The 57671-nt window shown below is 41.2% G+C and carries 47 protein-coding genes and 2 pseudogenes (2 of these 49 running past the window's edge); 19 read left to right on the top strand and 30 right to left on the bottom strand.

What is annotated here, in order from left to right; genetic code table 11:
* From ltrA to DP114_RS12205, 3 genes and pseudogenes are all read right to left on the bottom strand, one after another.
* On the bottom strand, positions 1-1297 hold the 5' portion of the coding sequence (ltrA, locus tag DP114_RS12215; RefSeq protein ID WP_169264597.1) for a group II intron reverse transcriptase/maturase. Its footprint begins 359 nt before the window's first position; the window shows 1297 of its 1656 coding nt (coding positions 1-1297); its start codon is at positions 1295-1297; the stop codon falls past the left edge of the window.
* A gap of 668 nt (positions 1298-1965) precedes the next feature.
* Positions 1966-3536: pseudogene (locus tag DP114_RS12210) on the bottom strand (group II intron reverse transcriptase/maturase).
* A gap of 586 nt (positions 3537-4122) precedes the next feature.
* Complete coding sequence (locus tag DP114_RS12205; RefSeq protein ID WP_169264596.1) at positions 4123-4269, bottom strand: hypothetical protein; 147 nt, start codon at positions 4267-4269, stop codon at positions 4123-4125.
* A 345-nt stretch (positions 4270-4614) separates the two neighbouring features.
* On the opposite strand from DP114_RS12205, the gene DP114_RS12200 reads away from it, so the two are divergent.
* Positions 4615-5046: a hypothetical protein gene (locus DP114_RS12200; protein ID WP_169264595.1), complete on the top strand. Its 432-nt coding sequence runs from the start codon at positions 4615-4617 to the stop codon at positions 5044-5046.
* A 275-nt stretch (positions 5047-5321) separates the two neighbouring features.
* Here the strand turns inward: DP114_RS12200 and DP114_RS12195 are convergent, their stop codons facing one another.
* Positions 5322-5978 (bottom strand): LabA-like NYN domain-containing protein, encoded by a 657-nt coding sequence (locus tag DP114_RS12195; RefSeq protein WP_171976193.1) that lies wholly within the window; start codon positions 5976-5978, stop codon positions 5322-5324.
* 681 nt (positions 5979-6659) lie between these two features.
* Here DP114_RS12195 and tatA point away from each other — a divergent pair.
* The gene (gene tatA / locus DP114_RS12190; protein ID WP_169264593.1) at positions 6660-6833 is read left to right on the top strand and encodes a twin-arginine translocase TatA/TatE family subunit; all 174 of its coding nucleotides are present in this window, start codon (positions 6660-6662) and stop codon (positions 6831-6833) included.
* A 93-nt stretch (positions 6834-6926) separates the two neighbouring features.
* Here tatA and cphA read toward each other — a convergent pair whose 3' ends face one another.
* The 3 genes from cphA to DP114_RS12175 form a co-directional block, all read right to left on the bottom strand.
* A complete protein-coding gene (gene cphA, locus DP114_RS12185; protein WP_171976192.1) occupies positions 6927-9626 on the bottom strand; it encodes a cyanophycin synthetase in 2700 nt (899 codons plus the stop codon).
* Positions 9627-9821: 195 nt separating this feature from the next.
* Positions 9822-10685 (bottom strand): cyanophycinase, encoded by an 864-nt coding sequence (locus DP114_RS12180; RefSeq protein ID WP_169264591.1) that lies wholly within the window; start codon positions 10683-10685, stop codon positions 9822-9824.
* A gap of 63 nt (positions 10686-10748) precedes the next feature.
* Positions 10749-10970, bottom strand: coding sequence for a hypothetical protein (locus DP114_RS12175; RefSeq protein ID WP_169264590.1), 222 nt, complete (start codon positions 10968-10970; stop codon positions 10749-10751).
* Between the two features lie 391 nt (positions 10971-11361).
* Between DP114_RS12175 and trmD the strand changes: the two genes are divergently transcribed.
* From trmD to DP114_RS12140, 8 genes are all read left to right on the top strand, one after another.
* Positions 11362-12066, top strand: a complete 705-nt coding sequence (gene trmD / locus DP114_RS12170) for a tRNA (guanosine(37)-N1)-methyltransferase TrmD (RefSeq protein WP_169264589.1) — start codon at positions 11362-11364, stop codon at positions 12064-12066.
* A gap of 262 nt (positions 12067-12328) precedes the next feature.
* Positions 12329-12823 carry a 2-C-methyl-D-erythritol 2,4-cyclodiphosphate synthase gene (ispF, locus tag DP114_RS12165; protein ID WP_169264588.1) on the top strand — a complete coding sequence of 165 codons (495 nt, stop codon included), beginning with the start codon at positions 12329-12331 and terminating at the stop codon, positions 12821-12823.
* Between the two features lie 430 nt (positions 12824-13253).
* Positions 13254-14006, top strand: coding sequence for a transposase (locus DP114_RS12160; protein WP_216669932.1), 753 nt, complete (start codon positions 13254-13256; stop codon positions 14004-14006).
* Positions 14003-14299, top strand: coding sequence for a hypothetical protein (locus DP114_RS34385; protein ID WP_211178817.1), 297 nt, complete (start codon positions 14003-14005; stop codon positions 14297-14299). The genes DP114_RS12160 and DP114_RS34385 overlap by 4 nt, the downstream gene beginning before the upstream one ends.
* Before the next feature lie 461 nt (positions 14300-14760).
* Positions 14761-15369: a hypothetical protein gene (locus DP114_RS12155; RefSeq protein WP_169264587.1), complete on the top strand. Its 609-nt coding sequence runs from the start codon at positions 14761-14763 to the stop codon at positions 15367-15369.
* Between the two features lie 809 nt (positions 15370-16178).
* Entirely contained in the window at positions 16179-16853 is a 675-nt protein-coding gene (locus DP114_RS12150; protein ID WP_169264586.1) for a cadmium resistance transporter, read from the top strand.
* Positions 16854-17241: 388 nt separating this feature from the next.
* Positions 17242-17529 (top strand): hypothetical protein, encoded by a 288-nt coding sequence (locus tag DP114_RS12145; protein WP_169264585.1) that lies wholly within the window; start codon positions 17242-17244, stop codon positions 17527-17529.
* Between the two features lie 245 nt (positions 17530-17774).
* Entirely contained in the window at positions 17775-18404 is a 630-nt protein-coding gene (locus DP114_RS12140) for a pentapeptide repeat-containing protein (protein ID WP_171976191.1), read from the top strand.
* Positions 18405-18751: 347 nt separating this feature from the next.
* Here DP114_RS12140 and DP114_RS12135 read toward each other — a convergent pair whose 3' ends face one another.
* From DP114_RS12135 to DP114_RS12120, 4 genes are all read right to left on the bottom strand, one after another.
* The gene (locus DP114_RS12135; RefSeq protein ID WP_171976190.1) at positions 18752-19732 is read right to left on the bottom strand and encodes a glutathione S-transferase family protein; all 981 of its coding nucleotides are present in this window, start codon (positions 19730-19732) and stop codon (positions 18752-18754) included.
* 140 nt (positions 19733-19872) lie between these two features.
* Positions 19873-20163, bottom strand: a complete 291-nt coding sequence (gene gatC / locus DP114_RS12130; protein ID WP_171976189.1) for an Asp-tRNA(Asn)/Glu-tRNA(Gln) amidotransferase subunit GatC — start codon at positions 20161-20163, stop codon at positions 19873-19875.
* 215 nt (positions 20164-20378) lie between these two features.
* Positions 20379-20900 carry a photosystem I assembly protein Ycf3 gene (locus DP114_RS12125; RefSeq protein ID WP_169264581.1) on the bottom strand — a complete coding sequence of 174 codons (522 nt, stop codon included), beginning with the start codon at positions 20898-20900 and terminating at the stop codon, positions 20379-20381.
* Between the two features lie 109 nt (positions 20901-21009).
* Positions 21010-21678 carry an SOS response-associated peptidase gene (locus DP114_RS12120; protein WP_169264580.1) on the bottom strand — a complete coding sequence of 223 codons (669 nt, stop codon included), beginning with the start codon at positions 21676-21678 and terminating at the stop codon, positions 21010-21012.
* A gap of 202 nt (positions 21679-21880) precedes the next feature.
* On the opposite strand from DP114_RS12120, the gene DP114_RS12115 reads away from it, so the two are divergent.
* Entirely contained in the window at positions 21881-22501 is a 621-nt protein-coding gene (locus tag DP114_RS12115; protein ID WP_169264579.1) for a glutathione S-transferase family protein, read from the top strand.
* A gap of 81 nt (positions 22502-22582) precedes the next feature.
* Here DP114_RS12115 and DP114_RS12110 read toward each other — a convergent pair whose 3' ends face one another.
* The 4 genes from DP114_RS12110 to DP114_RS12095 all read right to left on the bottom strand — a co-directional run bounded on the left by DP114_RS12110 (position 22583) and on the right by DP114_RS12095 (position 24534).
* Entirely contained in the window at positions 22583-22807 is a 225-nt protein-coding gene (locus DP114_RS12110) for a DUF167 domain-containing protein (RefSeq protein WP_048869566.1), read from the bottom strand.
* Positions 22808-22915: 108 nt separating this feature from the next.
* The gene (locus DP114_RS34895) at positions 22916-23098 is read right to left on the bottom strand and encodes a hypothetical protein (protein WP_246163136.1); all 183 of its coding nucleotides are present in this window, start codon (positions 23096-23098) and stop codon (positions 22916-22918) included.
* Positions 23099-23221: 123 nt separating this feature from the next.
* Positions 23222-23764 (bottom strand): DUF2231 domain-containing protein, encoded by a 543-nt coding sequence (locus DP114_RS12100; protein ID WP_169264578.1) that lies wholly within the window; start codon positions 23762-23764, stop codon positions 23222-23224.
* Between the two features lie 29 nt (positions 23765-23793).
* Positions 23794-24534, bottom strand: coding sequence for an LmeA family phospholipid-binding protein (locus DP114_RS12095; protein ID WP_171976188.1), 741 nt, complete (start codon positions 24532-24534; stop codon positions 23794-23796).
* A 262-nt stretch (positions 24535-24796) separates the two neighbouring features.
* On the opposite strand from DP114_RS12095, the gene DP114_RS12090 reads away from it, so the two are divergent.
* Positions 24797-25846 carry a hemerythrin domain-containing protein gene (locus DP114_RS12090; protein WP_171976187.1) on the top strand — a complete coding sequence of 350 codons (1050 nt, stop codon included), beginning with the start codon at positions 24797-24799 and terminating at the stop codon, positions 25844-25846.
* Between the two features lie 109 nt (positions 25847-25955).
* Here the strand turns inward: DP114_RS12090 and DP114_RS12085 are convergent, their stop codons facing one another.
* The 3 genes and pseudogenes from DP114_RS12085 to DP114_RS12075 all read right to left on the bottom strand — a co-directional run.
* Positions 25956-27137, bottom strand: coding sequence for a M20 family metallopeptidase (locus tag DP114_RS12085; protein WP_171976186.1), 1182 nt, complete (start codon positions 27135-27137; stop codon positions 25956-25958).
* Between the two features lie 249 nt (positions 27138-27386).
* A complete protein-coding gene (locus DP114_RS12080) occupies positions 27387-27953 on the bottom strand; it encodes a pentapeptide repeat-containing protein (RefSeq protein WP_169264574.1) in 567 nt (188 codons plus the stop codon).
* Positions 27954-28346: 393 nt separating this feature from the next.
* A pseudogene (locus tag DP114_RS12075) lies at positions 28347-28640 on the bottom strand (NHLP bacteriocin export ABC transporter permease/ATPase subunit); the annotation flags it as partial.
* A 219-nt stretch (positions 28641-28859) separates the two neighbouring features.
* Here DP114_RS12075 and DP114_RS12070 point away from each other — a divergent pair.
* On the top strand, positions 28860-29999 hold the full coding sequence (locus tag DP114_RS12070) for a 5-methylcytosine-specific restriction endonuclease subunit McrB (RefSeq protein WP_169264573.1): 1140 nt from the start codon (positions 28860-28862) through the stop codon (positions 29997-29999).
* Between the two features lie 3 nt (positions 30000-30002).
* On the top strand, positions 30003-31844 hold the full coding sequence (locus tag DP114_RS12065; RefSeq protein WP_169264572.1) for a hypothetical protein: 1842 nt from the start codon (positions 30003-30005) through the stop codon (positions 31842-31844).
* A 54-nt stretch (positions 31845-31898) separates the two neighbouring features.
* On the opposite strand, the gene DP114_RS36285 is transcribed toward DP114_RS12065, so the two are convergent.
* From DP114_RS36285 to DP114_RS12020, 10 genes are all read right to left on the bottom strand, one after another.
* Positions 31899-37250 carry an NHLP family bacteriocin export ABC transporter peptidase/permease/ATPase subunit gene (locus tag DP114_RS36285; RefSeq protein ID WP_171976185.1) on the bottom strand — a complete coding sequence of 1784 codons (5352 nt, stop codon included), beginning with the start codon at positions 37248-37250 and terminating at the stop codon, positions 31899-31901.
* A 406-nt stretch (positions 37251-37656) separates the two neighbouring features.
* A complete protein-coding gene (locus DP114_RS12055; protein ID WP_171978172.1) occupies positions 37657-39096 on the bottom strand; it encodes an NHLP bacteriocin system secretion protein in 1440 nt (479 codons plus the stop codon).
* A gap of 597 nt (positions 39097-39693) precedes the next feature.
* The gene (locus DP114_RS35740) at positions 39694-39819 is read right to left on the bottom strand and encodes a hypothetical protein (RefSeq protein WP_256379363.1); all 126 of its coding nucleotides are present in this window, start codon (positions 39817-39819) and stop codon (positions 39694-39696) included.
* Positions 39820-39895: 76 nt separating this feature from the next.
* On the bottom strand, positions 39896-40159 hold the full coding sequence (locus DP114_RS12050) for a hypothetical protein (protein WP_171976184.1): 264 nt from the start codon (positions 40157-40159) through the stop codon (positions 39896-39898).
* A 1282-nt stretch (positions 40160-41441) separates the two neighbouring features.
* Complete coding sequence (locus DP114_RS12045; RefSeq protein WP_171976183.1) at positions 41442-41693, bottom strand: hypothetical protein; 252 nt, start codon at positions 41691-41693, stop codon at positions 41442-41444.
* A gap of 73 nt (positions 41694-41766) precedes the next feature.
* Entirely contained in the window at positions 41767-42018 is a 252-nt protein-coding gene (locus DP114_RS12040; protein ID WP_171976182.1) for a hypothetical protein, read from the bottom strand.
* Between the two features lie 793 nt (positions 42019-42811).
* Entirely contained in the window at positions 42812-43090 is a 279-nt protein-coding gene (locus DP114_RS12035; RefSeq protein ID WP_169264567.1) for a hypothetical protein, read from the bottom strand.
* 1353 nt (positions 43091-44443) lie between these two features.
* Positions 44444-45226, bottom strand: a complete 783-nt coding sequence (locus DP114_RS12030) for a helix-turn-helix domain-containing protein (RefSeq protein WP_171976181.1) — start codon at positions 45224-45226, stop codon at positions 44444-44446.
* A 1240-nt stretch (positions 45227-46466) separates the two neighbouring features.
* Positions 46467-48242, bottom strand: coding sequence for a serine/threonine protein kinase (locus DP114_RS12025; protein WP_171976180.1), 1776 nt, complete (start codon positions 48240-48242; stop codon positions 46467-46469).
* Positions 48243-48380: 138 nt separating this feature from the next.
* Positions 48381-49985 (bottom strand): peptide ligase PGM1-related protein, encoded by a 1605-nt coding sequence (locus DP114_RS12020; RefSeq protein ID WP_171976179.1) that lies wholly within the window; start codon positions 49983-49985, stop codon positions 48381-48383.
* Positions 49986-50533: 548 nt separating this feature from the next.
* On the opposite strand from DP114_RS12020, the gene DP114_RS12015 reads away from it, so the two are divergent.
* Both DP114_RS12015 and DP114_RS12010 read left to right on the top strand, forming a co-directional pair.
* The gene (locus DP114_RS12015) at positions 50534-51388 is read left to right on the top strand and encodes an SDR family oxidoreductase (RefSeq protein WP_171976178.1); all 855 of its coding nucleotides are present in this window, start codon (positions 50534-50536) and stop codon (positions 51386-51388) included.
* Positions 51389-51535: 147 nt separating this feature from the next.
* On the top strand, positions 51536-51793 hold the full coding sequence (locus DP114_RS12010) for a hypothetical protein (RefSeq protein WP_169264562.1): 258 nt from the start codon (positions 51536-51538) through the stop codon (positions 51791-51793).
* Positions 51794-51849: 56 nt separating this feature from the next.
* On the opposite strand, the gene DP114_RS12005 is transcribed toward DP114_RS12010, so the two are convergent.
* Complete coding sequence (locus DP114_RS12005; protein WP_246163133.1) at positions 51850-53493, bottom strand: N,N-dimethylformamidase beta subunit family domain-containing protein; 1644 nt, start codon at positions 53491-53493, stop codon at positions 51850-51852.
* Between the two features lie 213 nt (positions 53494-53706).
* Entirely contained in the window at positions 53707-54858 is a 1152-nt protein-coding gene (locus tag DP114_RS12000) for a CobW family GTP-binding protein (protein WP_171976177.1), read from the bottom strand.
* 147 nt (positions 54859-55005) lie between these two features.
* On the opposite strand from DP114_RS12000, the gene cysS reads away from it, so the two are divergent.
* The 3 genes from cysS to DP114_RS11985 form a co-directional block, all read left to right on the top strand.
* The gene (cysS, locus tag DP114_RS11995; RefSeq protein WP_171976176.1) at positions 55006-56469 is read left to right on the top strand and encodes a cysteine--tRNA ligase; all 1464 of its coding nucleotides are present in this window, start codon (positions 55006-55008) and stop codon (positions 56467-56469) included.
* A 106-nt stretch (positions 56470-56575) separates the two neighbouring features.
* Positions 56576-56746 carry a four helix bundle protein gene (locus DP114_RS11990; RefSeq protein ID WP_169264559.1) on the top strand — a complete coding sequence of 57 codons (171 nt, stop codon included), beginning with the start codon at positions 56576-56578 and terminating at the stop codon, positions 56744-56746.
* Between the two features lie 103 nt (positions 56747-56849).
* Positions 56850-57671, top strand: partial view of a TldD/PmbA family protein gene (locus DP114_RS11985; RefSeq protein WP_169264558.1) — the 5' portion only. 618 nt of this gene lie beyond the right edge of the window; 822 of the gene's 1440 nt are visible here — the first part of the coding sequence; the start codon lies at positions 56850-56852; the stop codon falls past the right edge of the window.

Below are 57671 nucleotides of genomic sequence, written 5' to 3'. Positions count from 1 at the left end.
GGCGGTCGCTAGTAGATGTAGCGAACGTCCATTTCTTGCGATTTCTGGTCTGAAAGTAACGTTTCCGTACCCATTTTGTGTTCTTGTTGGGATGGCGACGTTTAGCCCAACGCCAGAGGTATTGCCATATTCTACTTTTGACATATTCAAAGGTTTCTTTACTAACCACACCTCTGTAATAATTAGCAAAACCTCGGAGAATTGGGTTCAGTCTTTTGATGACTACCTCTTGTTCACATCCGTTCATTGCTTTTATTTCTTGACCGATTCGTTTACAAAAGTCTAAGACTTTCTTTTTCGAGGGTTTGATAAGCAGTTTGCCATTATAATGGCGGTGATTGAAGCCGAGGAAGTCAAAACCATCTGCCATTGACGTTATGAACGTTTTCTCCGTACTGAGATTCAAACCTCTTTCTGACAGCCATTGCTGAATCTGGATTTGGGCATTTTCGAGGCTTCCTTTGTCTCTAGCTGTGACTATAAAATCATCAGCGTACCTAACCACTCCAAGTTTTGGATTGGTGGATTTTATAAAGGTTTCTAATCCATGCAATCCGATATTGGCTAGGAGCGGGGAGCAAACCCCTCCTTGTGGTGTACCCGTTTCTGTCGGGCTGTATATCCCTTCAAAGATAAATCCAGCTTTTAACCATCCTTTGATTAGGTTTTTGTTTGGGAAATTACCTAGTTGTCTAAGGATAGATTCATGGGCAATATTGTCGAAGAATCCTTGAATATCAGCTTCTAAAACCCAGTTATTTCTAGCATTTGGACTTGCATTTAATCTTATCCAATTTTGTGCTATGGCATCATGACAGCTTCTACCGCACCTGAATCCATAGGAGTTTGGTTCAAATACGGCTTCCCATTCGGGTTCTAGTGAATTGACTATTATTGCCTGTTCGATTCTGTCGCGCACGGTTGGGATTCCGAGCGGTCGTTTCTTACCGTTGGCTTTGGGGATCATTACCCGTTTTGTAGGATCTTGATTTCCTCCACTCCAGTTGTTTACCAGCTTCACTCGCTGCTTTGGGGTATTGATTATTTCTTTGTCAATTCCTGCCGTTGCTTTACCCTTATTGGTCTGAGTGATTTTCCGAACAGAGAGTAATAGGTTGGCGTAGCTTCTTTGCATTAACTTTTGGAGGTTTCTCAACTTCCGCCAGTTACCAAGTTTTCTCGCGAGAAAGATTCTTTGACGCAGATTCCTAACCGCTTTGTTGATTTTTCGCCAGTTGATTTGGCTCCAATCTTCTAGTGGTTTTCTTAGTCCGTTTGTTGTACCGAGGTACGACATCTAACTTGTCCTTGAATTAAGTTTCTTTGTGAGTTTCTCTTTCTCATAAGACCCAGAGTAAGTCTGCTATTCCTTTCGGTCAGGGGCAAAGTTTGAACCCCTATCTCGTTCATTACAAACGGGCTTTTGCTTTTTACTCCATCCTTTACCCTCCAGAGGATTCTGCTTTCCTTGCGGTTAGCTTACTATTGGTATCGACATCCTATAGACTCTATGGGGTTTACCTTGTTGTTTCGCTTAGTGTATATTCTCCTTTAGATGTTGACTTTCCTGCGGTGGGAGTTATATTCACACGATTTATAGAGCATAAAACCATAAATCTACCCACTTACCTTTTGGTTGGAACCTGTCAGCCTGATTTGGCTCCCTGTGCGATGACGCAGTTTAAACATCAATTTACTTTTGTTCATCTTGGGAGAACTCCCTCTTGCTCCTTACCACTTTGGGCTAGTAGTTAAGGTTACGTTTGTGGTCTGCATTCCGCCTGTTTCGTTACCTACTTGGGCGTGACCGGACTCCGGAAAGTCTTTTACATTAGGGTAGAGAGTGTGAATTCTCTAGGAGAGTCGGCTCTCCGTTCTAAACGACCTTTCAAGTCGCGCTTATGCCTCGCCCCTCTCTGTTAGAACCGGACGTGCGCTTTTCAGTGCATCCGGCTCCCGATATTCTTAAGGGATAACCCTTTTGCTCATGTGGATATAATCGTGACAGGATTCGTGTACAGCAATCAGATTCTTGGTTTTCCAATTGTTGTGGTTCCCGTCTGCGTGGTGCAAATGTACTCGTTCTTCGCTTGTACATTTTAAGCCACAATATCCACATGTATGGTTTTGCTTTTTAAGAGCTTTAGAGGTTTCCCCATCATAGAACTTACTATTACGTTCGCTCCAGTATGTTAAATCTCCGTCGTAGGGTGATTTATTCCCTTTGACATTGATGTGGGCATTTTCGGAGTAAGAGACTTTAGGAAAAGCTTTTTCTAGCAATTTCTTGCTAGAGTGGCGATTCTGTTTAGCTTCTTTGTTGAATACCTTTATTGTTCTGCTTTGAATGTGATACAGGGAGAACCGTGACCCGTCCATTTTGCAGAATTTGTGGTAATTTCTCCATCCTCTAACTATTGGTGCTAGCTTTTCGGCTTTTACCTTAGAACCATAATTCGAGTTGTTAACGATAGCTTTTACCTTCTGACGAAATTTCAAGAAATTCTCCGCTGAGGGAGTACTTCTAAATTTTCCGTTACTTTGCACTTTAAAATGCCAGCCAAGGAAGTCAAATCCATCTGTCGCGGCGGTTATCTTTGTCTTTTTCTCACTTACTTTCATTCCTCTTTGGGCTAGAAATTGGCTAATTCTTTCAAGTATCTCGTTCGCATCGTCTGAGGGTCGAAGTATTATTAACATGTCATCCGCATAACGGATTGATGGTTCTATTATGCCCCTCGTTCCTTTGTACTGGTGAATACTTTCAATTCCATTTAAGGCGATGTTTGCTAATAAAGGACTCACTACGCCACCTTGGGGGGTTCCTTGTTCCGGAAAGCCAGGGTTAGTTCCTGCTTTTAGGCAGCGGTATATTCCTGTCTGTATGCCTTTGGGGGCTATAAGGTTTTCCATTATGGCGTTGTGTGAGATCCTGTCGTTCGCGCAGCGTGTCCCCTTGGGACTCAGCACTTCTCGATATCGAGTTCTATAACTCTTTTATCTTTTCCCTTGCAAGTGTCGCGTAGGTTGTTGAATAGATATCTTTGGGCATCATGTGCCGAGCGACCTGTTCTGAACCCGTAACTTCTCGCATGGAATGTTGCTTCGTGTGCTGGTTCTATTACATATTTTGCTAGGCATTGCCAAGCCCTATCCGCAATAGTTGGAATTTTTAGCATTCTAGTACTACCGTCCTTTTTGGGAATGGGAATACTGCGTAACTTTTGGTGTTTCCAATTGTTACTGGATGCTTTTAGCAGTTCTTCTAATTCAAAACGTTCCTTAAATGTAAGAGACTTTTTGCCGTCGATTCCTGCTGTTTTCTTCCCAGCATTTAGCTGTGATACTTGACGGATTGCCAATAATCTAGCCGCAGTGGATTTCAGAATAAGTTTTTGAAGTGACATTGCTTTACGCTTGTTTCCTTCTCGAACTGCTTTGAATACTCTCTTTTGTAGGCGAAATACGTCTCGGCGAAATTTCTTCCACGGTAACGTCTTCCAAGATTCGCTATAGTTGTCTATGCGTCCAATCATGCTCTGACTCCAAAAAGTATTTTCTGAATACCTTGCGAAAATTACTTCGCATCCTACCCGAATCAAAAGGGTTCCGTATCTCGTCTTACCTACCTGGGGTTCGACCGCCCCAGGACTTTTGATTCGTTTTTATTCGTTCCCTTAGATGATTGTTGTGTTCCGTTAGGTGTAGCCAATTTAACCATCAGAAACCCTGGATTCATGCTGCTATTAAGCCGACAATGCAGCGGGTTTTAGCTCTGATAAAGTCAAGGTTTTTAGGTTATGCCTTGCTTCAAACTAGGTCACTTTTTTAGGCTCAGTTTCACCATTGGAACTCCCTGTTAGCACCAGTGTCAGCCCATAACAGCCGTCTGATTGTGCCCTGTTCCTCGCTTCACTCTACAAGAATCGAGCTTGTTCGGTGGAGGCAGATAAGGAGTCACGCTTGAATCTGGCGGGTAGGACTTTCACCTACATCGATCTAAGAGTTCAACCTCAGTAGTCGTCTACATTGGTTGGTTAGTGTATGTACGGGCTGGCTACCGTGATTCCACTAACAACGAATCGCACCGGCTTTGTTTGCTACTATAGCCACCTATTTAAGTTATTGCTTTACATTATGATCACGGACTTTTTTGAGTTCTTGCTTGATGATAGCTTTTCTACCATCATCAGTTGCGAGTTCCAAGGCTTTGAGGTAGTTAGCCTCTGACTTGTCGTATTTTTTCTCTAGACTGTAGAAATAACCCAAAAGTATGTAATCATCGCTGGTTGCTTGTCCTGAAGATTTCAGTGCTTGAAGTTTTTCGATTGCAACGTCATTCGTAACATTATTAAGTTCAGGACGAGTACTTACTTAAATGAACTCTGAGAAGGACTGGTATTGCCTTGTGGACTTAAAATTGGACATGCCCACGCATTATCCTTACATTCGGGCTTCGGTTCTTGAATCGGTCTAAGAACTCTCTGTCTGCTTTCTGAAGAACTGGTATCGCCTTGTGGACTTAAAATTGGACATGTCCACGCATTATCCTTACATTCGGGCTTCGATTTTCTAGGAAACGCAGTAGCTGGACTCAAAATACGAAGTTATGCTTTGTTTGGTTCGGATAATGGTCAACCCGGTGGTACTAATCCTTATCAAGGTGACACTAGTATTAATGAATATCGAGCGCTGCTCTGCATTAATAAAGAGACAGTCGCTCCGGCACCAGCAAGTCTGCCGCCATCTAGTGTAAGACCTGGTGGTGCGACTAAAGGCTCTTGGTCTGGCGGTACAGTGTTGGTGATTCCCAATATCCAAGGGAAGCAATTAACGTCTGTTGCAGTTGCAGACAAGATGTGCGAAAAGGCAGGACAAATTACTCGCGGTATTTCTGGATATCGTATGGCAGAATTCCATGATGGTACTGATCCTAACGCTGGATGGAGTTTCTGGGCAGAAGGCGAGGACGAGATAAACGGTTTTGTTCCTAACCGCTTTTGGGTTCGCATTAATGACCAACCTGCGAATCCTTGGGGTAATTAACATTAAATAAGTCGGCGCAAAAAATTAAAGGTTTGTAGTAAGCGCTTACTACAAACGAATTTTCAAACTTTACTTTTCTTTACATAGCCCCTGCGTGATTGAATTATCAAACAGGTATGTCGATTTGATTGAGTCAGGGTTTGATCTGTTAATATCACCGCCCTGTATCCCTGGCATAAAAGTCTATCGCCTACCGTGCGTGAATTTATTAACCTGGCAGTTGATCGATTTCAGCATGGACTAGCAAAATTGATCGAAAAAATGAAACACCCGAGTTATTGAGTGGATACCTTTTTTTGAATGTCTTGTTTGATAAGTTCAAGGTCAGTATAAGAGTCAGCAACCCTAATCAGACTTTCATTAGTCATACAACCCAAACCAACAACTTCCACTTTAACTCCTCGGTAGGTAATGTTATCTACAGCATAAGCAAGGTCGCCATCTCCACTCAACAGAACTAAAGTGTCGCAGTACCTTGCTAAGGTCATCATATCGACAGCAATCTCTACATCCAAATCCGCTTTTTTAGAGCCATTAGGGAGCACAATGAGTTCTTTACTCACTACACGATAGCCATTGCGACTCATCCACATCAAAAAACCTTGCTGTTTATCATTCGTGTAATCAACACCTGTATAAAAGTAAGCCCTAAGCAGTTGACGCTTTTTTGTTAGGTAGCGCAGCAGTTTAGTGTAATCAATTTCAAGATTGAGGTGCATAGCTGAGTAAAACAAGTTTGCACCATCAATAAAAATGGCAATGCGCTGGTCTAGCTTCTTGTCTGGATTGTTTTTCTCGCACGGTTGTAAGGTATTTGCGCTTACAGTATTTGGTTTTTCAAATGCAGAAAGCTGTGTCATATTCAACAGTGGCTCAGGCTCCAACTTTAAGCGTCGCTGGTTATTATGCTGAGGTCGTGGAAGTAGCTGCATGGAAATATGACTCCGAGCGTGCGTGATTTTTTTTAAAGATAGCGGTGAAAATTATTCGATTCATGAATGAATAGATAGAGAAAACTGACAAATTAATATTTTCTTTATTTTCTACTATGGTTTGTCTTGCAAATCATCTAATTACGTACAATTCTTTACTTTTTGTAATCTTTATTCTAACAAAAGATAAAAAACTAAAAGATTGACCGAAAATCTGTGAAGTTGATAGTAGCTTTGGTAGTGCGTCGTTCACTGCGCCCACACACATAATCGTTGGGTAAATCCCGCTCAAACAAAGCCACCGTCTAGAATTGACGTCCTGCTTGAATCCACGCTTCGGGAGCATGCTCGGGTGCTTGTTTAAAACTCTGACAAGAAACCTGACACACAAGTGCGCCCAATTTTGCTCTTTGGGCAATATTGAGTAAGCTTAGTGAAGGGGTTGAACTTGTGTAAAACTGCAAGACTGCCACGAGCAATCGTCGTGCCCACCTAGGTTGCCTGTGGCGATCGCTATAGTTTTCTTGACAAAAAAATTAGGCGATGGATGCCCTCTGTTGCTGTCGCATTGTCCATCCTCGCCCAGTTTTACATACTTTTGTGAAAAGCCCAGTGAAGCAGAAATTATACTTAAATACTAGACTTGTGTGGCGTTGTATTAGTTTTATGGAGTAGAGGCTTATGTTTGGATTGGGATGGACGGAAGTAGGTGTCATTGTTTTGGTCGCTGTCGTGATTTTTGGACCAAAAAAAATTCCGGAGTTAGGCAGCGCACTGGGGAAAACTCTGCGGGGTTTTAAGGAGGAACTGAAAAATCCCAGTGAGGATACTAATCCGGAAGAAGAAAAACAATAGTCCTTTGTCGTTTGTCGTTTATTTTTCGTAATGACAAATGAACGGCACTCACTTCAAGTCGGGAAACCCGAATCAAGTGCTGCCTGATTCGGACTATAACAGCGTGTTGACGACAGTTGATTTCACCCCAACTTGAGAATCTATGGTAGACGGGTTAGTTTGTTGGAGTATGTCGTCTTTGACGACTCCACGTGCTGTAATTAAGGCAATAGCACGGCTAATGCTTTCTGGCAAAATGACCACTAGACTGTTATCTGGAGCCATGTCCAATGCTCTGTTAACGGCTTCTGTTTCGCTCAGAATTTTTTGATGCTGGTAGTTGGGGTTAACTTGCTTGATACCTTGAACAATTAAATCAGCAGCGCTACCGCGTGCCCGTCCCCTAGTATCGTCATCTTCTTTGACGATGATAGAGTCAAAAATTTCCGCTGCTAGTTTGCCAAGCATAACGAAATCTTCGTCGCGGCGATCGCCAGGTCCGCCAACAACTCCAATCCGTTTGCCAGAAATCCAATTGCGGACGAAAGCACCCAACGCTTGATAACTAGCTGGGTTGTGGGCATAATCTACCAAAGCGTGATAATTCCCCAAATTAAACAAATTCATTCGTCCGGGTGTTTGACTCACCGAAGCGCGAAAGGTATTTAAGCCAGCACGAATTTGTTCTATGGTGACATTTTGTACGAACGCTGCCAAAGAAGCTGCTAAAGCATTGGCAATCATAAACGGCGCACGTCCACCCATTGTCAGGGGTATATTTTCTGCCCGTTCAATCCGGTGCGTCCAATCACCTTTTAAGATTGACAGATAGCCATTTTCATAGACTGCGGCTACTCCTCCCTTTTGAATGTGCTTTCGCACCAATTCCGATTCCGGATTCATAGTGAAGTAGGCAATATTGGCTTTTGTTTTTTCTGCCATAGCAGCAACTCTGTGATCATCAGCGTTGAGGACTGCATAACCGTCAGGAAACACAGCTTCAGCAACCACACTCTTGAGATGCGCCAACTGGTCAATAGTATCAATATCGCCTATGCCCAGGTGGTCAGAGGCAACGTTTAATATCACGCCCACGTTAGCATTTTCAAAAGCCAGTCCAGACCGAAGAATACCACCACGAGCAGTTTCGAGTACCGCCACTTCCACTGTTGGATCTTGCAGGATGAGTTGGGCACTTTGGGGACCTGTATTGTCTCCTGACTCTACCAAGTAATCCCCGATATATGTCCCATCCGTAGTTGTATAACCTATGACTTTGTTAGTTTGCTTAAAAATGTGTGCCAACAGCCGAGTCGTGGTGGTTTTGCCGTTGGTGCCCGTTACAGCAAGAATGGGTATGTGAGTGATTTTATCCGCTGGGAACAGCATATCTATGACTGCTCCTCCGACATTACGAGAAATCCCTTGACTTGGAGCAACATGCATCCGGAATCCGGGAGCGGCATTAACTTCTACAATCACACCATCCACTTCTCGCAAGGGACGGCTAATATCCGCTGTGACAATATCAATTCCTGCAATATCCAAACCGATAACTTTCACTATCCGTTGTGCCAGCCAAATATTTTCTGGATGAATTTCATCTGTACGGTCTATGGCAATGCCCCCTGTACTCAAGTTTGCCGTTGCCCGCAGATAGCAAATTTCGTTCTTAGGTAACACGCTATTAAGAGTGAAACCTTGTTTTTCCAGGAGTTGGTAGCTGGTGCGATCGAGTTCAATTTTGGTGAGGACATTATCATGTCCGTCACCACGGTTTGGATCTTTGTTAGTTTCTTCAATCAGTTCAAAGACAGTAGATTTGCCATTGCCCACCACATGAGCGGGCACACGTTCAGCAACTGCCACAACTTTGCCATCCACCACTAATACCCTGTGATCTCGCCCAGTGTAATACCGCTCAACAATAATTGCTCGGGAAACCTGTCTAGCAGAATCGTAGGCAGCTTCGGCTTCTTCCCTGGAAGTGATATTAATGGAGATACCACGTCCGTGATTGCCATCTAAAGGTTTGATGACAATAGGGTAGCCGCCAACGTATTCTATGGCTTCTAGTAAATCATCCAAGAAGTTGATCACGGTACCTCTTGGTACTGGGACTCCAGCGTTGGCAAGAACGCGTTTGGTGGCTTCTTTATCGCAGGCGAGTTCTACTCCCAAGATGCTGGTATGATCTGTCATCGTCGCTTGTACTCGCTTTTGATTCACGCCGTAGCCCAACTGAATCAAAAAGCGTGCGCCGAGCTGCATCCAAGGAATGCCTCTTTTTTCTGCTTCTTTGACAAGTGTATCCGTACTCGGTCCTAAAGCCGCGTCACGCCATAAGTCTTTGAGGTCTTGCAAATCTTGCTCTAACTCTGCCTTTGGATAACGACCTCGATCAACTATACTTTGGCATAGCCGCACTGCTGCTCTGCCAGCGTAGCGTCCCGCTTCCTCGTTCAGATATTCGAGCACTACCTGGTATACTCCCGATGTTGATGTTTCTCGGGTCCGACCAAAGCCTACGTTCATTCCAGTCAAATCTTGCAATTCTAGGGCTACGTGTTCCACAACATGACCCATCATGGTGCCTTCGCGCACTCGCATCAAAAAACCACCACGACAGCCCGGTGAGCAAAAATGACCTTCCAGACTCGGCAGTGCCTCCACTAATCCTTCATAGAAGCCGGGAATTTCATTTGTGGGCGTCTCGGCAAGGTTTTCTAAATCGAGGCGCATGATAATTAGCTTGTGGCGTCGAATGCTCCAATAGTTGGGGCCGCGTAAGGTCTGGATCTTGAGGATTCTCATGGGAAATAGGTAGATGGAGATTCGGAACCAATGTTCTAGTTTCTTACTGGAATTGACCGCTTAACTGTTCATAGTAAACAGTTTTTTCTTCTTACATCGTATTATTCTCATTTTTTTGGCTGCAAGCAACCTAAAATCTAGCGGTCAATTCAGTGTTCGTTTCGATTACCAATGTAACATCAGCTACTCATATCGTCAGCTGGAGACACGGTACACAGCAGGTAATACTGTACGCTGATACATGTGATAACGATCACCATGACTGAGAAGATGCAGTCGTAGATTATGGATGTTTAACGGTTCAGTTGCTCCCACATGTGGCTCATTCGTGTGAGTTACCTCAGTTGGATCTACAATCGTAACACTACCTTTTCCTAGGACTTGTAGCCAACCATCCCGCTCGAACATGGCACATGTATCTTCATCAATCCCAATCCCTAGGCGATCTGGATGAGCTGCAAGCGCGCTCATCAACCGCACCATACGATTGCGATTGTGGAAGTGTTGATCTACTATCACCTCTGGGATCAATGCTAAACCTGTAGCCATATCCACTAGGGAGCGATTTGGCGATTCGCCGCTACCACCCCCTGCGATCATGTGATGCCCCATCACAGCTGCTCCTGCACTCGTCCCAGCTACGGTGAGTTGTCCAGATCTAACGCGTTGCCGGATAATATCCATTGCTGGTGTATCTGACAAAACCCCACACAGACGCAATTGATCTCCGCCTGTCAAAAATACTCCTGTACAGTTTTCTAGAGATGCTTGGATGTAAGAATCTTTACACTGATCACGTTCTCGAATATCTAAGATTTCGACTTTCTTAGCACCCATTTCTTCAAAAATACGAATATATCTACCACCTATGATGCTTGGTTCGCGGGAGGCAGACGGGATAATTGTAATGTGGCCATTGCCGGCACCAGACCGACTGACAAATGTTCGCAAAATTTCGCGTCCATGTACTTTGTCTTCTGCGCCTCCGATGACCATAACGGCGGTTTTGGTTGCTTGGGGTGTCCTCATTTCCAGCGATTTGACTTTTAATTGCGGCATTGTGTTTGTTCTCCGTCAACAACTTCAGGTCAATTAAACAAAGTAGCTTTCGCCTGATTCTTTTTATGCTTTGCCTCTTATGGAGGAGAGTGCTTCATGTACAAAATGCCTCAGCTTGTGGAACATCCTTTGCCATTCCTTTTGGGTTTGTTCTTTCACATTCGCTCCCAATAGGGTATGGTGTAACGGCGGATGGCTTTGCGCCTCTGGATCTGCTGTACGGGCGCAAGGAATTGTGCCCGTACTGGTGTAAGGTAAGAAGGTGATTTGAACACCTGTGTCCATGAAGATTTGGTTTTAGTCTTGTGAATTTGTTCATGAAGAAAAACAACGAGATTCTTTTTTTCATACCCTGAGTTCATATCTCTCGGGTTCTCTACGTCATACCACCAACACTTCCCAGCGTGGAGGAACAAAAGCAGATCTTGACGCACTTTTTGGTGAGGCAAGCTACATGCATCGGAAGAAGTTGTTAACTCGGTTCAGTTTAATAATTTAAATGTAGATGTGACAATATTTAAACATAAATTAAGTAATTAGAAAAACTTGTGTTGACACGGAAAACCCAATATTTCCGGTACTTTGAGACACAATTGATGATGTTGATTTGTCTTGTCGGACAACATCGTTTTCAAATCATCCAATTTTAGATTAGTGTCCTCCAATACGAAATACTGTGCGCTTTGATATAGTTACGCTGTTTCCTGACTGTTTTACCTCAGTTCTCACAACCGGGCTAATAGGTAAGGCTCTAGCAAAGCAGATTGCCCAAGTGCATCTGATTAATCCACGGGACTTTACCACTGATAAGCACCGGAAAGTTGATGATGAACCTTACGGCGGTGGTGTCGGGATGCTGATGAAGCCAGAACCTATCTTTGCTGCTGTAGAGTCCCTGCCAGCTTTACATCGACGAGAGGTTATTATGATGAGTCCTCAAGGTCAAACCATGAATCAGCCACTGTTACGAGAATTGGCGACAAATTATGACCAATTGGTAGTAATTTGTGGTCATTATGAAGGAGTAGATGAGCGGGTACTCCATTTAGTTGACCGCGAGGTCTCTTTAGGCGATTTTATTCTGACTGGTGGAGAAATTCCAGCAATGGCATTAATGAATGGTGTTGTACGCCTTTTACCAGGAACAGTCGGTAAAGTCGAGTCCCTAACGGCGGAAAGCTTTGAAGAGGGATTGTTGGACTATCCCCAGTATACCCGTCCTGCGGTGTTTCGTGGCTGGAAAGTTCCTGAGGTCTTGCTTTCTGGCAATCATGCTGCAATTTATAAGTGGCGCTATGAACAACAAATCACCAGAACACGCCTGCGCCGCCCTGATTTGTTAAAAAGTTGGGAACACAAGCACAGCGAGCACCAGGAGTAGCACAGAAATTATAACTCCCAATCCTCGCTTCTTTTTCTACCAAACTCTTGACTTGTGAGTACTAACTAATGACTAATGACTAATGAACGGCACATGCTAACTCCTGCGGAGACGCTCTTGCAACAAGTCGGGAAACCCGACGGCACTACCTTCTCCCAAGGGGAGACGCCAAAGGCGAACAAGTCGGCATAGCCGCCCAACGGTGTGCCTCCCCAAGGCAGTGCCTCCTAATGACTAATGACTAATGACTAATGATTAAAAAATGAATATTCGTATTGGTAACGGCTACGATATCCACCGCTTGGTGAGTGATCGCCCTCTAATTTTAGGCGGAGTCCATATACCCCACTCTCTGGGTTTGCTAGGACACAGCGATGCTGATGTTCTGACACACGCGATTATGGATGCTATGCTGGGGGCGCTTTCTTTGGGGGACATTGGACATTATTTTCCTCCCTCAGACCCCCAATGGGCAGGAGCAGATAGTTTGGTACTGTTGAGTAAAGTTCATCAACTGGTTCGCCAACACGGTTGGCAAATAGGTAATGTTGACTCAGTGGTTGTGGCGGAACGCCCGAAATTGAAACCCCATATTGAGAAGATGCGGCAAACAATAGCACAAGTTTTGCAAGTACAGCCGAATCAAGTTGGTGTCAAAGCGACTACCAACGAAAAACTTGGTCCTACTGGACGCGAGGAAGGTATTTGTGCGTACGCTGTTGTCTTGCTTGAGAAGTTGGAAGATTCTGCTTGCTGAATAAATTTGAACAAGACTGGGTATACTCACATCTTGCACCTAACCGAACAAACCCGTAAAAGGCAAATAAGGAGTACAAAAATATAACAGAAGATGAATCAATAATTTAAGTACATAAGAGTGATAAAGAAACTTAAAGTAGCCGTAATTTTACATAAAAAGCTTCCAAAAATACAAGATGTAGGGATGACTATTTGCGTCATCCTGTAGTGCGATCGCCTACGGCGAGCGCGGAGCGCCAGCGCTAACTTTAATTTCAAAAACGGAATTTGCTTTGATAGCAGAAAATATGAGAGAAAGGGCGTGAAATATCGAATTTTTTATAGCAAGAACAATGCTTACCTACGCCCAAAAGCTAGTATACAATCTCAAAGAGTTAATGCCGACGCAATACCAAAAAGATAATCTTGATGCAATGCTGGGATGATTTTTGGAAGCGCAAGGGCATCCCTTACCTGAACACTCTCAAACCAAATCTCCGAGTGCATTGAGTCGGTTTTTAAATATCAATCCTTGGTCAACAAGGGATATGATTCGTATTGTTCGTAACCATGTATTAGAGACGAGCTTAAAGGTTTTTTCAGCAGAAGGGAAAGGACGTAAACCATTTTTACAGGTTATCATTGACCTAACGACTCTTGAAAAACGGGGTAAATTTAAAAACTTTGAGGATTTAATAAGAGTTTATAACGGTAAACGTGGTCTGCATATAGTAGTAGTTTATTTAGTTGTCGGAAAGTGGCGCATACCTTGGAACTTCCGTGTTTGGAGAGGTAAGGGTACACCTTCACCCGCTCAACTAGGACTCAGGTTAGTTAAGCGTTTACCTAAATCTTTAACTGAACGCTTTCGGGTGAATATTTTGGTTGATACGGCTTTTGGGAGCGTGGAATTTCTTCATGGTGTACGCAAGTTGAAATATCATGCGGTTACAGGTGTGGCTATTAACCGTAAATTAGTTGATGGAAGAGTTTTAAGACATTTACACAAACAGGGACAACAAGTCCGTTTGGTTGGTTTAAAGTTTCCCGTTACCGTATCTTGGTATTACTTAAAGCGCGATAAGGGCAAGCTTGAAAAACGTTTTGTCTTGTCTACTCGTCCCATTAAAGCTTCTACTCTCAAGTGGTGGGGTAAGCGTCGTTGGCAAATTGAGGGATGGTTTAAAACCGCAAAGCAATGACCCAAAGGGTCACGCTTCGCGAACGTTTTGGTTTGCACCGTTTTGGACAGGGTTCTCTCCTTGGCATGTATCGCTGGCTGATTCTTTCTCTGACTGCCTACCTCATTGCTCATTGGACTTATCTTCATATTCAGTCTGGATCACCACCTGATTGGGGTCAGGCTGCACAAACTGCCTTAGAATCAATTTTTACCCAAATAGTCGTGTCTCTTCTTTTACTTGATATTGAACGCTTAGCTCCCCTCGCACGTAGTTGTGGTTTTGACATTCATATTTCCAGGTGCAAGATGTGAGTTATGGCAATACAGTTCGGTTAAGGCGTAGAAACCGGGTTTCTGTCCGGGTGCTTATCCGAACCGTATTGGGGGTGTAGGGGAGCCAGTGCCCTTTGGGTATGCCTCCGGCACGGGCTTTGCCGAACGCAGTCGCGCCCGAGAGCGCAGACCGTCCTCATGCGCGCTGTCTCACCGTGGGCGGGTTTCCCGACAGCCAGGCATCTGGCGTTGTAGGGGAAAGAAAATAAGTTGCGTTCAAAGTGTTGGCTTCCATTACTTCTAATTATTGTTTCAAAAAAAAATTACGTTTGATCATCTCAGTGAGAAAACTTAAAGTAAAACTAAAGTTGCCAACGCACTCAGACAAAAAAAACAGCAGACAATAAATTCTCCTGTGAACACAGCCTCATCTAAATCTTTATTACTTAGTCTGCCTGAAAGTTTGCCAAAAAATCTCTAGTTATCAAAGGAGAAAAATCATGAAACTTCTGAAAATTGCACTTGCGATCGCAGTTCTGTTTGTTAACTTAACTTTAGCCCAGCCTTCCTGGGCAGATAGACCCAAGTTTAGCAAGAACCCCGATTACATCGAAGTCACAAAAACCATTCAAGAACTGAAGAAAAGTGCTGAAGGTACGATCCCTGCAGATGTACAACGTCAAATTGATGAATTAGAGTTTCAAAAAGCAGCCATAGAGTCAGGGACAGCTTGGGGACAATGTCGTAATGAGAGTGGCGGTAACCTAGCAATCTACGGTACTGGTAGCGAAGAGTCTGGTAACAGCAATCAACTTTACTTCTTGGCAAATAAACAAACGACACCTGATCAATGGGATTGTCAGGGTGTTTATCTTCCCGCTGATGTGAAAGTTACAGGATTGGATAAAACTGGTGCTGTTGCTGTCAAGATTATGGATGGTACACAACTTTTAGTCAAGAAAAACCCAGATACTTCGGAATTGGAATTAAATCTCCCCAATGCCAAAATTGTTAAGCCTGGTGAAACCGACTGGTTTATTCCAAATGTATCGCAAGCTTTTCTTGATTCTCGTATTCCCAATACATTGACTGCTGCAGAAAATGACTAATTTTAAATTGTTGTAACAGCGTTCGTTAGTCAGATAGATATTGAGTTAATTTTATCTGTAGATTAAATAGGACTGGGACTGATATAACTTTCGCTATTAAATGTAGGTTGAAGAAAACCAGAATTCTAGCCCTATTTTCATAAAAATCATTTTTTTAAATAAATTTATAATACTAATAAATAAATGATGGCAACACATGGATTGACATAATTGGTTTATGTTTAATCGCAGAGTCTAGAGATGCTTTTCGCGATTCTGCATAATCGGTGTTGATGGTTTGGAGTCGGAGACACTAATCGTCAGGTAACTTTCATAATTACAATTATTCTCCCATTTGCACGGTTGTATTTGTGCTGAATCTAGTTTATAAATCACGCTCTTAGGTCAGAGATAGCTAGTCTATGACTCATTTTTATGCGTTTTATTTGCGGCTATTTTGATAATTATCTTGTTTTCTTAATCTTGATTTAATAATTACAGCACATTGCAAGTAAATCAAGTACAACACTAAGAGCTAAAAGCCAGACTCTAAGCCCTTTTTACTTCTGACTTCTGACGACTGACGCCTCTATTCTGCTGTATATTTAATAAATTTTGTTTATTGTTTTCAAAAAAAAGAATATTTGCTCTTATTTGGGTAAAACCATAATATTGAGAACAAGCTAAGTTGTTAAGAAAAAAATCTCAAATGTGATTAATAGTAATCGCCTCGAAAGAAAAAACGATTGAATAATCCCCTAAACTGCCATCATTTCTATAAGCAGAGTAAGGATTAGAGAAATAAATTTGAACCTTTGTGAACAATAACTATGAGTTGGCTAATTGCTACGTTAATTATTGGTATCTCTACCGCTTGTGCAACTACCTTTGACGACAATATCTACTTGACAGCTTTTTTTGGAAAAGTCAATAACACCTTTCGTCCTAAGCATATTATTCTGGGTGAATTTGTTGGATTTACTGCTTTAATATTTGCTAGTCTCCCTGGTTTTTTTGGTGGTTTATTTCTTCCAGAAGCTTGGATTGGATTGCTAGGCATCTTGCCAATTATCATTGGTATCAGTCATTTAATGAGTCGAGATAATGATGCAGATACAATCCAAGATGTGTCAGTTAATTTTGGTCATTCAGTAAAATTCAGACGTCAGAAAAAATCATTTTTTGGAACTCTACGCGAACCTCAAACTTACCGTGTTTCGGCAGTCACTATTGCTAATGGAGGAAATAACATTGGTATTTATGTACCGTTGTTTGCTACTACCAATCTGCCAAGCTTAGGAGTGATTTTGTGTGTTTGCTATTTGACTGTTGGGGTGTGGTGCTTTCTCTCTTACCATATGACTCGTAATCCGCTCATGGCTCCACTTATGGCTCGCTATGGTCGAAAAGTCTTTCCATTTGTGTTAATTTGGCTGGGATTCTCGATAATGATGAAAAGTGGAACATTTCAACTTGTTCCCAGCCTAGCAATGCTTTTTAATTAAATGTTGAGCGATAGCGTAAGCGCAAGCGCACGCCAAGGGCGTTCGCGCAGCGTCTCCGTAGGAGATACGCGTAAGCCTGTCCCCTTGGGACTCAGCGCTGCTGCTTTGCTGCAGTTCGCGTTTTAATTAGAAACTTGCTACCTTCGTTCAGTGTAGAAAAAAGTGCTCTTCTACCTCCACTACTGATTAGTTCTAACTTCTGGCTACATCTCCCTAGAACTTGATTAATAGATTCGGGAGAAAAGCCAAGTTTTAAACAAGCTTCAAAGTTGATTTTAAATGAATCCAAACAAACTAGAGTTACAGCTTGCTTTGAAGATGAGATAAGGAAATTTAGTCCAAGTGCAATAAATTGGGTATTGAATGCCCTAATACAAATATAATGACTATGAAACTTCTCCAAATCGCTTTATTAGTCTTAATACTTTCAATCAATTTAGTAGTTGCTTACCCCTCCTGGGCAGACGAAACACCGCATTTTAGTAAACAGCCTGACTACTTAGTAGGTCAAAAAGTTGTTTGGCTTTATAAAGCTCGTACTGGCTCTGATAATATTCAGAGAATTCCTGGCGAAGTAGTTAAGCTAGGCTCAAAGAAGGTACAAGTTAGAGTGCGGAAACGCAACAACGAGTTCGTCAATCGTTGGGTGAATCGAGACAAACTGGAAAATCGCTAAAAGGTTGTTTGAAAAATCTAATAGATTACTTACCCAAACGTCTGTATTTATTATACAGTAAAGGTTCTGAGCGTTTTTAGTATAAATGCACGGGGGAATTTCAGACTAAAAGTCAATCATCACTTTTATCTATTGTTAGGAAAAATAATAATATTTGCTTTTAGAGTTTGATTGGTTCTATCTTGAAATCAAGGTGAACTAAAAGCAGATAAAAAAAGATTACCAAGAACGAGAGGAATAAACTAATGAACAAACAAAATTCAAAAACATTAACTTCCTGGATTGTGACTGCTGTATTTATTGTGCTGATCGCGGGATTATCTCTGTTTAATCAGCCCAGTGCTTTTGCTCAATCAGAAACACTACCTGTTGTACCTACAGAATCACTACCTGCTCCCGTAGTATCTCCAACTCCCGCCACACCTCCAACAACATGGTTTGTAGATCCTGTAGCAGCAAATGTCAGACGTTTATTAACAACCAATGAATGTGTTGGATGTAATTTATTTGAAGCACAACTAGAGAGAGTAAATCTGCTGGGAGCTAATTTGGAAGGTGCAAACTTACAAGAAGCAGAATTAGAAAAGGCGAATTTACAGGGAACAAATCTACAAACAGCTAATTTGCAAGGAGTAGATTTCAGCAAAGCAAATTTGCAAGGAGTAAATTTCCAAGGAGCAAACCTATATGATGCAGATTTAGAGGGGGCTAACTTGCAAGGAGCAAATTTGCAAGGGGCAAATCTACAAAAAGCTGATTTACAAAAGACAAATCTTACAACAGCAAATATAGAAGGAGCAAACTTACTAGGGGCTGATTTAGAAGATGCATTCTTACCCCCAGGATCGCAACTCAATATCAGTTTCAGTAAATAAGTGGTTAGGCAAAATTAAAGTTATGGGTGGAGGTAAGGGGATAGGGAACTCTTAACACAGAATAGGATAGAGACATGCGTGATGTCAGAAACCCGGTTTCGCAGAAGTTACCGGGTTTCTAGATTTTGAGTACCCCCACTCCAATCGCCCCAAAATCAACCATACTGACATCTTCCTTACTGAAGTAGTATTGTCTGTATTATCACTTAGGTGCCAAATATCGCAATCCTAAATATTCATCATAAACAAGATCCCCGACAACTTTTACGAAGTCGGGGATCTGTCGCTTTCAATTCTCACAAATCAAATATAATTACTAGAGCAATCCTAAGATATGGCGGTTCTCGCTAAACTTCCATAGCCGCACGCAGTTGATCCCGGTTATGCGGTGCATCAAAATCAATGATTGGTCCTTTCGGTACAATTCCAGTTGGGTTTACGTTGGGATGACTTTTGTAATAATGTCGTTTGATGTGATCCAGGTTACAAGTTTCTTTAACTCCTGGCTGTTGATAAAGGTCTTTGAGATAATTCCACAGATTGGAATAATCTACAATCCGACGTAAGTTACATTTGAAATGGACATAGTAAACCGCATCAAAGCGAAACAGAGTTGTAAACATACACCAGTCCGCCTCAGTGATTTGTTCACCACAAAGATAGCGTTGCTTTCCTAACACTTGCTCCCAGTGATCAAGAGCATCAAAAAGTTCGGTTACCGCTTCATCATAAGCTGATTGTGTCGTGGCAAATCCCGCGCGGTAAACACCATTATTTATCGGCTGGTAAATTGCATCAATTGTCTTGTCAATAACTTTTTGTAAATGTTCTGGATAAAAGTTTACATCTTGTTTGGCGAAGACATTAAACTCTGTATCTAACATCCGTATAATTTCGCGGGATTCGTTATTGACTATTGTCCCAGTTTGTGTGTCCCATAAAATCGGGACTGTTACCCGTCCGCTGTAGTTGGGATCAGCTTTGAGATAAACTTGCCAGAGATACTCAGTTCCATTGACTGTATCAGGAATGCTCCCCGGTTCATCAGAAAATTCCCAGCTGTTATCATGAATTTCTGCCGCTACCACGGACATGCTGATGACATCTTGCAACCCTTTCAATTGGCGCATAATAGCAGTGCGGTGTGCCCAAGGACACGCCCAGGAAATGTACAAGTGATAGCGCCCTGGTTCTGCTTTAAATTCGCTGGAGCCATCTGCTGTAATCTGGTTCCGGAAAGTTGTTGAAGGACGGAGAAATTTACCTTGTGAGTCTTCTTGCTGGCGATCGCTTACCCACTTACCATCCTTGAGGATTCCCAAGCCCATAAGTTTAGTTAGTAGTTAGTCGTTACTAGTTATATCTAATAATCAACAATTGCCTAAGCGTCTTTAGATAGAACTACTAACAGCATTGTAAATTATTACTAACAATGACTAACTCATAACTACTAACCAATAAATCCTAACTATTGCTCATTCAGGATTTTAGGTACCTTGAAAAAGTCGCCTTCTTGTTCCGGCGCACTCTCAAGAATATCTTCGCGGTTGGGATAAGGTTGTAAATCGTCTGCCCGCGTCACATTCTTCACATCAATTGCTCGTAATGTTGGTGGCACATTATTCACATCCAATTCACTCAGTTGTTCAAAATAGTCAAGAATAGTTCCCAACTGAGTTGTGAATTTCTCTTCTTCTTCAGGCGTCAACTCTAAACGTGCAAGATGAGCTACTTTATGAACTTGTTCACGGTCAATCATGGTTAGTCATTAGTCATGAGTCATTAGTGAGACCAGTGCTGCGGGAGGGTTTCCCGACAGCCAGGCTTCTGGCGTTAGCGTTTGCGCAGCGCCAAAGTCTGCCGGGGGGAGTATCCCCCCGGCGAGCTTTGCCCCTTAGGGGCTAGCGGAACCGGAGGTTCTCCCCGAAGGGTCATTAGTCATTAGTATCATGACAAACGACTAACGACAAATTATTAAAAGAATACGTCAATTTGGGAGCGTCCACTGGTCTTTAACCAGTTTTGAGCTTCGATGTAGTTATTCGGAGCTTGGCGAATAGCTCTAATCCAGTAATCAGCCGCTTTGTCAAACAGTGCTTCTCCCCCGTCTTCGTCTCCTGCTTCTTTCGCCTTTTCCCCTTTATAGTGGTAAATAACAGCGATGTTGTTTAAAGCTTGGGGTAAGCGTGGATTAAATTCCAGTGCTTGATGATACAACTCTAGAGCTTTGTCATGTTCGCCGTTGCTGGCGTGTATCAAACCCATGTTATAGAGGATATAGCTTCGGTCGTTGGTGTCTTCTTCAAGTTCTAAAGCCTCTCTATAGTTGTCCAAGGCTTCAGCGTATTCTCCTTCCGACTGAGCGGACATTCCATCTCGGTAATAAACAAAGGCTTCTTTAGCTTTTTTATTAGTTGGCAGAAGCTTGAGGATCAGATCTGCCATGACTGTAAAGCTTTTGTCAACAAAGTTATCGTTTTTCTGGGTTCTTGGCATAACAACTTATGTGATAGGTTTGCCGCAATCATGACGATGACTGGGTACTTGAGGAGCGCTCTTTGCACTCACTACAAGTTAATGTAACTGATTAGTACCTCATGAACAGTTACAAAGGCTTAATACAATCTGAAATATTTTGCTTAGGGCTGTTGACAACTTTGCTGACTGGGTAAGCAGTCATCGCTTCAGATGGGTAGGGGTGCAGCAGTTGTTGTAGCGCCTCACGTGTTTGTACTTCTGGATTTAACCATACATCGTAATCCTGCTGTTGAAGAATAACTGGCATACGCTGATGAATCGGCTGCACTAATTCGTTTGCCTCTGTGGTCAAAATTGTACACGATGTGATTTCCTCACCTTCGGGCGATTGCCATTGCTCCCACAACCCTGCAAAGCCAAAGGGTTTTCCTTGTTGTAGACGAAAATAATAGGGCTGTTTTTGATTTTCTTGAAACTGCCACTCGTAAAAGCCGTCTGCTACTACCAAACAGCGACGGTGCTTGAATGCAGAGCGGAAAGCTGGTTTTTCTGCTACTGTTTCTGCCCTAGCGTTGATCAGCTTGACTCCGATTCCTAAATCTTTTGACCAAGAGGGAATTAAACCCCAACGTAACTTCTGAAATTCACGTTGTTCGCTTTCTTGATTATACAAGACTACTCCCACCATTTGCGTAGGAGCAATGTTATATTGCGGCTCTAAATCAGGAAGTTTTTCTACATGGAAGGTTTTGTATAATGCTTCTGCTGTTTGGATTAAAGTAAATCTTCCACACATAGTTTTTCTTCTATCGCTTATTAAGATTACAACGTCGAAATCCTGCAACAAATATTACTTTTATTATTTATTAATCAGAGAATTGTGTTTCGTACTAAAATGCTATACATCAAACAATTTTAGCATATTTATTTGTATATTTCGATAATATGCTGTATTTGTACGGCATAACTCATTAACCATTTCATCTCAACTTTTTGGCATGAAAAACCTGCGTTTGTATGATTTTTTACCCTCTGGCAATGGTTACAAGATTCGTCTTTTATTGACGCAAATTGGCATGCCATTTGAGAGGATAGAGGTTGATATCACTAAAGGTGAGTCTCGAACGGCAGAATTCTTAGGTAAAAATTCCAACGGAAAAATTCCCGTTTTGGAAGTTGAACCAGGGAAATATTTAGCTGAATCAAATGCCATTATGATTTATCTGAGTGAAGGAACAGAGTTTTTACCATATGATCCCTTTTTTAAAGCCCAAGTACTGCAATGGTTGTTCTTTGAACAATATAGCCATGAGCCTTATATTGCTACACCGAGATTTTGGATTTCTATTTTAAATAAGGCTCAGGAATACCGTGAAGTTATAGAGCAAAAACGTGAACCTGGTTACGTAGCTCTTAGGGTGATGGAAAAACACTTATCCAACCACGCTTATTTTGTAGGAGAGCGTTATACAATTGCTGATATTAGCTTGTTTGCTTACACTCATGTTGCTGATGAAGGTGGGTTTGACTTGACACAATTTCCTGCTATCCAAGATTGGATAGAAAGAGTGAAAGCACAACCTGCCTATATTAGTATTACAGAAGAGTTAAAGCATTAGTTTAGCTAGACATAATTGAAAGAAAAGCCAGAATTCAGCAATTCCTGAATTCTGGCTTGGTGAATTCTTCTTTAAGATAGTCTAATCTGTATCAATCTCAATCAGCTTTTGCCGAGAAGATAAACCAGACTTAATTTTGATATGCGATTTTGATACATCAAATTTTTCCGCTAGTAGTTTAATTAACTCTTCATTAGCCTTGCCATCTACAGGAGGGGATTTGAGATGCACTTTAAGACTACCATCAGCTTCTTCCTCAATCTTTTGAATTTTTGAATTAGGTTTAACTTTAACTTTTTTTTGCATAACCTTTACGATGTAATTGACGCAACCACAACCAACCTAAAACACTACCCAACACTTAACAATTCAAAATTCAAAATTCAAAATTAAAGACAGTTTCCGCCCTTGGATTTAAACCAAGGGCGAAAACTGAGTCCCCAGTGTCGTGGGCAAGTTTCCCGACAGCCCAACATCTGGCGTGTTACGTGTAGACGTAGGGATCACCAGATCCTTTAAAGTACGATCATTAAACCACTCATGAGCAGGACCAGTGTAGTACTTAAAGAAAAAGCCCATCGTTACAACGATGAGCATACAGACGATGATATAAAAGATTTAAGTTGGTTTTGATAGCATTTTCGCAACCAGGAACTAACAAAGATTTTTGTCCTTGCACCAAAGCTTTTTGGGTTGGGATTTGTGAAATCTAAAATCTTGTTACGGATATCTTCTGCTACCAGGACCTACCACACCAATTTTGTGGCGATAGGATAGTTCAGCACCGAACCAGCCAGAAGCACTCGTCAGCGTACCGACAACAAGTGAGATTAAGAGTCCCCAAGGTAATATTGCTGACTCAGGGTTGCCGAGACGCAGAATGAAGTTAACGGCGCTCAACACTAGAAGCACTACATTAAGAATCAGGTGCGCCCAGCCAGCAGAACGCTTGCGGACTCGTTCAATTTGCAAAAAGTCGCTTATGCCGATCAGCGCTGCTAAAACGCCTCCAAGCAATCCCAGTCCGATTAACCACAGCGAAGCTTTTGCCCAAAAGAAATCATGAGTTAACCAGTAGCCGAAGTCGCTACCCAAAGCGCCGGCTAAAAAGGCTATGGGAAAGACGACACTGAGGGGGTGTAAGGGATGCCCTGCGATCGCAACAGTGCTAGGTACACCAGTATCGTGATACTCTCTATCATCACTCTCAATAACTGGTGGCAGATTTGGGAACGGTGTCGAACTTCTTTCTGTAGTTTCCATAATTTTTACTCTCCTTAAGGATCCTAATTTTATGCGGAGGGAATTTGCTCCACGTGAGCTTCAGCTTGCAGTATCAGTTTAGCTGTTTCCACTTCAAGTTGTTTAACTCGTAGAGTTATTCCTTGTAAATCAAAGTTACTCAGATTCAAAATTTCGCTTGTTGCATCTATCAAAGCTTTTGTCAACTCTGGTGAGATTTCCTGTGTATCACCATACTCAACATTTTCTAGAGAAACTGTTTCTCCATTCGCACTCACTTTCGGTACTGCGGAGAAAGCTACTTGATGAGTTTCATTCGTTTCTTTTAATAGAATAGAAGCGCTTAATTCGACTTTATTATTACCAGGTAAATGAAAATCCACGTGTTGAGGAATAATTGTTGTTAACTGCCCGTTGACGTGAATTTTCTGGCTTTGCAACTGTGAACGGATATATTCTGAGTTGAAGGCACGGTTGATATCGTTTTCGAGCAAAACAACTTGTGTACTTGCTTGCGTTGGTTTTGTCAGTTCAATCTTACCAAAAGCTGCACTTAAAGGATTAATGGCAATGCTACCCGTTTGCATTTTCAACTCCTCCGCTCGGAGGTCTTTTTGCATTACCAATCCTTTGCCTTCTATTGAAACTGAATCAACCTCTCCTTGAACCACTTTCAGTGGGTCTGTTTTGACATCTACATCGAGATATTCTACTTTATCTAACTGGCTAGATAACGCGATTTCTACAGCTTTGTTCAGTGCCTGCTCCCCTAACCCCTGATTATCCGGCATTCTGAATTGATATCCTTTTTTGACTTTTCTTGCGTAAATCTAGAAAATTAATATTAAAAATTAATCTATCTGCCGAATGAGGATAAAAAAAACAATTATCTATCTCAAAGTAGAACATAAAAACTTATTAAGTTTTCTTCTCCTTTTTCTACCCAGGGTTTATGAGCTATCGGTCAAAAGAAAGATGGAACCTTCTTGATAGCTGTGTCACTTTGAGAGAGTAAATAACACGAAAAACTTGATCCTGAGGGGATACCAGAAAATGGTTGCAACACTAGATGATACCAAGCGTTCTGCTATTGCGATTCAACTGGCAGATCTGAAAGCACTTCAACAGTTGATTATTGAAAATGAAGAACAGCTTATCAAACAAGTCAGTGACCAAGAAATCGCTAAGCGCCTCCGGGACTTTCTCGAAGATGACAGAAAAAATCTGGGCGTTTTGGAAACTGTTATCGGTCAGTATGGCATCCAAGCCGAGCCAAAAAAAACCATTACAGAAATGATTGAAAAGGTTCGTCAATTGCAGCAAGGCTCTAAGCTGAGCCTGTACGAGAAAGTATTTCAGCATGAATTGCTCAAGCACCAGCAAGTTATGACCGGTTTGACAGTTCACAAGGCAGCACAAAAAGTTGGTGCTGACGTGTTACTGGCAATTGGACCTCTGAATACAATTAACTTTGAGAACCGCGCTCACCAAGAGCAACTCAAAGGTGTTCTAGAAGTTTTGGGTGTTCGTGAACTGACGGGACAAGATGCTGATCAAGGAATTTGGGCACGCGTTCAAGACGCTATGGCTGCAGTCGGTGGCGTTTTAGGTAGTGCTGTTACCCAAAACACTGACAAGAAGGATCTGAACATCCAGGATGCTATCCGCCTGGATCACGGCAAGGTTAACACCTTGTTCACTGAACTTTTGGCAAGCCAAGATCCCCAAAAGATTCAAGAGTACTTTGGTCAAATCTACAAGGATTTGAGTGCTCACGCTGAAGCTGAAGAACAAGTCGTCTACCCGAGAGTCCGTCCTTTCTACGGTCAGAACGACACTCAAGAACTGTACGACGAGCAAGCGCAAATGAAGAAGATGTTAGAGCAAATCAAGGGTATCAACCCTTCTAACATGGAGCAATTCAAAGGTCAAATCAAACAGCTTATGGACGTTGTTGGCGACCACATGCGTCAAGAAGAAAGCTCGATGTTTGCTGCGATTCGCAACAACTTGAGCACTGAACAAAGCGAGCAACTGGCTACAGAATTCAAAGCCGCTAAGACTGAGATTCAAAAGAAATTGGGCGTAGTCGGCGCTAAGTAGTTTCTGGAACCACAAGACGCAAATATTTGCATCTTGCGGTTAGTTTTGCTAGAATAGCGACTCCCAACACGGTAGATGCTGGGAGTTTTTCTTTGGATATCTAAGTTTATCAAGTTTGGTGCCAGTATTTGTAGGCTGTATACGCCATCGTGACAACTCCAGTAATAATGGCAGATTCATTCACCTCAAAGAGTGGATGGTGCAACGGGTAATTAATCAGCCTATCTTTGAAGCCCACACCCAAGCGAAACATACTACCAGGAGCGTGTTCTAAATAAACAGAAAAATCTTCAGCACCAAGAGAAGGTTCGGGTAAGACTTGAACGCGATCGCTACCCCATGCTTCTTCTGCTGCTAATTGCGTCAACTGCGTTAGGGAATAATCGTTTTGCACGCTAGGCACGCCTTGGCGATAATCTACCTGATATTTTGCACCGTACGGCTCACATACGTTAGCGACAATTTTTTCAATCCAATTTGGAAGATTGGCACGGGTTTCGGGATGGAGAGAACGGACTGTTCCCAACAACTGCACTTTATCAGCAATCACATTTGGCGCTCTACCACCGTTAATCTGCCCTATGCTTAACACGACAGGACGTAAAGGATTCTGGGTTCGGCTAATTGCTTGTTGCAGTGTAGTTATGACTTGGGAAGCAATCCAGATAGCATCTACCGCCTCATGAGGACGAGCACCATGTCCGGATTCACCGATAATGATAATCTCTAAAGTATCAGCAGCTGCCGTTAACGCGCCGTAACGCACACCAATCGAACCTGCGGGTATCGAAGGGAAAACATGAAGGCTAAGTATATTTGAAACCTGGTTCATTACGCCATCGTCTATCATCCAACTAGCGCCCTGGGCTATTTCTTCTGCTGGCTGAAATAAGAACCGTATTCCACCCGGTAACTCCTCTGCTATTTGAGACAGTACCATTGCCGTTCCTAAGCCGACTGTCGTGTGGACATCGTGACCACAAGCGTGCATAATACCTAGTGAGCGAGAGGCGAACTCTAGACAAGCGCGTTCTGTAATTGGTAACGCATCCATATCAGTGCGAATTGCCAATAGACGCTCATCTTTGCCAGTACCTTGCAGTTCTGCAACAACGCCAGTTTTACCCACCCGCTCTTTTACGTGAAGACCATTAGAAGATAAAACACCAGAAACAAAAGCAGATGTTTGCTGTTCTTGACCACTAAGTTCTGGGTGAGAGTGGATGTGACGGCGAATCTCAATTAAGCGAGGTGCCAGTTTGATTGCCAAGTCTTTAATAAGAGTGAGCATTGGTGAATTAAGTTACACAGTGTTTTGTCATTTTTCTCATGATAAAGAAATGTTAACTAAATGCTGATTGAACTTCCATATATTTTGAAAGTCAGGAAGTGGAACAGATAGGGAGAGTGGGGGAGTGATACCCTTTGACAAAAATCCTGATACATTTGACTCCTCCTACTTCCCCTACTTCCCCTACTTCCCCTACTTCCCCTACTTCCCCACTTGCCCACCATGTTCTAACTTTAAAGTGAAACGGTATTACTCACCGCGACAAGTTGTACCAGGAACCTTTTGGTTTTTGAACTTATCACATTCAAGTTGTTGAGCTGGACGCTGTAGTGACCAGCCATAATTTTTGTTAGAAGTGACATAGCCTGTGGGCATTGTGGTCAAACTGAAATTTGCGCCTCGAAAGTTTGTATACTGTCGTTTAGCTCCTGTGAGATTGGCAGCTTCTAAATTGGCACCGATGAATCCAGCAGAACTCAAATCGGTATTGTTCAGAGATGCTGATTTGAGACTCGCACCAGTTAAGGAAGCATTCGAGAGGTTTGCAGAGGTTAAGACTGCGGTGTCTAGATTTGCGCCTGTGAGATCTGCATTTGTCAAGTTTGCCTGAGATAAATTGGCACCTTTCAAGTTTGCTTCTCGTAAATTGGCTCCACTTAATCTAGCTTGAGATAAATCAGCACCACTTAAATCACAACGAGGACAAGTATTTGTTGTTTTCAAAACTTCCAAGTCTTGCTCGTTGAGTGCGAAGGCTTGTGCTGTCAACCCAAAAAAAGTAAACAGAACCGTACTCATGACAATTTTAATGTTCATATTTTTACAGATAGACTCAATTTAGAAAGTTTGGGCAGTAGATGTAATGCTACACTTATATATAAGACTAGTTCAAGAAATAGCGAGAATAAAGAACTAGTAAAGATGTTGTAAAAATTCAGTAAATTCTTGCGATAAGACTGTACAAAAGTGAACACAGTTAATAGAATAAAAACATCAAGACATATACAGAAACTCTATAGTCTACGACCTATTTTTTCCCCCCAAGCCTAATATAAAAGCGGCTGGGGGGAATTATTTTTAGCTTAGATTGCCCAAGTGTGATATGCCTTTATGCGTCTGTTGCTCCTTTGCGATACGCGTAGCGTCAAGAAGAAGGAGTGTAAGGGTATAAGGGTATAAGGGTGTAGGGAATAAATCAGTTTACTGAAATTATGTCATCTGCCTCGCCATCAACTGAGCAAACAGCCCCTCAACTCTAGCCAGTTCCTCAAAACTACCCTGCTGCAAAATTCGACCTGCTTGGAGTACATAGATGCGGTGAGCGTTACGGATTGTACTCAGTCGGTGGGCGATGACGATTCGGGTAACTTGGAGTTTATCTAAACTTTGGCTGACGATCGCCTGAGTTCTGTTATCTAAAGCGCTGGTTGCCTCATCAAAGATCAAAATGCGGGGTTTTAATGCTAGTGCCCGAGCAATCAGCAGTCGCTGTCGCTGTTCCCCCACTTTCTGTTTTGTATCAGAGTAATCCGCTTGGAATCAGGGTAACATTCATCCACTAATAAATATTTACAAGTAGATATGAAACACCTTAGTATGTAAATTTTTACATACGAAAAATTTTATCTGATAGAAGAAAATTTTGCTTTTTGATAGTACGGTATTTGTTTTTCTAAACAGAGTGCGTACAATATTGAGGTAGTATTTGTTATAACCAAGACTATGGGCAATCAGTTTCAGCCAATCCAGAAGATAATTTTTGGCAGTCCTGGGACTGGCAAAAGCTACAAGATACGAGAAATTGCCGAGGAAGAACTCTTAATTGGGTTTGATGAAGCTAACAAAACTCTGTCTAATACAGTAAAAACTGTATTTCATCCTGAATACACATACTCTGATTTTATGGGCAAATTGTTACCCCTAACGTATGGAGGTTCTATAGTATATAAGTACTATCCTGGACATTTCCTCAAGGCGTTGGGTATGGCATATCGGAGTTTGGTTGATGGTAAAGAGGAGAACTATTTACTGGTCATTGATGAGTTGAACCGGGGCAACGCCGCTGCCATATTTGGTTCGGTATTTCAGCTATTAGATAGGGAAGAAGATGGTTGGTCAACTTATGAAGTTGATATCTCTGAAATGGAGTTAGTTGGCTTATTCGATGCGATGGGGTATAAGGCTAATGTTTCCAATGATGGTGTGATACAGATTAATGGTACTAATCTTGAATATTTTAGTAAAATTTTGGAACAGAATTTTAAAGATAACTCGAACCAAAACGGTTTAAGGTTGTTCAACAATTTGCAAAGTCGTAAAATTAATATTCCCTCCAATCTATCAATTATTGCAACCATAAATACATCTGATGAATCTATTTATTACTTAGACAGTGCTTTTAAGCGTCGTTGGGATTGGGAGTATGTAGATGCTCCTAGTAAAGCTAATATGTCATCCAAAACTATACCTGATGCGGTGCGATATACTAATTTGCCGCTAAGTGATGCTAAAATTTTAGATTGGTATCGCTGTATTGTAGGAGTAAATGAATTTATAAAATCACACTCTTACAGTATTAGAAGGATAGAAGATAAACTAATTAGTTGGTGGTTTATCAAGCCGAAATATGGTGAAGTAACTCTGGAACAGGTGCAAGATAAACTAATGTTTTATCTATGGGACGGTGTCTTTGCCAGAAATAAGCAATTATTAACTGAATTTATTCGAGATAAATTAAATAAGAAAAATATTAGCTTAGTTACCTTTACTGATTTTTTGATTTATACAATCGACTTACTAGAGTACTGGCATGATAGCGTGCCTACTGTAGAAGAAAAAGATGATATTGATGTTGGTTTTTAACTAATGCTAAACTTCCACGAATTGCAACCAGTTGTTAACGATAAATATTCGTTTGTCGGCATTCAAAAGCGCGATTCCCAAATCCAATTGTGCTTGCCCCGTGGTTTTGACCCTGCTGTGTTTGATACGTATAATAGCAAATGCTATATATTCTTCTTGCTCTACAAGATATTACGCCAATTTAAAGATATTTGTAATTTTAAAGGATATCTGCAATCTACTGCTGATAGAGATGGAGTTGTTCGGGGTGATGGCAGCACTCAGAAAATCAGCCTACCTGATGCTGTTAATGAAGGAAATATGCTCTATTCCAAGCTGGATAATATTGGTGCTATTTTGGCTGCTTATGATGAACTAAAAATACTGTCTTTAGCTTATCGGTTAGGGATAACTGAGAAAATTGACTACTCTCAGATTCATCGCTTTTTGCACAGGGCAGTGTATCAAAATAATGGTGGGGCATATATTGATGCAATGACCTTGCCCCGACAGCAAGTAAAGTACCAGTCTACAGATATTGTGGCAATGTATTGCTATATCCTCTGGGAAATTAAGCAGAAGCTAGATGAAGAAATTCCGCCTGAGTTGCAGGTACTAGCAGAAGATTTTAAACATAGATATATAGGGGCAGAGTACAGTTTATTCCATGAAGAGTACTGCACTCAAACTATAGATATTCTCAAGGATGTTTTGGAGTTAATCAAACGCTATACTCCGCTTAAGGATGATGATTTTTGGCAGTTTCACGATGCGATTGAGTTATTTTTATATGGAGAACTATCCCAACAGGATGAAGGAGAAATTTGGGGTATTAAGAACTTCCATAGCGTTTGGGAATCTATGTGCATAACATATTTAGCGAAGAATTTAGCGCCAGAATATATTTTGCATTTGGATGGTAGATACATAGCTGATGATGTACTGGCACTAGTTAATAGTAAGCCAAAAATCTTGGATTTGACTGATACTTTTATAATTAATGGCAAGCAGCTAATGCCTGATGCAGTTGTATATTATTTTGGTAAATATTTTATACAAAATAATATAGAACGCTTCAATCAATATTTCACATTGTATAGAAAGGATTGGAATGATTATTCTTACGAAACTCTTTTCAATTGTTACATATCTGGGGAAGTAGAGTATGAGCGTAGGATAAGGATATGTTATAAAAATCAATCTCCAGAAGCAGGGCATACTTTTGTAGAGCTAGAAAAAATATATTCTGTAGTTGGCAAGAAATTATTGATTAATTCGCAATTACCTAACAACTTTTATTCATTTTGGCATATTGATGTCGATGAATTAAACCCTAGTGAATTAGATTTGATGTTTCAAGTTAATCATGTCTTTTGCGTCGCTTTGAAAAATGGTATTTTGACACCCGCTACGTTTAAAGATTTTTTAGAAACTGACTTAGGTGTAGAAGTAGATTATTATAATGTTTTTAATAACTCTTTGTTTAGATATTATGTTAGAGAACGTTATGACAAGAGTATCGATGATTTAGTTAGTACGTTTGCTGATTTTATACAAAAAGTATCTTGTGGTTTTCAAATAGTTGATATCAAATATTTAGAACCGGAAGCTTTTTCTATTAGTAACAATTTTAGAGAATTGAAAGAAAGAAGTATCAGGAAACAATTTGTGTACGAGTATTTGTTACAGCAGCGCATAGAATCTAACGGGAAATATAAAGACTTAGAAATTAGAAGTGATTTTTGGTTTCCCTCTTCGTGGAGTGATTCTAATGTCTTAAAAGAAACAATTAATAACTCATTTTTTGGATATATTGATTTTAATGATGTAAATTTTGCTGCTATTGCTGATAGTTATCTTAGATAATGCAACGTTCGCGTTTCCCGACAGAGTAAACTTTTCAAAACGAATTTTGAATTGTTAACTCATCTGCCTCGCCATCAATTGAGCAAACAGCCCCTCAACTTTAGCCAGTTCCTCAAAACGACCCTGCTGCAAAATTCGACCTCCTTGGAGTACATAAATGCGGTCAGCGTTACGGATTGTACTCAGTCGGTGGGCGATCACAATTCGGGTAACTTGCAGTTTATCTAAACTTTCACTGACGATCGCCTGAGTTCTGTTATCAAGCGCACTGGTAGCCTCATCAAATAACAAAATGCGGGGTTTTAATGCGAGTGCCCGAGCAATCAACAGCCGCTGTCGTTGTCCGCCGGAGAGATTACTACCTCCCTCACTGACGATTGTATGCATTTGCATCGGCATCGCGGCAACATCATCTGCAAAACCTGCCATTTGAGCTGCTTGCCAAGCTTCATCCATCGTAATCAATGCATTACTGGCAATATTCTCAAAAATTGAGGCTGACATCAAGCGACTATTTTGCAGTACTACACCTAATTGGCGGCGCACAGCATGGACATCTAACCCTGCTAAATCTTGTCCGTCGTAATAAATCGTGCCAGATTTTGGGAATTCAAATCCCAAAAGTAACCTTAATAACGTTGATTTCCCGCTACCTGAAGACCCGACAATGGCAATAAATTCTCCTGGTTGGGCGTGGATACTGACATTTTCCAAGATTAATTGACCATCATCGCGGTAACGGAAAGATACCCGATCTACATCTAATCTACCCGCTAGTCTTCCTGGATCTGCCTGATGAGACTTGACTTCTAGTTCACCTTGCAGTATTGGTTGAGCACGTTGCCACAAAGGCAAGATTTGTAAAACTTCCACAACTGTGCTGCTTAAACTGGTAGCTCCGTTGACAAAAGTGCCAAAAGCGACGTTAAATGCTAAAAAAGTACCAGTTGATAAACCAGAGCCTCCAGGGACTTGGGACTGCACAATTAAGCTAGTAGCAAACCAGAAGAGGGCGGCAGTTGTTAATGCAGGTAACACGTGATTGATAACGGTGACAGTGTCTTCAATGACTTGGGTACTTAGGATTAATTTCAATTGATGGGTATATTGTTTTCCCCAATAACCAAAGGCGCGGGCTTCAGCTTTAGCGACTCGGAGTTTGGTAACTCCATTAATTAACTGCACCATCACACCAAAGATTTGTCCTTCTTGCTCTAGCAGAGGGCGAACTTTGCGGACAATCAGAGTACCAGAGATGATTGTGACAGCAATATTTACGAATGCTACTACACAAGCTATCAAAGCTAAGGGAAGACTGTAGTAGAACAATAGTCCCAGATTGAGTAGCGAGAACAAACTGGAGAAGATTGTTCTTAAGATTGTACTACCTAGTCTTTGGCGAATTTGAGTAATCGCCGTGACTCTAGAATCCAAATCACCAACTGAGAAGGAGCGAAAAAAGGAAGCTTTTAACTTTAACAATCGATCCCACACTGCGGCTTGAGTAGAGGAATCGGCAAAAGTTTCTAGCCTAATCGTAGCAAATCCAAGGGCTAGTTGAAACAGCATTCCACCAAAGGCAGCAGCTATCAAACCAAAAGCAATCTGGGTTAACAACCCCCGATTAGCATCTGGGATAGCTTTGTCGATCAGGATTGCTGTAGCTTGAGGTGTTAGCATTCCTAATAGACTGATAGTCATGCCCATCACTAAAATTACGATCAGTTCTTTGTAATGACCTTGAAGGGCAAACCGAAGCAAATCAAGAGTTTTGAGCTGTTTATCAGGCAAAGGTCGATAGAATACGTAGGCAGTCGAAGCTAACACTCTTGCTATGGGGGTATCTACAGGAATGCGCCTTTGTTCCGAAGGGGCGTAGAGTTCGTAACGCGTAGCAGACACTGGCAATAGTGCGACTGGCAGTTTATCCTCAATCGTAAATGCCAACATTGCCCCGCAATCCTTTTCCCACCACTTGTCTCGCAACTGAATTCGCCGTACACGGATATGGGAAGCACGGGCGATCGCTTCCACAGGATCTTGCACTCGTGATAAATCTTCTGATGCAGCTGGGGGACAAATCTTAATTCCTAATGCTTTTCCTACTGCACCAGCAGCAATGAGTAAGGCTTGATCTGGATCAGTTGAATCAAGACTACTACTGAATTCTGAACTATTATTTAGTCTGTCTGACTTTGGCTGTGGCAATACAGATGCTAATTCTGCTAACGTCTCTTGCATCACTTGCCTTTCAAGACGTTCTCTGGCTTGAAATCTGAGTAATTCTGCATCCACTTCCTGCCGTTGAAGCAGATTAATACAAAAAAGAAAATAAGTTTGTAATTGGGACAAACCGCCTAATAAGGAATTGATATCTTCGATTTCTAAGGTGTTAACACTTTTTAGCTCAACAGTGTTATCTGCTTGTAGCCACATATTCGCACCTAAAGGCAAGATTGCTGATGCAGGAGTTAACGAGAGTTCCTCAAACCCCATCCATCGAACACGTCCTTGCACGACTTGCACCCACGATATTTGATGCGGCTGGAATATTTGGTCTTTGACTAAGGAGATGTCGCGGGTTTCCGGAAGCGATGTTGGTATCGTTGGTGTAGTGATGCCAGCAAGTACTGAACCTAATTGATAAATCCAGTGTTCTATCAGAGTTACGACTTCTTTATTAGCGTTAGCAAACAATTGATTAAAGTCGGCTTTGGATACTTTGACAATTTCTGTCTCCTCAAGCGACACCGCTAAAATTTTTTGCTCGTTGTCTGTCTTACTTGGTGCAGTCGCAAACATCGCCTGTCCTGCTGTGCTACTAAATAAATAGCGACGGGTATCTTTTGGAATGCTATTATTCACTGCAATCCCAAATAACGCCAAGCTACCAGATTTCACTAGCCAAATTGTCTCAGGCTCATCTAGCTGTAGCGATTCATTGCATTGTAAACGGTAATGTTGTCCTTTGAGATTTGAAAAAGACAACACAGATGAGGCGGATGAGGCAGAGTCTTCTAATTTTGAATTGATTTGGTCCCCTACTCCCTGCTCCCTGCTCCCTACTCCCTGCTCCTCCTGCTCCTCTCCTTCACTGCGGATTAATTCTAAGTACAGCCCTTCAACTTGCTGTAATTCTTCATGGGTTCCCCGTTGGACTATCTTGCCGCGATCAAGGACAATAATTTCATCACAATCTCGGATGGTTGAGAGTCGATGTGCCACGATGATGCAAGTGCAACCGCGCAACCGCAGATTTCGAGTGACGTTCTTTTCTGTTTCGCTATCCAAGGCGCTAGTGGCTTCATCCATGATCAGAATACTAGGATTATTAACCAAAGCACGTGCAATTTCTAGCCGTTGTCGCTGACCACCACTCAAATTGGTAGCACCTTCCAAAAGGTCGGAATTGTACCCATTTGGCAGTGAAAGGATGACATCGTGAAGTTCTGCGTCTTGACAAGCCCGAACCAGATGAGTGTCAGGAATAGTACTATCCCAAAGCGTCAAGTTATCTCTGACTGTACCAGCAAATAACAAAATCTCTTGCTCTACAACAGAAATAGAATTGGCTAGTACTTGACGAGAAATTTCCTCTCTGCGGTTCTCGTCAAATCGAATTTCTCCTTCCCACGGTTGGTATAAGCCACACAAAAGTTTGGCAATGGTAGACTTTCCAGAACCACTTCCACCTACCAAAGCAACTCGTTGCCCTGGCCTGAGCAAAAGATTAAAATTTTCAATCTGCGGTGGAGCGATTTGGCTATAGCCAAATGTCAAATTGCGTAATTCTACGTATCCCCTGAGTTTGGTTAGAAGATAGGGGGATGTTTGCGAACCGACGAGCCGTAAGCTAGAAGACAAGGAAGGCACATAAGGCAAGGAAGAATTTATTTCTCCCTGAGATTCCCTGCCCCTGTGGTCCCTTACTTCCCTGCTTTCCTGCTCAAGCTGCCGATCAATTGGATTACGTAAGATATCATCAAGGCGAGTGAGATTACCTTCCATCTCTTGGAGTTGACTTCCCAAGTTGATGAGATTACTTACCGGAGCGAAAAACCTTTCCATCATACCGAGAAAGGCGATTAACATTCCGATGCTCAAAGCTCCATCCATAACTCGCAAACCGCCCATAGCTAAAAGTAGCATGGAAGCGATCGCTTCGAGAAAACTTGGTAAAACACCAATTGTCTGGTTTGTTTCCTGTAATTCTTGGTCCGTGTTGACGGCTTTGGCATAGTGACCCGCCCACCGGGAAAAAAAATCTGATTCTAACCCAGATGCTTTTAGCGTCTCCATACTCTGAAGACCAGAAATTTCTACGCCGCTGACTTTTCCCTGTTCTTGGATGAGTTTAATGTTGGCATCTACGCGCCGCCCTCTGACCCACTGCAAGGCAGCAAGGTTTATAATCACAAAAGCGATCGCAATTAAGGTTAGCACCACATCATATTGCAACATCACTATTACATATAGAGATACAGACGCTGCTGCAATCACTGTAGTCGCTAACTCACCCGAAAGCATATCAGCAACACTGTTGTTGAGCTGTATACGGCTACTGATTTCCCCAGCATACCGCTGATCATAAAAACTCAGGGGTAGGCGTAAAATGTGCCACAGATACCGACTCTTCATCCCCACGGACAACTTGATTTTCATCTTCCGCAAGAACTGCAACTGTAACAGCGTCAAAAACCCGTTGAGTGCAGCTGTAAACAGCATACCTAAAATTAGCGGACGCAACCATTCATACCGATGCTCAATCAATACGTTGTCTACAAATACCTGGGAGAATGCAGGTAGCGCCAGTCCGGGAATGACTAGCAAAAATCCTGCCACCACGCAGTAAATCAATGCACTAATAGAACCTCGCAGCCGTGACCACAAAGCTAAGATTGTGCTGGGCTTGCGTCCTCCGCGTTGAAATTCTGTACTAGGTTCTGCAACTAGTACGACACCTGTGTAAGCACCACTAAATTCTTCTAGGGAAACAGTACGCCGTCCCATAGCGGGGTCATTAAGAAAAACTTGCTGTTTGCCGAATCCCTCTACAACTAGGAAATGGTTAAAGTTCCAAAATATAATGTAGGGAAATTTCAACTGCGACAAGCCAGCTAAGTTGGTCTTAAAGCATTTGGCGCTAAGTTTATAGTTTCTAGCAGCCTTGAGGATATTTAAAGCACTAACTCCGTCCCGCGATACACCGCAAGCCTGCCTCAGTTCCGTTAGTGGGACAATACGATGGTAATAACTTAGAATAATTCCCAAAGCAGCAGCGCCACATTCTACTACTTCCATTTGCAGTAGAGTAGGAGTATGACACCGCTTTTTTTTAGGCGATAGCTTCGCTGCTGCGCGGAGCGCAGATCGCCCTAATATATTTTTTAGATTTTGCCAGAACATAAAAATATTTTTAAAAAATTTTGACTGTGATTTAACAGTTATCAGTTAGCAGTTATCAGTTCAAGACTTACGCAAAATAATGAAAAAATGAACCGCCTTAGCGCAGCGTGTCCGCAGGACATAGACGCAAAGAACGCAAAGGTAAGAGGGTTTAAAAGGGTTTTTGCGTAAGTCCTACAGTTATCAGTAAGCCAGCGCTGCAGGAGGGTCTCCCTCCGTAGGCGACTGGCGTTCGCCGTAAGGCGTGCGCTCTGCGCACACCCGAAGGGTTATCAGGTAGGAAACGGACTCGTCCACCCCTTGTTCACTGTTCACTGTGTAGGTAGCTGTTCACTGTTTTTATTTATAGTCATCAAAATAATGAAACGGTATGATTTATGTTCCGTCGGAACAGCATAATACCATATCACGAAATACCACTCCAGGATTTTAAAAGTGGCAGGACAAATGTAATCGGGGCGCGTTCTTCCACAGTGACTTGTACTGAGGTAGTAGTTCCTGAAGTGACTTTCATCTGTGGTCCAGTTGAAGAAGACCATTTGTAGCCGCTAAAGCTCGAAGAGTCTGATTGCAATCGAGAAGTCATTAAGATTTGCGGTCCTTGTGACATTAAAGCTTCCACAAATTCGGTATTACCTACTACACTTAATGCACCCTGTTTAGTCACAGGAAAGGGTGAGACATCTGTGACACCACCAATGATGCCACCAAAGCGTTCCCGTTGCACTGTACTAGGCGTGACTTGTAACTTCATTCCCTTTTGAATTTTCTTGCCATCGCCAACAGGAAAAAATGCCACACTCATAGGTTGAGTTGATAGCTGTTGTGCGGCTATTGTTCCTATGGGTGTACCCTGTGAGACAACTTGTCCTGGAGTTGCCGAAATTTCTAAAACCCGTCCAGAGTAGCTACTCTTGATTAAGCTGCTACTCGACAATTGCAGTGCTAATTGAGCAATATTGCGCCGGACTTCCTGAATTTCTTTTTTGCGAGTAGTTACTGCTTCTAGATCTTGTTGCGCTGCAGTTGCTTTTTTACTATCTAATTGTTTTAACTGCGCTTGCAAATCTTTAATTGAGTTCAGGTTCTCTAGATATTGTCTTTGTGCATCTGCTTCTTTGACATCCAGTTGCTTGAGTTGCGATTCGGCTTCATTAATTTGTGTCACCGCATTTAAGTAATCCTGCTGTGCTTGTAGTACCGTATCGCCAGCAATTGCTCCTTCGTTTAATAACTCCTGACGGTTGTTCAATCTCTGTTGGAAAGTAGGTAGCAGTTTTTGCAGTGCTTTTAAAGTTTGTGTTTGGTTAACGCGATCGCGTTGAATCGAATTTAGCCCTTTGTCTCTTAAAATCGGTGTTAATTTCTGTACTGCCTGGAGGTTTTGCCGCAAAGATTCGCTTTGCTGTTTAATCGCTTCTTTGTCTGCGTTTTGCCGCTGTAGTTGCACTAAACTAGCAGCGCGATCTTCTATTTGTAGTTGCCCTAATTTAGAGCGTTGTAGTTGTAGCTGTTTGAGGAGTTCGCTTTGGTCTAGCGTTGCCAATATATCTCCTCTATTTACAAAATCGCCAACCCGGATGTTAACTGTTTGTAATTTACCACCAAGTGGTGACTGAAATGAGGTAATTGTACTGGGATAGACTATAATTCCAGTACCCGTGACCGTAATTGGAATTCGACCTAAAAAACTCCAAGTCAGCCCCATTGCCACCAACGAACCAACTGCAACTATAGGTAGCCACTTTTTCGGGCTGACTACCTGCATGATGTGATCTAATTCTTCAGGCGAAGAAGCACGGTCTAAAGCTTCTTTGCGGAACAAGTCGCTTCTTTGATTAATCACCACAGACCATCCCATTGTGCTACCGCAACTTTATAAGTTGCAGCTTTGATAAAGGGTAAGCAATAGTAACGTTTTGTTTGCTTTGGCGTACAATTATCCATAAGATTTATGCACTCTCGACGTCACCCCTTCGCTTAATTCAAAATTCAATCCGGGACTGCGTCCCCCTGCCCTAACAAAATTCACGCATTATCCTGCGCAAAGGCTTACATTAGCGCTACACACGCAATTTCGTCATCTGTGCATAAACAAGCAGTGGCTCCTGTCAGAACCACATTTTATTGATTATTTAGGAGAATATTGACGGGTAGGTAAGAAGTAAGGGATAATAAACGAAGGTCTCTTACCATTTGACCTTTCACTTTTATCCCGCTTACACCCGTCAATGTTCAAAGTAACGTTGTAGTAGGTTTTGCAGCCAGAAAATACCAGACCACTATGTTATAAGATACCCGTATACTTATTTGTAAAGGTCGTTATTAGTCCTTTGTCAGTTGTTGGCAGCATCTGGCAAAGGACTTCTGGTTAATAACTGTCTTCACGAAATAATCTATAACTTGCATACCTTCTAGCTTAGTGCTGTTCTGATTTGTATGATTACAAATCATGGATGATGTAAGGAATTTTTGGCAATACAAACTGCTGTAATGGCTTTTGGTTGAGGTGCTCACTCAAGATGAGCATACTATCGAGATAAGCTAGTAACCCTACTGAGTCAGTCAAAAGTCAAAAACTTTACAGTATAAGCTTTTCGTTGATTTTGTAGACACGGAGGAGCTTACCGCAGGGTATGCGTGCTTTATGGGCGGCGTTTTGTCTGAATAACCTTTTGAGTTGCATCTTGTTTAACACTAGCTTTCCCGTCACCATTAACGACTAGTGCGACACCAACTTGAGTGATTTGTTGCGTGGTTACAGTTGCACCATCAATTTTTACATTAGTGGGAGCTTTAACACCAATAGCGACGTCTGAACCTTTTCCTCCTACAATTCCATTGATTTCTTCATCAGTTAACTCGGTCAAAACTGTGAATGTTTCTTGCTCAAATTTTAGAGTTGACATAAAAGTTCCTTCGTGGTGTGAAATAGTTTTGGGAGAGTGAAATTCTTTTCTTTACTTCACCAATAATTGGTAATCAAAAAATCCTTAGATGCTTCAACTCGTGATTATCTACTGATTTTTTCTTATTGTCGTTAAATATTACCATATTCTTAACATTCAAACGACATTATTTGGTTAAGTCTTGCACTTTCACTACATTATAAATATTACATATTACCAGGACACTTTTTATAAATTTTGGATAAAAGTTCTATTAAGTATTTTAATTAGTATTTTTTTCAAATTAGAAACTATGGACAAAAAACCTATTTAAAAAATAGGATAAATAGAAATAGTAAGTCGTTACAAAAAAATAAAAGTTAATGTCTAAACTCTATAAAACATCTAAGAAAAAAATTATTTATTTGACAAGTAACTTACAAATCTTATAAGTTACTACTGCTTAGACAAGCTAAAATACACCAAATTATTCATAACAAACAATATCCCCAAACTATAATAAATTCCGCGATACATAAGTAGCTTGTGAAAAAAATTACAACTATATAACGAAAAGCGAAACAAAAAAATTAGAATTTAATTTCACACGTTCTGTACTGTAATTTGCTTTTTATCCTCTAGCTTGAATACCGTCAATTACGGCATAAGGCAAGATCTAATTCCTCATCAAATATTCGCCCAGATACTCCAGAAAAATTATGCAATACAGGCAATTTCGTCACCATGCCTGACTTCTAATCCATATACGTACGAACGAAAATAAACCTATCATTTAATAAGAGATCAAAGGCTGAAGAAACAAAAAATTTTGATACTTGAATTGCGCATAAACAAGGAGTGGTTCCTGTTGATACCACAATTTTATTAATTTTTCGAGGGGAAAGTTGACGGGTAGGTAAGAAGTAAGGGATAACAAACGAAGGTCTCTTACCCTTTGACCTTTCACTTTTATCCAGCTTACACCCGTCAATGTTCAAAGTAACGTTGTAGCAATTTTTGCAGCCAGAAAAGACCAGACCACTATTCTTATAAGATGCTCGTGTAGTTATTCGTAAGAGCCGTTATTAGTCATTTGTCAGTTGTTGGCAGCATCTGGCAAAGGACTACTGGTTAATAACTGTTATTACGAAGTAATCTATAACTTGCATACTTTTTAGGTTAGTGCTGTTTTGATTTGTACTGATGATACAAAATCATGATAGAGGAATTTTTGGCAATACAAATTGCTGTAGTGACTTTTGGTTGAGATGGTCACTCAACTAGAGCGTACTACGGAGATAACTTAGTACTTGTAGGTAACGTACGCACGGTCTTTGCTATTATCAATCGATTGATTTGAGTTTTGGATAGAGGTAGCTTTTGTATCGCTATTTTTTCCTCCACCATTTGCTATGACAGTAGCAGATTGATTGGATGATTGTGCGTTAACACCTTTAGCACTACTGTAACCAGAGTTTTTGGAGGATTGACCACCACCAACAATTCCGCTGATTTCTTGTTCGGTTAACTCGGTCAAAATTGCTACTACTGACATAAAGGTTCCTTCCTGGTAAAAATAGTTTTGGGACAGTGAGATTATTTGATTTTGAGCGTACTACGGAGATAACTTAGTACTTGTAGGTAACGTACGCACGATCTTTGCTATTATCAATCGATTGATTTGAACCTTGAATAGAGGTAGCTTTTGTATCGCTATTTTTTCCTCCACCATTTGCTATGACAGTAGCAGATTGATTGGATGATTGTGCGTTAACACCTTTAGCACTGCTGGAACCAGAGTTCTTGGAGTATTGACCACCACCAACAATTCCGCTGATTTCTTGTTCGGTTAACTCGGTCAAAATTGCTACTACTGACATAAAGGCTCCTTCCTGGTAAAAATAGTTTTGGGACAGTGAAATAAATTTCTTGACTTAACCAATTATTGTTAATAAGAAAAATCTTTAGATAGCTTGATAATTATCTACTGATTTTTTTAATTAACTTAGTTGTCAGATTTAATTTCCATGTAAAATCTGACAAATATTTAGTTGGTAAAGCTTTGTTTTTTCACTATGTTTAAATATTACAGCTTTTATTATTTAAATAATATAAAGATACTTTAAAGTTTATAAGCACTTTTATAAAGTTTATGTTTTCTATAGTTAAAAAATAGAACTACAAATGTCATAAGAATAAAAGTAATAAAGGTAGGATAAATAAAAATAAAAAAGCCTTCAAATCCATTAAACTTTACAATTAAAAGTAGATAAAAAATATACAAAAAAAGTATTTAAAAGTCATTGACAGATATCGCAAGCTCCTACTGCTTAAGCAAGCGAAAGGATACTAATTTATTCATAAAAAACAATATCCCCGACTTCTTTATAAATCGGGGATATATACTTTGATTGGATGCACGAAGGGTAAGTTTAAATGTAATCGTTCACGGGCGGTAGGTCTTTTGCCTAAATCCTTAAAAAACAGTTGCCAACGCACTACGCGCGGTTTTTTCTATTCAAAATTACCCAAAAAAATCAAACTTAGGCTGATTTTAGTAGTGATTTCGTGGATTTCATGTTCGATATTTTTTGCTCACCTCGTGAACGGTTACAGTTTAAACAAAGTTGTCGTGAATCCTAATGAATAATCTCTTAACCTCAAAGATCAACGTCATGCTTTAATGTTAAGATCCAAATCTATCTTGATACCTAAACTTTTGAGAAGCTCATTGAGCGATAGTCTGGGTGGTCTTTTACCAGGATTCTTTCCAGATTCTTGAATAGCACTCTGATTGATAGACTGACTTCCATCAGTTGTGATCACAGTAGTTTGTTCAACCTTAGAACTATCTCCTCCGACTATTCTTTCTAATTCACTTTCTATTAGTTCTTCAACAATAACTTTCTGATTACTGTTGGGTTGTAAACCAATTTGATCGATCTTAGCCATAACTAAACTCCAAACATTGTATGTAATTTGTACCTAGGTTCTCTTTATAATTAACAGTTTTTTAAAATGTTGTCAACCGATTATAAAGATATTATTTATTCCTAATTTTCGAGATAATTTTTTCCACTTTATTCTACTTTTAGTATTAAAATTTTCACCATAGTCTCACTAAAAAAAAACAGGTTTTTTAAGACGTTTTATCACAGAAAAATATTATCAGTTTGTTTTAGGGATCAGACAAAAGCAAACTATCGGGACTTCGATAAAAATTAAGCCTACAATAAAGCCTAAACTGGCTTCATAAGCAGTAAATACATCACGATTAACGGTTAGTAAGCGTGAAAAATAAAAAAGATATAGCTGTTATACAGCAGCAGTTTCTGAGTCAGAAGTCACCAAGTAAGAAGTAAAAAGTAAAAAGGGCTGATAAGTCTGGCTTTTAGACAACGTGGTTGTACTTCATTTACTTGCAATGTGCTCTAAAAGCATCTATTGCTTCAATAAAAGTGTTCAAAGTAATGCTCGCCCATTTTTGTCGAGCTTAAGAGCTTCTTTGGTTAGCTCTTCAGCAGACATTTAGTCCTAAATAGATTGATTTTTGAGATATGATTTTTCAAATCCGTAAGTGTACGGTTATTATGTTATGTTTTTCACAATTCCATTACAATGCACTTTTTTTGGATCAAGAGTCACATTTTTTCGTGTCACTATTCGTAAGCTTTACAAAAACTTTATAATTTTGGTTTTTCTTTAATGTTGTAAATACAACATTTTTCACCCTGGCATATGTAAGTGGATAACCCAATACGGTTGGTGATAAGAAATTTGCTCGTGTTAGCGCTTTGCGCGGCGAGAAAGCTGGAGCAAGGCAAGCAGGGAGCACGCTACGCTCGGGGGCAGGGGGAGGGGGAGAATGTGGCTCGGTTTTCTCCCTGCTCGGGTGCTCCTCAGCCGCCTCAACAAATAAATGTCTTAACACCAACCGTATTGGTGGATAACCCTCAATAGTTAATTAAACTTTTTTAGTTACCACAAATTATTCGTAAAAAAACAAACACTCCGACTTCGATCTTGAAGTTGGGGTTCTGAATAAAGTTTCACAATAGATGCGTAATACATGCATAACTCAATGCAGATATGCGTGCAGATGCTAGCAAATGAATGGCAGATAGATGCCGCCTACCTGCTCATACCAAGTTACGGCTAAATTACCTAACCTTAACCTTTGTAGGAGGTCCCACTCTCTTGGGGCTTTCAAGAATCTTTTGGTGCGTGGAGACGCTTATGAGTTGCCTCCGACTACAATGCACAATCTTTCTGTGAGACTCGCAATTTTTTCGCTTTTATTCCATGCTACTCTTCAGAGTGCTGGATCTTTCTCCAAGCTTGAGGAGTGGTTCCGTGGTACTGACGGAACTGGCGAAAGAAATGACCCTCATGTTGATAACCAACTGTTAAAGCAATCTTATTTACACTTTGTTTGGTTTCTAGCAGTAAAGCACGTGCTGCTGACATTCGGCGCTCAATGATCCAATGATTCACTGTTTTTCCCGTCAGACGTCGCACTAAATCTGTTAAGTAACCTGCAGAGTAACCTACTGCCTGAGCGACATTGCAAAGGGTGATAGCTGAATCATAATTCTTCTCAATGAAATCAAATATTTGACTGAGTAAAGAATCAGTAGGAAATATCGAGTTATCGTCTGTTGAGTTTGTAGTTTTAGGCGGAGATGGCTTAGATTCCTCCTCAGACAGAGTAACACGCCAATGCTTGTTCAAAAGACTTTGTTCTTCCAAACTCGCAGTGTAGATGGAGAGTTCCCCTAATTCACATATTTTTCTCAAGAATTCTTCTAAAGCAGAAGATTTGTTTAGATCTTCATCTGTTTTCAAATTCATATCTTGGTGCTGTTCAAGTCTACGAGTATTAGAACTGACTAAATTGAAAGGAATAACCGCTCTGACAGAGCCTTGATACAGCACTTTTATGAAACCGGTACTATCAAGTCTAGGCATTTCTATTTCACAAAGCACACTATTATTAGGAAAGGATTTTCCTGTCTGTTTTGCGCTGATAAAGCTATTTTCTGAGTCTGAAGCCTCGAACACTTTTGCCTCTAAGTCTTTTAAAAACATGTTACTGCTTAGCACCTGATTATCAATGAGAACAAATGTTATATTATTTTGCTGATGTTTCTTTTTTGACTTACAAATATGAGTCAAAAATGCTTGTATTGGTAGTAAAACAAGACATGATTGTAAACACCAATCAATAAAAGACTTCAGAAATCCATTAAACCTTGCGGAGAAAAAACTCAAAAATCATGAAAAGCTCTGTTTCGCCACTAAGTATTATAAATTAAGAATCATTCTGATTAAATTGAGACTTATCTACTAGTGGCTAAAACAAAATACTATCGCCTTAATAAACAAGTTCTTGAGTTTGCTTAGTTTCTCCAAATATTTTTTGGATCAAAAAAACTGACATAAACGTAGTTTACTATCACAAATGTGTTTTTAACTACTTTTTATATAACATACATGAAAAATATCATATACAAACCGTATATTCAATAATTTACTTTAAAGATTTTTTAAAGAAGTATTACTTTATATTTTTTGTATCGAAAAATAATAATTGAAAGAATCACTTTTCAACGTATGCTAAATATATCTAAAAATTTTTAAGAATCAACCTTTTTAGAAAAATACTAAATTATTAAATTTTGAATCTTAAGCTAAAGTTTGCCAAATAAAATTACTTGTGTGGGTAGTTGTGCATTATTTTTAATCAATTTGTCAGAGGCTCAGCACCTGCCATAAGATAGAGTTTTTAAAATTAAAATAAGTAAAAATGGAACTAGACAATGGTCAAAAAAGCTGCTATAGAATACCAATGAAAAATCGGAATTTTTTATTTATTCATTTATTTACAAAATATACTGTTTCGTTTGTGCGATAAGCCTGCTTGCTGACTTCTTGTGCGTATCGCCAAAGCTAGCAGTATGCATCACAGACGCTTCACGCACAATCTTTCTGTATTATTCAGTTCTTTAGCTCAACTAGAAATAGATAAAGTTAATATGTTTGTGTAAAGTTATATTAGCAGGAGCGTAAAATTCACAAATAGTGGATTTTGTCAATAATATAAATTCGTCAATTAATGCCCCAATTAGAGCTATAGGTTGGTTTCAAGAGGCGCTTTGGAGCAACGGAACGCTTCGGAGCAGGGGAGAAGAAATTACATCGGTAATCTTACACTCAGCAGGGGGAGTAAATCATTCATGAAAAACAAGATCCCCGACAACTTCTGCGAAGTCGGGGATCTATATCTTCAATTTATGCGCTACGCGCAGGCTAGGCCAACACAAATCTATTAACGCCAGCCTAAAAAGCGCAACCCAGGGACAATAAGGTAATGACTCACCCCCAAAAAGAAGCTCAGAAAAACGCCGACAAAACCAAAAAAAGTTACTGGAAGCCAGAGTTCGTTCCAGTTGGGTAAGCTGAGGAAGTCGAATATATTTGTTGGAAATCCTAAAAGAACGAAAACCGCGAAGACAACAGCCGTGCCAAACGCAGCAACTATAGCGTGAACGATATGATGGCTACGAAGACCTAAGCTAATAGTGAGCAGAGAAACAGCTGCCAAAATCAATCCGAGTAATCTCTCACCACCCTGTTGTGGTGTGAACAATTGTAAAACTAGCCAAGCGAATCCATAACTGATAATGCCCATAATCGATGTTACAAAAAACCGCCGCTTCTGACCAAAACCCCGTGCAAGTGTTAGTCCCCATGCGGTTCCCAAGCCAGCACCTGCAAACAAAAGAAGCTCTAAGCCTGAGATAGCTGGGGTTGTGAGATTCAACTCGGGTAGTTGATCTAAGATAAATTTGGTAATTTGTTCGTCTATGGTTGTCTGTGAAGCTAAAACAAAGCCACCTATAGTACCAAAACTAGCGCCGACACCAGTCAAAAGGATTGTCCAAAATGTGTCCAGACAAGCGAAAAAAATCTTGAAAATTGCCTTTAGTATAAACAGAGTTGTTTGACCGACGGCGTGAGCAGAAGTCGTAAGTGCTTGTCCTACAGAGTCCTCCACTTGAACCAAAATCCCCTTAGCTTGTCCAAACCCCTGGGCAAAAGATTGCTGAATTTGGGATTTTATCCCCTGGTGTGGCGAAATTCGGGAAATTTTTTCTAGACGTTTTTGAACAATTGCTGCATTGGCTGGACGCGATCGCCCATCCTCCTGTACCATCTCATCAAGTAAATCTGCCAGTTGGGAATTGACATTAACCACTTTGCGCCAAAGCAATTCCCCACTTACGGGATTTTCCAAATCGCTAAGAGATTTGCCCGTTAACATCTCAATCATCGTTCGACCAAGGGCATAGAAATCAGCCGCAGGTCCAATAATACCCCCAATAACTTGTTCTGGGGGACTGTAGCCAGAAGAATATAACCGAGTTGAGGAAGGTTTTAAACCAAACAAGTTGGAACTATATTGTTTTGCTCCCCCAAAATCAATCAGCACCAGCTGATCTTTCCTTGTTCCCCCCTTATTTACGGAACCTTGCGGAATACGCAGCATTAAATTAGAAGGTTTGATATCGCGATGAATGATCTTGCGAGTGTGTAACTCCTGTAAAATCTCCACAGCTTGAACAAGCCAGTTTAAAATCCACTCCTGAGGACACCCTTGGGGATACTGCTGGAAAACTTCTTCCAAAGTTTGACCGTGAATTTTTTCCATCACCAGACAATTGAACTGGTAAGGCTTGAGATTGCTTTGTGGAGTTGTTACAGAGAACATCTCTACAGAAAAATATCCATCAGCATCAACTCTAGGAACACCTGGATGTCGCAAACTTTTTAAAACCGTCGCCTCTTGAGCAAACAATTCCAGCGCTTTGGGTGAACTTTCCATCAACACTTTCAGCACTTTTTCTGTTTGTGTCTTTTGATCCCAAACTGTGTAAATTTGGGCAAAACCACCTGATCCCAAACGCTGGAGTGGGACATAGCGGTCTAAAAGTTGCAGCGGTGCGCCACAGGTGTGGCAAAATTTGTTTCCCCAAGGCTGGGGATAGGGACGCGGACAGTCTGAATTGATGCAATGAACTGCATTTTGATTAGTGTGAAACACAAGCGCTCAAAGACATAGCCTGAGTCGATTGTACATAACTGGAGACTGGGAAATGGTTCGTAGTTAGTGGTTACTAGTTCAGCAGTCCTTTTTGACAGCCAACTCGTACGCAGGTGACTACTCACAATTCCCCATTTTCTAGCAGCTAGATCCATCCCAAGTCATAGGGAAGGCATATTCCGATGACGAGGATAAATCGTTATTGTTGCTGGAAGTTTCTTTATCCAAAACTTTGATAACTTTGTTGTAAGTTTCTTCTGCCTGTTGTGGAGAATTACCTATACTCGTCAATCCCAACTTACCAAACTGGGAAAGACAACCCATCAAGTGAAATACCGTGCCTGTTTCGGTTCCAGTGTCAAAGTGTAGCCTATGACGAGCGATGATGTCCATCAAATCGTTGGGCAAAAGCCCCCGATAGGAGTCTTTTTGTAAGTTATCAGTAGCCATGTAGTATTTGGGACGCCCTTGCTGAGTGTAAAATAAACCCGTTGAGAGTTCATAGCGACCGTTAGTTAATAATTTCAGACTCATAAAGGGATGAGTCGTACCACCTTTACGTAGGTTAATTTCAATTGCTTGCAAGTCCCACTGTCCATCACCGTTGTCAACAGCGATAAAATCAACTGCAAATCTTTCTAATGCACCTTTGTCTGCCAAATTTTTGCCAACTTTTAACCCTATCTGCTGCAATTGCAGTCGATAGGTTTCATCGGCGGGAAATTCGCAACCCAGATAAACTTGACCGTCAGGTCCTCCCAGAATTTGGTCGTGGGTTGAGAGGATTTCCACCTCCCCATTGGGTGTAATAAGTCCTTGGACGCTGGGCGATCGCTTGACTTCTCCTTCCACGAACGCCTCAACAATTGCCCCTAACTCAGGGATTTTTAGCGAAAATGTCTCCCAATTCTCTTCTTTCGCTTGAAAGCGCAAAGTTTTAAAGCACTCACTCATCGCTGTTAGTCGTTCCTCATGAGAACTACCAGGAGGTGCTAAATTCAAAATCGGCCTTAAGTCCAAGAGCGCATTTCCTTCTCCAGAGATTCCTTCGTTGAGTTTTACTACAATCCGTTTTAATGTCGGCTGGCGTTCCCACAATTCGGCTGCTGCTTGTGCCAAATCTGCATCATTCCAAACACTTTGGCAACCATCTGGAAACGGAACTCCGCTTTCTGCAAATATTTGCCGACTGCCACTTTTCGTCCCCCAAATTTGTGAATCTGGTGCTGCAGCGAACAGCGGCACTTTCAATTTTAAAGATAATTCTGCTTCTAATTCGGTAGAATTATAGCATACCATAAATGATTTTTCAACCCTTAAAGCTTGATGAATCTGCTTTAGCAAGCGGGGGCGTTCTAAAATCTTTTGAGTGAGGGGTTTGGCAGAGGAATCGTAAGTGGAAAGTAGCAGCAAGCGATTGCGAGCATGAGAAAAAGGAATTCCCGGTAAAAGTTGCAGATAGTAATCAATGACGCTGGGATGCATTGGCATTGATGTGATATAAATGAGTCGAGTGCAGGGATTCTGCAACTGAATCAAGTAAAACAGCAGTCGTTCCTCATAATGCTCAAAACCTTCGATTTTTTTTAGTTCTCCCTGGTCAATGCTCAATGAGGGAATAACTAAAATATCCGCGTCGCTGTTCTCAATTTCCTGGAAAGTGTTCCAGCGATCGCTTAAAGTTAACTGAAGATTTCGAAACTTGTCAGTTTGTTCATTTGAAAAAATATTAAGTTTTTGCATAAAATTAAGTTAAATCCTGCCTTGGTTTTTCCAGTCTTATCTTACTTTGGTATATTTTAATTAATTTTTCGTTTGTCGCGGCTCTGCTACAATTCGTTTGTTATACTCATTCTCATTTCATCATTTATATTATCAAAGCACCTGTTGCCACGCACTGCATACCCTCGACTTACATTTGGTCTAATTTTTTTTACCTCTTAAGATGGATAAAATTTAAATTTGTTTACATCTAAAGGGTGAGAAATAATCCCCACACAATAGATAACTTAAGAAACAGATGAAAGGTTTAAATATTTCCTTTCACGAGAATAGCATAGCTGTGTTTAGTTGTCAGAGAAAGAGCATGTGTCTTGTGTGACGATAATTAACAACAGTAACGTACAATTGCTCAGGTAATGAGTACGACAGGCTTAAAAATAGGAAAAAGCCTAAACTGTTGAATGGCAATTGCTAGCCAAAGAATAAAACCTTGGATTGATAGTTCAGTCCAAGGTTTAGTTTTGAAATGGTATTTTTTTTGTTTGTTTATTTTCAAGGAAGATTCTACTATGCCAGAAGAACAATTACAACCACCTCAATCTCAAGAAACACCGGGTACGGAATCAGAAATGACGCCGAAACCGAAAGCAGATGATGCTCAATATAAAGGAAGTGGCAAGCTCAAAAACAAAGTTGCATTGATAACAGGTGGAGATAGTGGTATTGGTCGTGCAGTGGCGATCGCATTTGCTAAAGAAGGAGCAGACGTAGCTATAGCCTACCTGAACGAACACGACGATGCTAAAGAAACAAAAAAATTAGTTGAAGAACAAGGGCGTCGTATTGTCGCTATAGCTGGTGACATTGGTGATGAAGTTTTTTGTCAGCAACTTGTACAACAAACTATTGATGAATTTGGCAAACTGGATATTTTAGTCAACAACGCTGCTGAACAGCATCCGCAAGAAAGCATCGAGGATATCAGCAAAGAACAGTTAGAGCGGACTTTCCGCACAAATATTTTCTCGATGTTTTTCTTAACCAAAGCGGCGTTGAAACACCTGAAAGAAGGTAGTACCATCATAAACAGCACATCAGTCACAGCTTACCAAGGTAGTAAACAGCTCATTGATTACTCTTCAACAAAAGGTGCGATCGTTGCCTTTACTCGTTCCTTATCACAGAGTTTAATTGAGAAGGGAATTCGTGTGAATGCCGTCGCTCCTGGTCCAATTTGGACACCTTTGATTCCGTCAACTTTTCCTGAAGAAAAAGTGAAAAAATTCGGGAAACAAGTTCCTATGCAAAGACCTGGACAACCTGAAGAAGTCGCACCCAGTTATGTGTTTCTAGCATCTGATGACTCTTCTTACTTCTCTGGTCAAGTGTTACACCCCAATGGTGGTAATGTCGTCAACGGCTAATGAAGTTGTACAGACGCGCCATAGTGCCTCTGTACATAAGAATTCAATCCTAACTCTTAACTTTTTTAAACCATTAGGGGGATGAATTAATACTTGAATTGAGAGATAATCTGAAAAGGAAACCTTTATAAAGTCATAAAAACAGATATGGCATCCCAAACACCACTAAAAGGCACCGAATTAGTAGATTGTGCAAGAGCAAATGCCAAGCAAGGAATTGAAACCGCTGCTTACCAATGTGGCTATGGAGATGACCTCAGGACTTTTGCACAAGAATTACGACAAGCCTGTGAGGAAATGAATTTACAAGTTAAGGAACTCACAGATTTAATTACCGATCAGGACATGATCCTAAATGTGGGAACTGGCGAAATCGTTGCGCCAGATACGGCATCAAACCTGTGAAAATCAATCATTACAAACGAGGAATTATGAGAAATGTCCATAATTCCTCCTGATCCTTAATTGCTCACCATCCTGGCGAGAATGTTACGTGTGATAGCTTGTGCATCAGCATTTAAAACAGAAGGGCGTAGTTCTGGTGCATTGTAATCATCTAGCCCCCAATTCCATTGCATAGAACCGGTAGCAAATACTGTTGCTCCTGATTTTGCAGTATAAACTGTCATATCTGCATATCGGATGCCTTTACCATAACGATAGGGTGAATGGGCAATGCGGATCGTATTTGCTGGTGCATTTCTAAACATTCGGTCAACTTCGTAACCCAAAAGCCCCTCAAGACGCATTTCTTTGTTAGGTACTTTCAATGTACCATCCACGGAAGCTTGAGTTTTACTTGGACTTAATTGTGTATTGACAAGCAGCCAATCTGGAGCTGTATGATCAATGACTATATCCGCGTTGACCTGAAATGTCTGGTACATGACTCCAATGAGAGTTTCCTCCGGAAGACTCACAGGTTTTGATCGCCAAGTAGTTGTGACTAGGTAATCGTTGTTTGGATTACTGTCTCTAGCAAAGGGGTCAAGGGCAGCACCTTCTTTATATGTCACAATGGTGCGATTGAGCTGTTTTGTCAAACCACTTGCTTCAAAGCGAATTTGCCAATAGCAGGTGTTGGAAGAAAAAAAGCCGAGACTCACCCCAGCGTCTCTTGCTGCTTTTACATTTTGGCGCATATTCCACGACCAGTATTCATCATGACCAACCGAAAGAAATGCTTTATGCAACAATAACATTGGTTTACCACTGTATTGGTTAATGCGATTTTCGTGGGTGTCAATATCTGTGCAATAGGTGACATCATAGCCTTCCCGTTCTAGCCATCGCACCATGTTGTATTCCCACCCAGCGCTAGAGGTTCTCCTTTTGGGTTGAAAATTAGTCAAAAATTCTCCTGCACCTACCCCATAAGCTGCTTTCAAGTTGGGACTAAGACCATATGGACGGTTGAAGGAAACTTTATATGCTTGTTTCCCTCGACTGTTCCACCGATAAAGCGACATTCCACCCCAGTTGTTATATGCTTGATAAGTTGTGACGCTCGATTGAAAGAGAAAATCAGAAGTACGGCTATCATCACGTACTACAAAAATAATGTAGCTTTGCTTGCCACTTTTGTTTGTGGTTAGTTTGGCTAGGTAAAAACCACTTGCCCATTGTGTAGGATCTGCTGAATTGTAAGGAATTTTCAAAACATAAGGATCTTTCCAATTGCATTCAATTGATCCGGTGACTTGATCCACTTGTGGGAGCGGTTGTTTTACACTTTTGCGTGTCACTGGAGGTGCTGTTTGCCGTCCTCCTGCGCCACCATACCAGCCCATACGGAAAATTTCAATCGTATAGCTGGGTTCTTTTGTACTCACAAAAAACTTAATTTCGTCGCCGCGATTGACACTAGTCAGGGAAGCATAACCTTCAATTTCTCGCTTAGTAGCAGGATTTGTCAACTGCCAATGAGTCGTACCTGGTTTAGTATTTTCAATAGTTATGGAATTGCTTTTATGGCTGAGTTTTGGTACGTCTACAGCCTGATTAACGCCACTAAAAGGAACAATAGCGATGATGAGTATAAAAAGTGCTGGTAACAGGACTCTGCTAACTAAGTTAAACTGTTTTCGGAAAAATATTTGACTCACAGTTATTTTTGCCACTCAAATGAGAACTTATTGCATTTTGTCACTTTTATACATAAATCAGAAGAAAAATAAGTAATGATTTGGTTAAGAGTTACAAACGAGGATTTTCATAACTAAAATGAGTGATGAGTAGAACGCGTAGACATAACAAGTCACCTCACGCATCACTCATCACTCATAACTTTCTACATCTAAGAGCCTTACGCCAGTCAGTTATTTCCCAAATCCTTTACCGCGAGTCGTGGAAGGAAGACAAATGCAGTTTTCAAGCTGATTGATCAAAGTCTCACGATCCAGATTTTGACCAATTAACACCAACTGGTTTTTCTTCTCACCTTTCCACTCATCATCATCCAAACTGAAGCGCTTGCCGCAAAGATGGAAAATATGACGTTGAGGGCTTTCGTCAAACCACATTATCCCCTTTGCTCGGAAGATTGTTTCAGGTAGCTGATTATCTAGAAAATATTGAAATTTTCTAATCGCAAAAGGTTTGTCCGTCTGGAAAGATATGGAAGTAAAACCATCATTCTCTAAGTGATCGGAGTGATGATGGTGATGGTGCTCATGATCATGATCATGAGTGCACTTAGAATGATCGTGGTCATGATCATGCTCATGGTCGTGATGATCATGAGCGTGCTCAGAATGATCGTGGTCATGGTCGTGATGATCATGACTATGGGAACTCGCACTATCAGCGAAATACTTGTCTGACTCAAACAAACCAACGCTGAGAATTAAGGGTAGTGGTACTTGTGATTTTGTTGTACGGATAATTCTCGCTCCTTCCTTGACTTCCCGAAGTTTGACTTCCAGCGTCTCTAATTCTGCTTGAGAAACTAAATCCGTCTTGTTCAGCAAAATCACATCACCATAGGCAATTTGACTGTGAGCCGCCTCAGAATTGAATAAATCCAGGCTGTAATTCGCTGCGTCTACTACCGTAATGATTGAATCCAGACGGGTTAAGTCGCGTAACTCGGTACCAAGAAATGTGAGCGCCACTGGTAGCGGATCTGCCAGTCCAGTTGTTTCGACAACGAGATAATCTATTTTGTCTTGGCGTTCCAAAACTTTGTAAACGGCATCCACCAAGTCATTATTAATGGTGCAGCAGATACAACCGTTACTCAACTCCACCATGTTATCGTTACTATCGTCGGTGGAGATAATTAACTCATTATCGATGCCAATTTCGCCAAACTCATTCACCAAAACAGCAGTTTTCAGTCCCTGCTGATTGGTCAGGATATGATTGAGTAAAGTCGTCTTGCCGCTACCGAGGAATCCAGTAATAATTGTTACTGGTAGTCCTTTTTTCGGTGCATCCATTGATTTCGATTCGGAACTAACTGCTTGCATAGCGATGCTGTGAAAAAATCAAAATAGTCAGAACAAAGAATGTAGCGCACAGAGGACAGAAAACACTAGCATAGGGTAGCTGGTTTTTCATCCCAGTTATTCTCCCCTATTATTACGTATCTCTATTTCAGCAGTATCACGCTTGTTATGACCCTAACACTTTACAATACACTCACCCGCCGCCAAGAATCCTTTCAAACCGTCGAACCTGGAAAGGTTAAGATGTATTGCTGCGGCGTGACAGTGTACGACTATTGCCATTTGGGTCATGCTCGTTCCTATATCGTCTGGGATACGATACGTCGTTATCTCCAGTGGCGCGGCTACCAAGTGCACTATATTCAGAATTTTACTGACATTGACGACAAAATTCTTAACCGTGCCAGAGAACAAGGCTCGACAATGGAAGCGGTGGCAAATCGCTTTATTGATGCATATTTTGAAGATATCCGCCGCTTAAATGTCATGGATGCTGATGAGTATCCCCGTGCGACAGAGAATATTCCTGCCATCATTGAACTGATTGATGCTTTAGAAGAAAAAGATTACGCTTACGCCGTTGGTGGTGATGTTTACTACAGAGTGGAGCGTTTCCCTGCGTATGGGAAGCTATCTGGACAACAACTGGATCAAAAGCAGGCGGGTGCGAGCGGAAGGGTAGATTCTGAAGATTCAGAAGCAAAAAAGCAACATCCCTTTGACTTTGCCCTGTGGAAAGCTGCAAAACCAGGAGAACCCGCTTGGGATTCACCTTGGGGAAAAGGTCGTCCAGGCTGGCATATTGAATGCTCAGCAATGATTAGGGAAACACTGGGTACAACTATTGATATTCATGGTGGAGGTAGAGATTTAATAAATCCTCACCACGAAAACGAAATTGCTCAATCGGAAGCTGCTACGAACCAACCACTCGCTCGTTACTGGATGCATAACGGTATGGTGATGGTGGATGGTGCAAAAATGTCTAAGTCTTTGGGCAATTTTATCACGATTCGCGAGTTGTTGGATGGAGTAGGAGCGCACAGTCATGGACCGGTAGATCCAATGGCGGTGCGATTGTTTGTGCTGCAAGCCCATTATCGTAAACCGCTTGATTTTACGGAACAGGCGATCGCCACCGCTTCTGCACAGTGGAAAACCCTTAAAGAAGGTTTACTATTCGGCTATGTACATGGCGAGAAACTTGCTTTTGCTCATCATGTTCATCAATTAGATAAAGGCCTGATCCAAGAGTTTGAAACGTCAGGAGATGATGACTTCAACTTCTCCAAAAGTTTGGCAGTGCTGTTTGAATTAAGCAAGAAGTTACAACGCGAGGGAAACCTTCTCGTGCATGAGGGAAAAACAGAAACTCCACCAGTAGAATTACAGAAAGAGTGGTACACATTAGTGACACTAGCTCAAGTTCTTGGTTTAGAAGCCAAACAAGAAGTGGAAACACCTCAAAGTCATGGTATTAGCGATGCCGAAATTGAGGCTTTCATTCAAAAACGGCAGGATGCACGTAAAGCTAAGAATTTTGCCGAAGCCGATCGCATCCGCAACGAACTACAAGCAAAAGGTATTATCCTCATTGATAGTCGTGAAGGCTCTAAATGGCACCGCAACTGAGAATTCAAAATTCGTCTTGAAAAGTTTGCTACGGAGGGAAACCCTCCTGGCAACTTTTCGCAAAATTCAAAGTTCAAAATGAATAAAATAAAAGACAAAAGGCAAAATGAGTAGTGATCATAAGGCAATTACTGACAGGACGTTTGAGTTTGCTGTCCGCATTGTTAAACTTTGCCAAGTACTAAATGAAAGTTCGGGAGTGGCAAAAACACTTTCTAAACAGTTGATTAAGTCTGGAACGTCAATTGGGGCAAATGCTAAAACAGTTAACAGTTAACTGTTAACTGTTATCAATAATTTTTTGATAGCGCAGCGTGCCCGTAGGGCATACTTTGAATTTTGTTCGCGTAGCGTGCCCGCAGGGCATACTTTGAATTGTTATGTGGTCTGAACTTAAAAAAGCGATCGCCCAAATAAATATACCAGCCGACTGGCTCGGTATTAGAGTCGTCAAGGAAACTTCATTTACCTGTCATGTCCGTGACGGCATACCCCAAACTAACGGCAAATCCTCTACGATGGGGTTTATGTTGGAAGTTATGATCAACGGCTGTATAGGATATGCAGCTACCAATTCGCTCGCAATCCAAGACTTAGAAGCCGCAGCCCAAAAAGCATACAGACAAGCACTTGCTGCAAGTGAGTGGTGGATACATCCGTTTGGAGTTGAGAATGAGCGCCCTAAAGTTGTTGGTCAATATATCTCGCCATTTCTGAAACCCTTTGATGCTTTGAGTCCAGGGGAAATCAACGATTTACTTGTTCGTGTCTGCCATACCCTAAGAGTTTCTGACCAAATTGTACAAACTCTAGCTAACTTGACAACAACCGAGAGAGAGACTTGGTTTGTCAGCAGCAACGGCTCAGAAGTGTATCAAAAATTTATGTTTTTTGGCACACATTACGGAGCTACAGCACAAGATGGGGCGGTTGTCCAGCAACGCACTAACAACGGCTTGCAAGCAAACTGTTACCAAGGTGGACTGGAACTTTTCCAACAACCTGACTTATGGGTTCGGGTGCAGCAAATTGGCGAACAAGCAGTAGAACTGTTGACAGCAGAAGAATGTCCAACGACTTGTACTTCATTAGTGTTAGCCCCAGACCAAATGATGCTGCAAATCCACGAAAGCATTGGACATCCCCTAGAAATTGACCGAATTTTGGGCGATGAGCGCAATTACGCTGGAGGTAGTTTTGTC

It is taken from the genome of Brasilonema sennae CENA114 (assembly GCF_006968745.1).
GTDB classification, from domain to species: Bacteria; Cyanobacteriota; Cyanobacteriia; order Cyanobacteriales; family Nostocaceae; genus Brasilonema; species Brasilonema sennae.
The sequence above is the reverse complement of the archived record's forward strand: the minus strand, read 5'-3'. Positions and strand labels throughout refer to the sequence as shown.

Excerpts from the sequence above, each read along its gene's own strand:
- DP114_RS12000 (WP_171976177.1), bottom strand. The coding sequence starts at position 54,858 with ATGCAAGCAGTTAGTTCCGAATCGAAATCAATGGATGCACCGAAAAAA.
- DP114_RS34895 (WP_246163136.1), bottom strand. The coding sequence starts at position 23,098 with ATGCTCATCGTTGTAACGATGGGCTTTTTCTTTAAGTACTACACTGGT.
- DP114_RS12125 (WP_169264581.1), bottom strand. The coding sequence starts at position 20,900 with ATGCCAAGAACCCAGAAAAACGATAACTTTGTTGACAAAAGCTTTACA.
- DP114_RS12120 (WP_169264580.1), bottom strand. The coding sequence starts at position 21,678 with ATGTGTGGAAGATTTACTTTAATCCAAACAGCAGAAGCATTATACAAA.
- DP114_RS12020 (WP_171976179.1), bottom strand. The coding sequence starts at position 49,985 with ATGCAAAAACTTAATATTTTTTCAAATGAACAAACTGACAAGTTTCGA.
- DP114_RS12135 (WP_171976190.1), bottom strand. The coding sequence starts at position 19,732 with ATGGGCTTGGGAATCCTCAAGGATGGTAAGTGGGTAAGCGATCGCCAG.
- cphA (WP_171976192.1), bottom strand. The coding sequence starts at position 9,626 with ATGAGAATCCTCAAGATCCAGACCTTACGCGGCCCCAACTATTGGAGC.
- DP114_RS12040 (WP_171976182.1), bottom strand. The coding sequence starts at position 42,018 with ATGTCAGTAGTAGCAATTTTGACCGAGTTAACCGAACAAGAAATCAGC.
- DP114_RS12065 (WP_169264572.1), top strand. The coding sequence starts at position 30,003 with ATGCTAAACTTCCACGAATTGCAACCAGTTGTTAACGATAAATATTCG.
- DP114_RS12050 (WP_171976184.1), bottom strand. The coding sequence starts at position 40,159 with ATGTCAACTCTAAAATTTGAGCAAGAAACATTCACAGTTTTGACCGAG.
- DP114_RS11990 (WP_169264559.1), top strand. The coding sequence starts at position 56,576 with ATGAGTAGTGATCATAAGGCAATTACTGACAGGACGTTTGAGTTTGCT.
- DP114_RS12110 (WP_048869566.1), bottom strand. The coding sequence starts at position 22,807 with ATGCAAAAAAAAGTTAAAGTTAAACCTAATTCAAAAATTCAAAAGATT.
- DP114_RS12085 (WP_171976186.1), bottom strand. The coding sequence starts at position 27,137 with ATGCTCACTCTTATTAAAGACTTGGCAATCAAACTGGCACCTCGCTTA.
- DP114_RS12015 (WP_171976178.1), top strand. The coding sequence starts at position 50,534 with ATGCCAGAAGAACAATTACAACCACCTCAATCTCAAGAAACACCGGGT.
- DP114_RS12150 (WP_169264586.1), top strand. The coding sequence starts at position 16,179 with ATGAGTTGGCTAATTGCTACGTTAATTATTGGTATCTCTACCGCTTGT.
- DP114_RS36285 (WP_171976185.1), bottom strand. The coding sequence starts at position 37,250 with ATGTTCTGGCAAAATCTAAAAAATATATTAGGGCGATCTGCGCTCCGC.
- gatC (WP_171976189.1), bottom strand. The coding sequence starts at position 20,163 with ATGATTGACCGTGAACAAGTTCATAAAGTAGCTCATCTTGCACGTTTA.
- DP114_RS12145 (WP_169264585.1), top strand. The coding sequence starts at position 17,242 with ATGAAACTTCTCCAAATCGCTTTATTAGTCTTAATACTTTCAATCAAT.
- DP114_RS12195 (WP_171976193.1), bottom strand. The coding sequence starts at position 5,978 with ATGCAGCTACTTCCACGACCTCAGCATAATAACCAGCGACGCTTAAAG.
- DP114_RS12070 (WP_169264573.1), top strand. The coding sequence starts at position 28,860 with ATGGGCAATCAGTTTCAGCCAATCCAGAAGATAATTTTTGGCAGTCCT.
- tatA (WP_169264593.1), top strand. The coding sequence starts at position 6,660 with ATGTTTGGATTGGGATGGACGGAAGTAGGTGTCATTGTTTTGGTCGCT.
- ispF (WP_169264588.1), top strand. The coding sequence starts at position 12,329 with ATGAATATTCGTATTGGTAACGGCTACGATATCCACCGCTTGGTGAGT.
- cysS (WP_171976176.1), top strand. The coding sequence starts at position 55,006 with ATGACCCTAACACTTTACAATACACTCACCCGCCGCCAAGAATCCTTT.
- DP114_RS34385 (WP_211178817.1), top strand. The coding sequence starts at position 14,003 with ATGACCCAAAGGGTCACGCTTCGCGAACGTTTTGGTTTGCACCGTTTT.
- DP114_RS12045 (WP_171976183.1), bottom strand. The coding sequence starts at position 41,693 with ATGTCAGTAGTAGCAATTTTGACCGAGTTAACCGAACAAGAAATCAGC.
- DP114_RS12010 (WP_169264562.1), top strand. The coding sequence starts at position 51,536 with ATGGCATCCCAAACACCACTAAAAGGCACCGAATTAGTAGATTGTGCA.
- DP114_RS12140 (WP_171976191.1), top strand. The coding sequence starts at position 17,775 with ATGAACAAACAAAATTCAAAAACATTAACTTCCTGGATTGTGACTGCT.
- DP114_RS12035 (WP_169264567.1), bottom strand. The coding sequence starts at position 43,090 with ATGGCTAAGATCGATCAAATTGGTTTACAACCCAACAGTAATCAGAAA.
- DP114_RS12095 (WP_171976188.1), bottom strand. The coding sequence starts at position 24,534 with ATGCCGGATAATCAGGGGTTAGGGGAGCAGGCACTGAACAAAGCTGTA.
- DP114_RS12080 (WP_169264574.1), bottom strand. The coding sequence starts at position 27,953 with ATGAACATTAAAATTGTCATGAGTACGGTTCTGTTTACTTTTTTTGGG.
- DP114_RS12155 (WP_169264587.1), top strand. The coding sequence starts at position 14,761 with ATGAAACTTCTGAAAATTGCACTTGCGATCGCAGTTCTGTTTGTTAAC.
- DP114_RS12175 (WP_169264590.1), bottom strand. The coding sequence starts at position 10,970 with ATGGACACAGGTGTTCAAATCACCTTCTTACCTTACACCAGTACGGGC.
- DP114_RS12030 (WP_171976181.1), bottom strand. The coding sequence starts at position 45,226 with ATGTTTTTAAAAGACTTAGAGGCAAAAGTGTTCGAGGCTTCAGACTCA.
- DP114_RS12180 (WP_169264591.1), bottom strand. The coding sequence starts at position 10,685 with ATGCCGCAATTAAAAGTCAAATCGCTGGAAATGAGGACACCCCAAGCA.
- DP114_RS12100 (WP_169264578.1), bottom strand. The coding sequence starts at position 23,764 with ATGGAAACTACAGAAAGAAGTTCGACACCGTTCCCAAATCTGCCACCA.
- DP114_RS12115 (WP_169264579.1), top strand. The coding sequence starts at position 21,881 with ATGAAAAACCTGCGTTTGTATGATTTTTTACCCTCTGGCAATGGTTAC.
- DP114_RS12090 (WP_171976187.1), top strand. The coding sequence starts at position 24,797 with ATGGTTGCAACACTAGATGATACCAAGCGTTCTGCTATTGCGATTCAA.